This window comes from Pseudomonas sp. S04 (assembly GCF_009834545.1).
In the GTDB taxonomy this organism is placed as follows: Bacteria; Pseudomonadota; Gammaproteobacteria; order Pseudomonadales; family Pseudomonadaceae; genus Aquipseudomonas.
The window spans coordinates 1,395,077-1,450,358 of sequence record NZ_CP019427.1; the positions used below are offsets into that span (position 1 = coordinate 1,395,077).

General features: G+C 61.0%; 55 protein-coding genes, 1 tRNA gene and 1 pseudogene (2 of these 57 cut by a window edge). 33 read left to right on the forward strand and 24 right to left on the reverse strand.

Annotated elements, in window-relative coordinates; genetic code table 11:
* Nucleotides 1–195: the 3' portion of a TPM domain-containing protein gene (locus PspS04_RS06045; RefSeq protein WP_095167066.1), read on the forward strand. It extends 423 nt beyond the left edge of the window; only the last 195 of its 618 coding nucleotides appear in the window; its start codon lies beyond the left edge, outside the window; its stop codon occupies nucleotides 193–195.
* A 125-nt stretch (nucleotides 196–320) separates the two neighbouring features.
* Nucleotides 321–1,535 (forward strand): class I SAM-dependent methyltransferase, encoded by a 1,215-nt coding sequence (locus PspS04_RS06050; protein ID WP_095167068.1) that lies wholly within the window; start codon nucleotides 321–323, stop codon nucleotides 1,533–1,535.
* On the opposite strand, the gene PspS04_RS06055 is transcribed toward PspS04_RS06050, so the two are convergent.
* Entirely contained in the window at nucleotides 1,486–2,397 is a 912-nt protein-coding gene (locus PspS04_RS06055; protein WP_159994159.1) for a DMT family transporter, read from the reverse strand. The genes PspS04_RS06050 and PspS04_RS06055 overlap by 50 nt on opposite strands.
* A gap of 197 nt (nucleotides 2,398–2,594) precedes the next feature.
* Here PspS04_RS06055 and PspS04_RS06060 point away from each other — a divergent pair, with 197 nt between their 5' ends.
* The 3 genes from PspS04_RS06060 to PspS04_RS06070 are packed head-to-tail and all read left to right on the forward strand — an operon-like array spanning nucleotide 2,595 to nucleotide 3,898.
* The gene (locus PspS04_RS06060; RefSeq protein WP_159994161.1) at nucleotides 2,595–3,176 is read left to right on the forward strand and encodes a DJ-1/PfpI family protein; all 582 of its coding nucleotides are present in this window, start codon (nucleotides 2,595–2,597) and stop codon (nucleotides 3,174–3,176) included.
* Nucleotides 3,177–3,190: 14 nt separating this feature from the next.
* Nucleotides 3,191–3,496: a ribbon-helix-helix domain-containing protein gene (locus tag PspS04_RS06065; protein WP_095167073.1), complete on the forward strand. Its 306-nt coding sequence runs from the start codon at nucleotides 3,191–3,193 to the stop codon at nucleotides 3,494–3,496.
* A 57-nt stretch (nucleotides 3,497–3,553) separates the two neighbouring features.
* Nucleotides 3,554–3,898 carry a YegP family protein gene (locus PspS04_RS06070; RefSeq protein WP_095167075.1) on the forward strand — a complete coding sequence of 115 codons (345 nt, stop codon included), beginning with the start codon at nucleotides 3,554–3,556 and terminating at the stop codon, nucleotides 3,896–3,898.
* Between the two features lie 47 nt (nucleotides 3,899–3,945).
* Here the strand turns inward: PspS04_RS06070 and PspS04_RS06075 are convergent, their stop codons facing one another.
* Nucleotides 3,946–4,833, reverse strand: a complete 888-nt coding sequence (locus PspS04_RS06075; protein ID WP_095167077.1) for a dihydrodipicolinate synthase family protein — start codon at nucleotides 4,831–4,833, stop codon at nucleotides 3,946–3,948.
* 31 nt (nucleotides 4,834–4,864) lie between these two features.
* Nucleotides 4,865–5,647 carry an aldolase gene (locus PspS04_RS06080; RefSeq protein ID WP_095167079.1) on the reverse strand — a complete coding sequence of 261 codons (783 nt, stop codon included), beginning with the start codon at nucleotides 5,645–5,647 and terminating at the stop codon, nucleotides 4,865–4,867.
* A gap of 157 nt (nucleotides 5,648–5,804) precedes the next feature.
* Here PspS04_RS06080 and PspS04_RS06085 point away from each other — a divergent pair, with 157 nt between their 5' ends.
* Nucleotides 5,805–6,347 (forward strand): helix-turn-helix domain-containing protein, encoded by a 543-nt coding sequence (locus PspS04_RS06085; RefSeq protein ID WP_095167081.1) that lies wholly within the window; start codon nucleotides 5,805–5,807, stop codon nucleotides 6,345–6,347.
* 83 nt (nucleotides 6,348–6,430) lie between these two features.
* Here the strand turns inward: PspS04_RS06085 and PspS04_RS06090 are convergent, their stop codons facing one another.
* Nucleotides 6,431–7,450, reverse strand: a complete 1,020-nt coding sequence (locus tag PspS04_RS06090; RefSeq protein ID WP_159994163.1) for a DUF4917 family protein — start codon at nucleotides 7,448–7,450, stop codon at nucleotides 6,431–6,433.
* Between the two features lie 154 nt (nucleotides 7,451–7,604).
* Here PspS04_RS06090 and yiaY point away from each other — a divergent pair, with 154 nt between their 5' ends.
* Nucleotides 7,605–8,753 (forward strand): L-threonine dehydrogenase, encoded by a 1,149-nt coding sequence (gene yiaY / locus PspS04_RS06095; RefSeq protein WP_159994165.1) that lies wholly within the window; start codon nucleotides 7,605–7,607, stop codon nucleotides 8,751–8,753.
* A gap of 12 nt (nucleotides 8,754–8,765) precedes the next feature.
* Here yiaY and PspS04_RS06100 read toward each other — a convergent pair whose 3' ends face one another.
* A complete protein-coding gene (locus PspS04_RS06100) occupies nucleotides 8,766–9,254 on the reverse strand; it encodes a DMT family transporter (RefSeq protein ID WP_159994167.1) in 489 nt (162 codons plus the stop codon).
* A 78-nt stretch (nucleotides 9,255–9,332) separates the two neighbouring features.
* Between PspS04_RS06100 and PspS04_RS06105 the strand changes: the two genes are divergently transcribed.
* From PspS04_RS06105 to PspS04_RS06125, 5 genes are all read left to right on the forward strand, one after another.
* Nucleotides 9,333–10,244 (forward strand): LysR family transcriptional regulator, encoded by a 912-nt coding sequence (locus tag PspS04_RS06105; protein WP_174244567.1) that lies wholly within the window; start codon nucleotides 9,333–9,335, stop codon nucleotides 10,242–10,244.
* A gap of 33 nt (nucleotides 10,245–10,277) precedes the next feature.
* The gene (locus tag PspS04_RS06110) at nucleotides 10,278–11,018 is read left to right on the forward strand and encodes a hypothetical protein (protein WP_095167091.1); all 741 of its coding nucleotides are present in this window, start codon (nucleotides 10,278–10,280) and stop codon (nucleotides 11,016–11,018) included.
* A gap of 138 nt (nucleotides 11,019–11,156) precedes the next feature.
* A complete protein-coding gene (locus PspS04_RS06115; protein ID WP_095167092.1) occupies nucleotides 11,157–11,795 on the forward strand; it encodes a LysE family translocator in 639 nt (212 codons plus the stop codon).
* A 109-nt stretch (nucleotides 11,796–11,904) separates the two neighbouring features.
* Nucleotides 11,905–13,248: a sensor domain-containing protein gene (locus tag PspS04_RS06120; protein WP_095167094.1), complete on the forward strand. Its 1,344-nt coding sequence runs from the start codon at nucleotides 11,905–11,907 to the stop codon at nucleotides 13,246–13,248.
* A 119-nt stretch (nucleotides 13,249–13,367) separates the two neighbouring features.
* Nucleotides 13,368–13,871, forward strand: a complete 504-nt coding sequence (locus PspS04_RS06125; protein WP_095167096.1) for a DUF4142 domain-containing protein — start codon at nucleotides 13,368–13,370, stop codon at nucleotides 13,869–13,871.
* 6 nt (nucleotides 13,872–13,877) lie between these two features.
* Here the strand turns inward: PspS04_RS06125 and PspS04_RS06130 are convergent, their stop codons facing one another.
* Nucleotides 13,878–14,288 carry a low affinity iron permease family protein gene (locus PspS04_RS06130; protein ID WP_159994171.1) on the reverse strand — a complete coding sequence of 137 codons (411 nt, stop codon included), beginning with the start codon at nucleotides 14,286–14,288 and terminating at the stop codon, nucleotides 13,878–13,880.
* 198 nt (nucleotides 14,289–14,486) lie between these two features.
* Between PspS04_RS06130 and PspS04_RS06135 the strand changes: the two genes are divergently transcribed.
* The gene (locus PspS04_RS06135; RefSeq protein ID WP_159994173.1) at nucleotides 14,487–15,572 is read left to right on the forward strand and encodes a type I restriction endonuclease; all 1,086 of its coding nucleotides are present in this window, start codon (nucleotides 14,487–14,489) and stop codon (nucleotides 15,570–15,572) included.
* Between the two features lie 168 nt (nucleotides 15,573–15,740).
* On the opposite strand, the gene PspS04_RS06140 is transcribed toward PspS04_RS06135, so the two are convergent.
* Complete coding sequence (locus PspS04_RS06140; protein WP_159994175.1) at nucleotides 15,741–16,469, reverse strand: class I SAM-dependent methyltransferase; 729 nt, start codon at nucleotides 16,467–16,469, stop codon at nucleotides 15,741–15,743.
* 157 nt (nucleotides 16,470–16,626) lie between these two features.
* On the opposite strand from PspS04_RS06140, the gene tam reads away from it, so the two are divergent.
* The gene (tam, locus tag PspS04_RS06145; protein WP_159994177.1) at nucleotides 16,627–17,397 is read left to right on the forward strand and encodes a trans-aconitate 2-methyltransferase; all 771 of its coding nucleotides are present in this window, start codon (nucleotides 16,627–16,629) and stop codon (nucleotides 17,395–17,397) included.
* Between the two features lie 5 nt (nucleotides 17,398–17,402).
* Here tam and PspS04_RS06150 read toward each other — a convergent pair whose 3' ends face one another.
* The 7 genes from PspS04_RS06150 to PspS04_RS06180 all read right to left on the reverse strand — a co-directional run bounded on the left by PspS04_RS06150 (nucleotide 17,403) and on the right by PspS04_RS06180 (nucleotide 22,168).
* On the reverse strand, nucleotides 17,403–17,810 hold the full coding sequence (locus PspS04_RS06150; protein ID WP_159994179.1) for a type II toxin-antitoxin system HicB family antitoxin: 408 nt from the start codon (nucleotides 17,808–17,810) through the stop codon (nucleotides 17,403–17,405).
* 31 nt (nucleotides 17,811–17,841) lie between these two features.
* A complete protein-coding gene (locus PspS04_RS06155) occupies nucleotides 17,842–18,024 on the reverse strand; it encodes a type II toxin-antitoxin system HicA family toxin (protein WP_093412936.1) in 183 nt (60 codons plus the stop codon).
* 281 nt (nucleotides 18,025–18,305) lie between these two features.
* Nucleotides 18,306–18,379: transfer RNA gene (locus PspS04_RS06160), tRNA-Gly, on the reverse strand.
* Between the two features lie 169 nt (nucleotides 18,380–18,548).
* Nucleotides 18,549–19,433: an alpha/beta fold hydrolase gene (locus PspS04_RS06165; protein WP_159994181.1), complete on the reverse strand. Its 885-nt coding sequence runs from the start codon at nucleotides 19,431–19,433 to the stop codon at nucleotides 18,549–18,551.
* A gap of 311 nt (nucleotides 19,434–19,744) precedes the next feature.
* Entirely contained in the window at nucleotides 19,745–20,437 is a 693-nt protein-coding gene (locus PspS04_RS06170; protein ID WP_159994183.1) for a pseudouridine synthase, read from the reverse strand.
* Between the two features lie 32 nt (nucleotides 20,438–20,469).
* On the reverse strand, nucleotides 20,470–20,688 hold the full coding sequence (locus tag PspS04_RS06175) for a cysteine-rich CWC family protein (RefSeq protein ID WP_159994185.1): 219 nt from the start codon (nucleotides 20,686–20,688) through the stop codon (nucleotides 20,470–20,472).
* The gene (locus PspS04_RS06180) at nucleotides 20,681–22,168 is read right to left on the reverse strand and encodes a sensor domain-containing diguanylate cyclase (protein ID WP_159994187.1); all 1,488 of its coding nucleotides are present in this window, start codon (nucleotides 22,166–22,168) and stop codon (nucleotides 20,681–20,683) included. The genes PspS04_RS06175 and PspS04_RS06180 overlap by 8 nt, the downstream gene beginning before the upstream one ends.
* A gap of 230 nt (nucleotides 22,169–22,398) precedes the next feature.
* Here PspS04_RS06180 and PspS04_RS06185 point away from each other — a divergent pair, with 230 nt between their 5' ends.
* Nucleotides 22,399–22,857 (forward strand): hypothetical protein, encoded by a 459-nt coding sequence (locus tag PspS04_RS06185; protein ID WP_095167115.1) that lies wholly within the window; start codon nucleotides 22,399–22,401, stop codon nucleotides 22,855–22,857.
* Between the two features lie 53 nt (nucleotides 22,858–22,910).
* On the opposite strand, the gene PspS04_RS06190 is transcribed toward PspS04_RS06185, so the two are convergent.
* The gene (locus tag PspS04_RS06190; RefSeq protein WP_095167117.1) at nucleotides 22,911–24,023 is read right to left on the reverse strand and encodes an enoyl-CoA hydratase/isomerase family protein; all 1,113 of its coding nucleotides are present in this window, start codon (nucleotides 24,021–24,023) and stop codon (nucleotides 22,911–22,913) included.
* 132 nt (nucleotides 24,024–24,155) lie between these two features.
* Here PspS04_RS06190 and ung point away from each other — a divergent pair, with 132 nt between their 5' ends.
* Nucleotides 24,156–24,848: a uracil-DNA glycosylase gene (ung, locus tag PspS04_RS06195; RefSeq protein WP_095167119.1), complete on the forward strand. Its 693-nt coding sequence runs from the start codon at nucleotides 24,156–24,158 to the stop codon at nucleotides 24,846–24,848.
* A 38-nt stretch (nucleotides 24,849–24,886) separates the two neighbouring features.
* Here ung and PspS04_RS06200 read toward each other — a convergent pair whose 3' ends face one another.
* From PspS04_RS06200 to PspS04_RS06220, 5 genes are read right to left on the reverse strand one after another with little or no spacing between them, the layout of a single operon-like run.
* Nucleotides 24,887–25,930, reverse strand: a complete 1,044-nt coding sequence (locus tag PspS04_RS06200) for an AbrB family transcriptional regulator (protein WP_095167121.1) — start codon at nucleotides 25,928–25,930, stop codon at nucleotides 24,887–24,889.
* Nucleotides 25,923–27,437, reverse strand: coding sequence for a tripartite tricarboxylate transporter permease (locus PspS04_RS06205; RefSeq protein ID WP_159994189.1), 1,515 nt, complete (start codon nucleotides 27,435–27,437; stop codon nucleotides 25,923–25,925). Before PspS04_RS06205 ends, PspS04_RS06200 begins: the two co-directional genes overlap by 8 nt.
* Nucleotide 27,438: 1 nt before the next feature.
* Nucleotides 27,439–27,897, reverse strand: coding sequence for a tripartite tricarboxylate transporter TctB family protein (locus tag PspS04_RS06210; protein ID WP_159994191.1), 459 nt, complete (start codon nucleotides 27,895–27,897; stop codon nucleotides 27,439–27,441).
* A 60-nt stretch (nucleotides 27,898–27,957) separates the two neighbouring features.
* Entirely contained in the window at nucleotides 27,958–28,947 is a 990-nt protein-coding gene (locus tag PspS04_RS06215) for a Bug family tripartite tricarboxylate transporter substrate binding protein (RefSeq protein WP_159994193.1), read from the reverse strand.
* A gap of 54 nt (nucleotides 28,948–29,001) precedes the next feature.
* Nucleotides 29,002–30,294, reverse strand: a complete 1,293-nt coding sequence (locus PspS04_RS06220; protein ID WP_159994195.1) for an OprD family porin — start codon at nucleotides 30,292–30,294, stop codon at nucleotides 29,002–29,004.
* A gap of 234 nt (nucleotides 30,295–30,528) precedes the next feature.
* On the opposite strand from PspS04_RS06220, the gene PspS04_RS06225 reads away from it, so the two are divergent.
* Both PspS04_RS06225 and PspS04_RS06230 read left to right on the forward strand, forming a co-directional pair.
* Complete coding sequence (locus PspS04_RS06225; protein ID WP_095167129.1) at nucleotides 30,529–31,200, forward strand: response regulator; 672 nt, start codon at nucleotides 30,529–30,531, stop codon at nucleotides 31,198–31,200.
* Nucleotides 31,193–32,578 carry a sensor histidine kinase gene (locus tag PspS04_RS06230; protein ID WP_095167131.1) on the forward strand — a complete coding sequence of 462 codons (1,386 nt, stop codon included), beginning with the start codon at nucleotides 31,193–31,195 and terminating at the stop codon, nucleotides 32,576–32,578. The genes PspS04_RS06225 and PspS04_RS06230 overlap by 8 nt, the downstream gene beginning before the upstream one ends.
* Nucleotides 32,579–32,626: 48 nt before the next feature.
* On the opposite strand, the gene PspS04_RS06235 is transcribed toward PspS04_RS06230, so the two are convergent.
* Both PspS04_RS06235 and PspS04_RS06240 read right to left on the reverse strand, forming a co-directional pair.
* Nucleotides 32,627–32,833 (reverse strand): hypothetical protein, encoded by a 207-nt coding sequence (locus PspS04_RS06235; protein WP_159994197.1) that lies wholly within the window; start codon nucleotides 32,831–32,833, stop codon nucleotides 32,627–32,629.
* Nucleotides 32,834–33,086: 253 nt separating this feature from the next.
* Complete coding sequence (locus PspS04_RS06240) at nucleotides 33,087–33,350, reverse strand: DUF2790 domain-containing protein (protein ID WP_095167135.1); 264 nt, start codon at nucleotides 33,348–33,350, stop codon at nucleotides 33,087–33,089.
* Between the two features lie 373 nt (nucleotides 33,351–33,723).
* Between PspS04_RS06240 and acs the strand changes: the two genes are divergently transcribed.
* The 8 genes and pseudogenes from acs to argR all read left to right on the forward strand — a co-directional run bounded on the left by acs (nucleotide 33,724) and on the right by argR (nucleotide 41,730).
* Nucleotides 33,724–35,679: an acetate--CoA ligase gene (gene acs, locus PspS04_RS06245; RefSeq protein ID WP_159994199.1), complete on the forward strand. Its 1,956-nt coding sequence runs from the start codon at nucleotides 33,724–33,726 to the stop codon at nucleotides 35,677–35,679.
* 700 nt (nucleotides 35,680–36,379) lie between these two features.
* Nucleotides 36,380–37,153: an ABC transporter substrate-binding protein gene (locus tag PspS04_RS06250; RefSeq protein WP_159994201.1), complete on the forward strand. Its 774-nt coding sequence runs from the start codon at nucleotides 36,380–36,382 to the stop codon at nucleotides 37,151–37,153.
* 91 nt (nucleotides 37,154–37,244) lie between these two features.
* Nucleotides 37,245–37,934 (forward strand): ABC transporter permease, encoded by a 690-nt coding sequence (locus tag PspS04_RS06255; protein WP_095171536.1) that lies wholly within the window; start codon nucleotides 37,245–37,247, stop codon nucleotides 37,932–37,934.
* On the forward strand, nucleotides 37,931–38,629 hold the full coding sequence (locus PspS04_RS06260) for an ABC transporter permease (protein WP_095171538.1): 699 nt from the start codon (nucleotides 37,931–37,933) through the stop codon (nucleotides 38,627–38,629). The genes PspS04_RS06255 and PspS04_RS06260 overlap by 4 nt, the downstream gene beginning before the upstream one ends.
* A 1-nt stretch (nucleotide 38,630) precedes the next feature.
* Nucleotides 38,631–39,743 carry a succinylglutamate desuccinylase/aspartoacylase family protein gene (locus tag PspS04_RS06265; protein ID WP_159994203.1) on the forward strand — a complete coding sequence of 371 codons (1,113 nt, stop codon included), beginning with the start codon at nucleotides 38,631–38,633 and terminating at the stop codon, nucleotides 39,741–39,743.
* 23 nt (nucleotides 39,744–39,766) lie between these two features.
* A complete protein-coding gene (locus tag PspS04_RS06270) occupies nucleotides 39,767–40,531 on the forward strand; it encodes an ABC transporter ATP-binding protein (RefSeq protein WP_095171542.1) in 765 nt (254 codons plus the stop codon).
* Between the two features lie 6 nt (nucleotides 40,532–40,537).
* Nucleotides 40,538–40,651: pseudogene (locus tag PspS04_RS27640) on the forward strand (outer membrane lipoprotein carrier protein LolA); the annotation flags it as partial.
* A gap of 98 nt (nucleotides 40,652–40,749) precedes the next feature.
* Nucleotides 40,750–41,730 carry a transcriptional regulator ArgR gene (argR, locus tag PspS04_RS06275; protein ID WP_159994205.1) on the forward strand — a complete coding sequence of 327 codons (981 nt, stop codon included), beginning with the start codon at nucleotides 40,750–40,752 and terminating at the stop codon, nucleotides 41,728–41,730.
* 57 nt (nucleotides 41,731–41,787) lie between these two features.
* On the opposite strand, the gene PspS04_RS06280 is transcribed toward argR, so the two are convergent.
* A complete protein-coding gene (locus PspS04_RS06280; RefSeq protein ID WP_159994207.1) occupies nucleotides 41,788–46,818 on the reverse strand; it encodes a leucine-rich repeat domain-containing protein in 5,031 nt (1,676 codons plus the stop codon).
* A 306-nt stretch (nucleotides 46,819–47,124) separates the two neighbouring features.
* Here PspS04_RS06280 and PspS04_RS06285 point away from each other — a divergent pair, with 306 nt between their 5' ends.
* From PspS04_RS06285 to astE, 7 genes are all read left to right on the forward strand, one after another.
* Complete coding sequence (locus PspS04_RS06285) at nucleotides 47,125–48,345, forward strand: aspartate aminotransferase family protein (protein WP_095171547.1); 1,221 nt, start codon at nucleotides 47,125–47,127, stop codon at nucleotides 48,343–48,345.
* A gap of 139 nt (nucleotides 48,346–48,484) precedes the next feature.
* A complete protein-coding gene (gene aruF, locus PspS04_RS06290; RefSeq protein WP_095171548.1) occupies nucleotides 48,485–49,504 on the forward strand; it encodes an arginine/ornithine succinyltransferase subunit alpha in 1,020 nt (339 codons plus the stop codon).
* 79 nt (nucleotides 49,505–49,583) lie between these two features.
* Entirely contained in the window at nucleotides 49,584–50,609 is a 1,026-nt protein-coding gene (gene astA / locus PspS04_RS06295) for an arginine N-succinyltransferase (RefSeq protein ID WP_095171550.1), read from the forward strand.
* Nucleotides 50,606–52,075, forward strand: a complete 1,470-nt coding sequence (gene astD, locus PspS04_RS06300) for a succinylglutamate-semialdehyde dehydrogenase (RefSeq protein WP_174244612.1) — start codon at nucleotides 50,606–50,608, stop codon at nucleotides 52,073–52,075. The genes astA and astD overlap by 4 nt, the downstream gene beginning before the upstream one ends.
* Before the next feature lie 164 nt (nucleotides 52,076–52,239).
* Entirely contained in the window at nucleotides 52,240–53,586 is a 1,347-nt protein-coding gene (gene astB / locus PspS04_RS06305; RefSeq protein ID WP_095171553.1) for an N-succinylarginine dihydrolase, read from the forward strand.
* Between the two features lie 63 nt (nucleotides 53,587–53,649).
* Nucleotides 53,650–53,937: a topoisomerase II gene (locus PspS04_RS06310; protein WP_095171555.1), complete on the forward strand. Its 288-nt coding sequence runs from the start codon at nucleotides 53,650–53,652 to the stop codon at nucleotides 53,935–53,937.
* 12 nt (nucleotides 53,938–53,949) lie between these two features.
* Complete coding sequence (gene astE, locus PspS04_RS06315) at nucleotides 53,950–54,960, forward strand: succinylglutamate desuccinylase (RefSeq protein WP_159994211.1); 1,011 nt, start codon at nucleotides 53,950–53,952, stop codon at nucleotides 54,958–54,960.
* 54 nt (nucleotides 54,961–55,014) lie between these two features.
* On the opposite strand, the gene PspS04_RS06320 is transcribed toward astE, so the two are convergent.
* Nucleotides 55,015–55,282 carry the 3' portion of a 6,7-dimethyl-8-ribityllumazine synthase gene (locus tag PspS04_RS06320; protein WP_095171559.1) on the reverse strand. Its footprint extends 242 nt past the window's final position, so the window shows 268 of its 510 coding nt (coding positions 243–510); its start codon lies beyond the right edge, outside the window; the stop codon is at nucleotides 55,015–55,017.

Consider the following 55,282-nt stretch of genomic DNA (forward strand, 5'->3'; position numbering starts at 1 on the left):
GACGGCATCTCCAAGCGCCTGGATGACAGCTGTTGGGATGCCATCGTCAAGGCCTTCACCCAGCAGGTGAAACAGGGGCAGACATTGGCCGGGTTTATTGCCTGCATTGAAGCCTGCGGGGAGTTGCTCAAGGTGCATGTGCCGCTGACGCAAACCCGTAATGAGTTACCGAATCGGTTGGTGGTCCTCGATTAGATGAAGCATCCATAGCCGCTGGCGTTCGACAGCGGCTATAACGACCGTTGAGCAAATAACTCCGTGCCCTCAAGCCCCATCCCCCCTAAAATGCCGGGCATTCCCTGCCCGAGGCGTTTTTGTTCATGTCTGTCACCGCTAAACCTGTCAGTCCCGCGCCGGATCACCATGCACAGTTTCTTGAGCTGCTGACTGCCAGCCTTGAGCAAAACGCCTTTATCAAGCTGGTGCTGGCCAAGTACGTCGGCGGTGAAGCGGACCTGCAACGGCTGATCATCAAGCCGACGACAGTCAAGGATCAGCCCTGCCTGTCCTTCGTCTACCGCTACAAGACTCGCGACATCACCAAGAACTTCTCCCTGGCCGATGGCGTGGCGGCGATTGCCGAGCTGTTGCCGGTGTCGTTCAAGAATGCGCACTTGCTCTCGGTGACCGACGAAGCCCAGCTGGAATACAGCAAGAAGAACAAAAGTTCGCTGTTCAAGAGCAAACCGCAGCAATTGCGCGAGGCCCCGTCCACCGAACACAACCGCGAGAAACAGCGCTTCCTCGACTTGAGCCGACCGTTTCTCGCCGATCTGGGCGTGACCAATGCCAGGCACGAGCTGATTCCGGCGATGTCGCGCAAGTGGAAGCAGATCAACAAGTTCATCGAGGTCTTCAGCCATGCCCTGACCTCCTCGCCACTGGCGCTGGACAAGCCGGTACGCGTGGCGGATTTCGGTTCGGGCAAGGGCTACCTGACGTTTGCCATTCACGATTACCTGCGCAACACCCTCAAGGCCGAGGGCGAAGTCACCGGTGTCGAGCTGCGCGAGGAAATGGTCAACCTGTGCAACGCCGCGGCGGCCAAGCTGCAGCACCCGGGGTTGGTGTTCAAGTGCGGCGACGTGCGCAGTGTGGCGCCGAGTGAGCTGGACGTGATGATTGCCCTGCATGCCTGCGACATCGCCACCGACTACGCGATTCACACCGGCATCCGTTCCGGGGCGTCGATCATCATGTGCTCGCCGTGCTGCCACAAACAGATTCGCCTGCAGATCCAGAGCCCGGCGCTGCTCAAGCCGATGCTGCAATATGGCCTGCACCTGGGCCAGCAGGCGGAAATGGTCACCGACAGCTTGCGCGCGTTGTTCCTCGAAGCCTGCGGCTATGAGACCAAGGTGTTCGAATTCATCTCACTGGACCACACCAACAAGAACAAGATGATCCTCGCGGTCAAGCGCGCCGAACCGGTGGACCCGGCCCAGCTGCTGCAAAAGATCGAGGAACTCAAGGCGTTCTACCACATCAGCGAACATTGCCTGGAAACCTTGCTGCGGGCTGATGGTTACCTGTGATCGCGGTCTTGCGGCCCAGCATCACCGTGACGATCACCCCGGCGGCAAACAGCCAGGTAATGGGCTCGATGTGCTCACCAAAAAACAGCGCTGAAAAGGCGATGGTGAAGAAGATCTGCAGCAACTGGATCTGACTGACCCGGGCAATCCCGCCCATGGCCAATCCGGCGTACCAGGCAAAAAAGCCCAGGAACTGCGAGAACAGCGAGACGTAGCCAAAGGCCCACCAAGTCTTGGCGCTGATCGCGCCTTGATGCTGCAAGGCCAGGTACAGCACCGGACCGATCAACAGCGGCGTCGACAGCACCAGGGCCCAGCAGATCACCTGCCAGCCACCCATCTCCTTGGCCAGTCGGCCGCCCTCGGCGTACCCCAGGCCGCCCACCGCAATGGCCCCGAGCATCAGCAAGTCGCCCGCCTGAATACTGCCTGCGCCGCTGATCAGCGCGTAGCCCAGCACCAGCGCACTGCCCAGGGCGGCGCAAGCCCAGAAGGCTTTGGAGGGTCGCTCGTGGGACAACCACGCCGCGTACAGCGCCACGCACAGCGGTTGCAGGCCATTGACCAGCGCTCCGTGGGACGCCGGCAAGGTTTGCATGGCCCAGGCCGAGAGCACCGGAAAACCGAGGATAACCCCGGCGATCACCAGGCTCAGGCCCTTGACTTGCTGCCAGGTTGGCCAGCGCTCTCGACGCCAGAGCAGCAGCGCCGCGGCTGGAATGGCCGCGAACAGGGCACGGCCCAGGCCGTTGAGCAAGGGGTGCAGCTCTTGCACCACGATCCGGGTGAAAGGCAGGGTCAGGCTGAAGATGATGACGCCCAGCAGGCCCAGGGCCATGCCAGTGTTTTCGCGCGAGGACATAACGGCAACCAGGGTCGAAGGTGGCGGGAAGTGACTTCATCTAGCCACAACGCCGGCCGATTGCGCTGTTACAGCTAGGCACGGACTTATCCGTACAGTTGCATGCTGCGTAGTAGCGGGTTGTTACCCGGCCCCAAGGATTAGGACTACCTTGAATGCTCCTTTCTGCCCACGTTGTACCCAGAGGAGTCCTCCCCATGGCTGCGAAAAAGATCCTGATGCTGGTTGGCGATTACGTCGAAGACTACGAAGTGATGGTGCCGTTCCAGGCCTTGCTGATGGTCGGCCACACGGTGCATGCGGTGTGCCCCGACAAGACCGCCGGGCAGACCGTGCGCACGGCGATTCATGACTTCGAAGGCGACCAGACCTACAGCGAAAAACCCGGTCACCTGTTCGCCCTGAACTTCGACTTCGCCCAGGTCGAGGCCGCCGACTACGACGCTCTGCTGGTTCCAGGCGGACGTGCGCCGGAGTACCTGCGCCTGAATGAAAAAGTCCTGCAGTTGGTACGCGACTTCGACCAGGCCGGCAAGCCGATTGCCGCAGTCTGCCATGGCGCGCAGTTGCTGGCGGCGGCGGGCATCCTCGAAGGGCGTGAATGCAGCGCCTACCCGGCTTGCGCCCCGGAAGTGCGGCTGGCCGGTGGCACGTTCATCGATATCCCCGTGACGCAGGGCCACGTTCAAGGCAATCTGGCCACGGCGCCCGCCTGGCCGGCACACCCAAGCTGGCTGGCCGGTTTCCTTGGCCTGCTGGGCACGACCATCACCTTGTAAACGGAGGCTTGTCCATGTGCGAGCTGTACGTCAAAGCCGACCCGATTTTGTACGAGTCACGCTCGCGCTCGCTGCGCATCTGTGGGGTGGTCACGACCCTGCGCCTGGAGAATCAGTTCTGGGACATCCTCAGCGAAATCGCCGAGGTCGACGGCATGACCACCAACCAGTTGATCGCCAAGCTCTATGAAGAAGTGATGGATTACCGCGGCGAAGTGGTGAACTTCGCCTCGTTCCTGCGGGTCAGTTGCACCCGTTATTTGAGTCAGCGGCGCAGCGGCTCGCCGGAGTTATCGGTGGTACGCGCGGTGGTGAAGTAGGGCGGCGTGGTCTTTACTCTGAAGCGCGTAATCTTTTAATCGCCAAGGAGCACGAGCATGTCTGGATGGTACGAATTGAGTAAAAGCAGCAATGGCCAGTTCCGCTTTGTGCTGAAAGCGGCCAACGCCGAAACCATTCTCACCAGCGAGCTGTACACCACCCGGGCGGCCGCCGAGGGTGGCATTGCCTCGGTCCAGAGCAATAGCCCGCTGGATGAACGCTACGAGAAAAAGTCCACCAAGGACGGCCATCCTTACTTCAACCTCAAGGCTGCCAACCATCAGGTCATCGGCAGCAGCGAGGCCTATTCCTCGGAGGCGGCGCGGGACAAGGGCATCGCCAGCGTCAAGACCAATGGCCCGACCACGGTCATCAAGGACAAGACCCTGCCGGTACTGTGAAACCTGTGTAGGCGCTGGCAAGCCAGCGCCTACACATTTGCGCACTGTCAGCGCAGCGTATCGATCAACCCCTGCAACTGACTGCACCCCGCCTCAGCCAATGGGAACACCGGCAGGCGCGGGTCGCCCGCTTCCAGGCCGGTCATGCGCAGGCCGGCCTTGATGGTCGCCGGCAGTCCGCCCTTGAGGATGAAGTCCAGCAGTGGCAGTTGGCGATAGAACAATTGCCGCGCCTGGTCCAGGTCATTGGCCAGCACCGCCTGATACAGCGCGCCGTTGAGTTGCGGGATCAGGTTTGGCGCTGCCGTGCACCAGCCTTTGGCTCCGGCGGCAAACGCCTCCAGCGCCAGCGGATTGCAACCGTTGTAGAACGGCACCTGGCCTTCACCCAGTATTTGCAGCTTGTGCATGCGCTGAATATCGCCGGTGCTTTCCTTGACCATGGTCACGTTGGCCACGGCATGGAAGATCCGCAGGATCAACTCCACGGACATGTCGGTGCCGCTGGTGGCCGGGTTGTTGTAGAGCATGATCGGCACGCCGATGCTGTCGCCAATGGCGCGGTAGTGGGCAAGGATTTCCGCTTCGCTGAGTTTCCAGTACGACGCCGGCAGCACCATCACCACGTCGGCGCCATGGGCCTCGGCAAACCGCGCGCGGCGCACGGCCTTGGCGGTGGTCAGGTCGGAGACGCTGACCACGGTCGGCACGCGCTTGGCGACATGCTGGATGCTGAACTCACTGACCTGATCCCACTCTGCGTCGCTCAGGTAAGCACCTTCCCCGGTGCTGCCGAGCGGGGCGATCGCGTGGACACCGCCGTCGATCAGGCGGTCGATGGAACGCCCCAGGGCAGGCAGGTCGACCGCTTCGCCGTTGGCGGTGAAGGGGGTGATGGTGTAGCCGATGATGCCGTGAATGTTCGGGCTGGACATGCTGTCTCTCCAATTAGGCAAAAAAGTCGCTTCAGTTCAGGCAATCGGCGTGTTGGCGCAGGTTCTGCCGAGCGTAGTAGTTGAACGCAGCGCCGTGGCGCTTGGGTTTGGAGATCCAGTCATGGGCCTCGCGGCCGAGTGCCGGCAGGATTGGCTTGAGGGTGCCGGCGGCCATCGCCAGCAACTGCAGTTTGGCCGCACGTTCGATCAATTGAGCGATCACGCAGGCTTCCTCGATGTTGCGCCCGGTCGACAACTGGCCGTGGTGGGACAGCAGGATGGCGCGCTTGTCGCCCAGGGCCCCGGCGATGATTTCGCCTTCTTCGTTACCCACCGGTACCCCCGGCCAGGCTTCGAGAAACGCGCAGTCTTCGTACAGCGGGCAGAGGTCCATGTGGGAAATTTCCAACGGCACCTCGAGCATCGACAGGGCCGCGACGTGAGTCGGGTGGGTGTGGATGATGCAGTTCACATCCGCCCGGGCACGGTATACCCAACTGTGGAAACGATTGGCCGGATTGGCCATGCCGTGGCCTTCCAGGACTTCCAGGTCTTCGTTGACCAGCAGCAGATTGCTCGCGGTGATTTCGTCGAAACCCAGGCCCAGTTGCTGGGTGTAATAGGTGCCCGGCTGCGGGCCGCGGGCGGTGATTTGCCCCGCCAGGCCGGAATCGTGGCCGTTCTCGAACAGGATGCGGCAGGTCAGTGCCAGCTTTTGCCGGTCAGTCCACGTATTATCCGCCAGGCTGCTTTGCATCTGCGTCAGCGCCTGCTTGATGAGTTGGTCTTTGGGTAGTGCTAATGTCTTGGCCATATCGGTGTCCCTGTAAAGCTCAATGGACGTCGGATGTGGTTCTCCCGCTGCTCGCAAGGTCGTCGGGGGTAATCACATGACACATAAGAGCCTATATGACACTTTGTGTCATTGGCAAGGACTAATCGTTGCCTCCTTGATGGATTAACCGCTGCACATGTCTATCCGTTTGAAATTACTGCGAAAAAAACTTGGTGTGACGCTTGAGGCGCTGGCCGAGAAATCCGGCATGACCAAGAGCTATCTGTCGAAAGTCGAGCGTGGCCTCAACACGCCGTCGATCGCGGCCGCGCTGAAACTGGCCAAGGCGCTGAACGTCAAGGTCGAGGAGCTGTTTGCCGAGGACGCTATCAGCCTGGACAGCTATAGCTTGGTGCGCGCCCACGAGCGCCAGTCGCTGGCCGCCAACGACCAGGCCCCCGGCTACGCGGTGTTGGCTCATCAGGTCAGCGAGCGCAGCCTGCTGCCGTTCATCATTTACCCGCCCAGGGAGTTCAGCGACAAGACCTTCAAGGAGCACCTGGGGGAGGAATTCCTGTTCGTCCACGAAGGCCAGGTCGAGGTCGATTTCATGAACGAGCGGGTGATCCTCGATCGCGGGGATGCGCTGCACTTCAACGCCCAGAAACCCCATCGCCTGCGCTCGGTGGGCGAGGTGCAGGCGCAGTTGCTGGTGGTGGTACACAGCAGCGAGGAATGAGTCGGCGCCAGAGCATCGTGAGCAAGGTCTAGCGAAACCGCCCCTGTGGGAGCGAGCCAGCTCGCGATGCTTTCAGCCCAGGCCTAGACCTCGACCGGCACCGAAAGACTCGAACTGCCCAGGGCATGGGTCTTGGAATCAAAAAAGCGCAGTGCCACCCCGGTGTCTGCAAACAGCTTTGCGTAGTGGCGCTTCTGGCTCTGGATGAACGCCGCACTGCGCGGATAAATCGAGATCGCCAGGGTTTTTGGCTTGGCCTGGCACAGTGCATGGACCAGGTGCGCATCCTGCTTGCCGAGGCTGTGGCCGAAGATGCACAAGGCGTCGTGTTGCTGCAGCAACTGGTCGTAGCAGAACGACAGGTAGTCCGAGCTGCGGATGGTCTTGAGCTTGTCTTCGCTGCTGCCTTCGTTGACGAACAACGGCACGTCGTCCAGGGTCTTGAGCGTGTTGTTGATGGCAAAACTGCCCAGCAGCGTGCCCTCGGTGGAGGTCAGCTTACGGGCGGTGCCGTCCTGGTTGCGCACCAGGTGCAGGCCACCGTGCAGGTACAGCAGGCGGGTTTTGTCGGTGGCGCTGGCGCTCAGCTCGAAGCGCGGTTCGCTGCCCTGGAACAGGTCGTCGATGGCCGTGCCCTGGTGCTGGACCGCCCAGTAGTTGAGCAGGTCGTAGTTACTGGTGAAGACCGTCCGATAACGGCCCAGCTCCTGGCTGATGCTCGCCAGGCTGGTGGCTTGCACCAGGCGCCAGGGGATGTGCACCGCGTGTACGGTGTTGATCAACGCTTCCTTGATCGCATAGTAGCGATTGCGCGGTGCCGCCGAGCTTACCGCCAAGGCCTTGTTGACCCGGCTGGTGGTTTTCAGGGCGCTGAGCACCTGCTCGAAACTGCGGGTGTGCAGGGCGTCGAACACGCTCAGCTCGGACTGGCTTAAGGGTTTTTCTTCGACACTGCGGGCGTTCTCGAACAGCGAGTCGTAGCCAAAGTCATCCCACACCGCGCGGCTGGCGCCGTTACCCACCAGCAGGGCGCTGAACGGGGTGGTTGCGCGCAACGCGTTCCAGTCTTCTAAGTGGGCATCAACATCCTGGAAATCGCTCATTGCGTCAGTCATCTCAAGCAGGTGGGGTACAGGGCGCAGACTTTATCACGACCGGCTGTTGAGCCAGATCAAGATGCACGCGGCGCGATGGGGTGATCCTTGGGTTATCCGCCGACGCCAAGGGTCGGTTCGGCCCCATTGCAGAGGACTCGCCATGACCAGCACATTCTTCATTCCTGCCGTCAACATCATGGGCATCGGCTGTCTCGACGAAGCCATGGACGCCATCGGCAAATACGGCTTTGCCAAGGCGTTGATTGTCACGGACAGCGGGTTGGCCAAGGCCGGCGTGGCGGCAATGATCGCGGAAAAACTGGCGCTGCAGGACATCGAGTCGGTGATTTTCGACGGGGCCAAGCCCAACCCCAGCATCGCCAACGTACAGGCCGGCCTGGTGCTGTTGCAGCGCAGCGGGTGTGATTTTGTGGTGTCCCTGGGCGGTGGTTCGCCCCATGACTGCGCCAAGGGCATCGCCCTGTGCGCCACCAATGGCGGGCAGATTGGCGACTACGAAGGCGTCGATCAGTCGCCCAAGCCGCAACTGCCGCTGATTGCGATCAACACCACGGCCGGTACTGCCAGCGAAATGACCCGCTTCTGCATCATTACCGACGAAGCGCGGCACGTGAAAATGGCCATTGTCGACCGTAACGTCACGCCGCTGTTGTCGGTCAACGATCCGGCCTTGATGGTGGCCATGCCCAAGTCGCTGACCGCCGCCACCGGCATGGATGCGCTGACGCATGCAATCGAGGCCTACGTCTCCACCGCTGCCAACCCGATCACCGACGCCTGCGCCCTGAAAGCCATCGAACTGATCAGCCTCAACCTGCGCGTGGCGGTGCGTGATGGCAGTGACCTGCTGGCCCGGGAAAACATGGCCTATGCGCAGTTCCTGGCCGGCATGGCGTTCAACAACGCGTCCCTGGGGTTTGTGCATGCCATGGCGCATCAGTTGGGTGGTTTCTACGACTTGCCCCACGGCGTGTGCAATGCGGTGCTGCTGCCCCATGTGCAAAGCTTCAACGCCAAGGTTTGTGCCGAACGCCTGACGGTAGTGGCGCAGGCGCTGGGCGTGGACATCCAGGGGTGCAGCCCGGAGGAGGGGGCCGAAGCGGCGATCGCGGCGATCCGCACGCTGGCCGCGGACGTGGAAATTCCCGCCGGTTTGCGTGACCTCGGAGCCAAGCTGCAGGACATCCCGATCCTCGCCGCCAACGCCCTCAAGGATGCCTGTGGCCTGACCAACCCGCGGGCGGCAGACCAGCAGCAGATCGAGGAGATCTTTCGTAACGCGTTCTGATCCCGCGCGCCCTTAGCCGGAAGTCACCAGGGACCGGCCCGGGGTGGCGCTGAATTGAATCAACGCGACCCCGGCGATCAACAGCACGGCACCGAGCAGGCGCGGTAACGTCAGGTGCCGCTCCACCAGCCCGAACAGCCCGAAGTGGTCGAGCACCAGCGATGCCACTACCTGCCCGGCCAGGGCCAGGGCGATAAAGCCTGAGGCCCCGAGCTTGGGCAGCAGCATCAGGGCCAGGGCGATAAAACACACGCCAAAGGCGCCCCCGGCCCACATCCACAGCGGCGCCTTGCTGATTAACCCCAGCGACGGCAATGGCAGGCGCAGGCTGATAACCACAGGCAGCAATACCAGCACACTCACCAGCAGCGAGGCGAGGGTGGCCCATAACGGGTGACCGAGGCCGCGACTCAGGTTGGCGTTGATTGCGCTCTGAAAGGGCACCACGGCGCCGGCGACTACGGCCAGCACCGACAAACCGGCCCACTGCAAGGTACTCATAAGTCTCTCTCCAAGAGGTTTTACTGGACTCTAGGTCATTCGTCGCGCAGATTGAAATTCCGATTAATCATCCAGAACATGCATCAGATGAATGATCTACGCCGTATCGATTTGAACCTGCTGGTGGTCCTCGACGCCTTGCTCAGCGAGCAGCACGTGACCCGTGCGGCCGAGCGCCTGCACCTCAGCCAACCGGCTGTCAGCCATGCCCTGGCGCGCCTGCGCGAGATGCTCGGCGATCCGCTGCTGGTGCGCGCCGGTGCCGGCCTGGTCGCCACTGCGCGCGCGCAGGAACTGATGGCGCCCCTGACTGAAGCACTGGCCAGTGTCCAGGCCTTGCTGGCGCCCAATACCTTTGACCCAGCCTCGGCCAAGCGCCGGTTCCGCCTGGCGATGTCCGACTATGGCGCGGCGATTGTCTTGCCCGGCTTGATCGCGCGCTTGCGCCAGGAGGCGCCGGGGATCGACCTGCAGATCAGCCACGCGAGCCGCGAAGGCATGCTGGAAGGCGTGCTCAACGGCGACATCGACCTGGCGGCCGGGGTCTTTCCCGAACTGCCCCATGAGCTGCGCTGCACGCCGCTGTTCGAAGAGCAGTTCGTGTGCCTGGTGGACGCCCGGCGTTTGCCGGCCAGTGGCGTGCTGGATTTGCCGACTTACCTGGCCCGGCCCCACGTATTGCTGGAGATGCGCGGCAGCGGCACCCCGGAGATCGAGCGGGCGCTGACCGCCATTGGCCAGCGTCGCCACGTGGCAGTCAGCCTGCCGCACTGGAGCGTGGCCCCGCAGTTGATCGCCGGTACCGACCTGATTCTCACCGTGGCGGCCCGCGGCTTGCAGGGTGTCGATCAACCGCAGTTAAGCGTTGTGCCACCGCCATTTCCCATCCCCTCGTTCAACTTCGTCCTGGCCTGGCATGTGCGTCGGGGCGGTGACCAGGCGTTGAACTGGTTGAATCGGCAGATCGCTCAGGCGATAGTGCACGGCTGAGTTTTTCACTTCGATGGACACAAGGAACACGGAATGACCTTGAAATACCGCTGGCTGGGATGTGTGGCAATGAGTGGCGCGCTGGGCGCGACCCAGGCCTATGGCGCGTGCGCACAGCCGCCGCTGCCCGAGGGCGTGCCGGGGTACTCGGTGTGCAAGGACTGGCCGGCCTACGATGGCCAGACCATTACCGCGCTGTCGCAGATCGAGCCGGACCCGACCTTGAGCGATGCCCCCGATGGCACCGGCATGTACGACCTGAAACTGGCGGTGGTCTCCAACATCGATGGCAAGCCCCTGGCCCGTTACGCCCAGGCCTCGGTGTACAGCTCCGACGCCGTGCGCTTCGATGGCCTGAGCATCGACACCGCCCGCTACAAACTCACCTCCGACCTGCGCGCATTCGGCGTACGTGCCGGCTTCACCGGTTCATCGCGAGCCAATCCGTTCGAACAGGCGGTGCTGTCGCTGTACGTGCGCGAAGGCAACACCTTGCGTCCGGTGCTCGAGCAGTTGGTGATCGAATCCAGCAATGGTGAATGGGATACCAACTGCACCGGCGAATTCAGCCACACCAAACGCACCCTGGACCTGGCCAAGACCAGCAGCCACGGCTTCGCCGACCTGATTGTCAGATCGGTGACCACCGACACGCAGAGCAGCGTGGGCAAAGATGATTGCCAGTCCAAGGACGTCGTGGGCAATACGGTGTCGACGACTTTGCGTTACGACGGGCGCCAGTACGTGGTGCCCAAAGAGCTGCAGGGCGTGTAAGCCGGGCCAACGCCAGGCATGACCTGCAGTCATGCGGCTCTGCACATTTATGGTTACAGTCATCGCAAAACCTTGTGATACAAAAGCCCACCGCAGTCTGACGATAGGGCCTGGCAGCCCGACATGGAGCTTTACCGCATGACCTCATCTTTATTGCTGGCCGTCCTTGCCTCCGGTTTTATCTACGGCATCACCCCGGGCCCGGGCGTGCTCGCGGTGTTTGGCATTGGCGCAGCCCGCGGGCGGCGGGCCGGGGCGGGTTTTCTGTGTGGGCACCTGTTAGGGGATGTGGTCTGGTGCAGCACCGCATTGATTGCCATCGTCGGCGCGCGGGAAATTGGCAGCAGTGCCTTTGATGTGCTCGGCGTGCTCAGCGGCCTGTACCTGTTCTGGCTGGGCATGCGGGCGATCCGCAGCCGTCGCAGCAGCGGCGACGCACCTCAGGGCGCGGCGCGGCAACCGTTCTGGCACGGGATCATGTTTGGCCTGACCAACCCCAAGGCTTATCCGGTGGCAGTGGCGACCTTTACCGCCCTGTTGTCCAGTCGCGCCGAGTTGCTGCAGTGGTCGATGCTGCCCTGGTTGATCTTTCTGAGCTTCCTTGGTGGCGTTTTGGCATACGCTATTCTGATTGGCATTGTGGGCGCTCGTCGGGTACGCACGTTGTATCAGCGCCATGAGCTGGCTATTACCCGGATTTGCGGGGTAATGTTCATCGGTTTCGCCATCAATGCCTTGCTGCACGCGGTGCCGGGGTTGCTGGCCAACAAGAGTTGAGGCTGCTTGCAGGGCTGCGGCAGCGGCTTGCGGCCAGCGCGGTGTAGCGCGCAGGCCAGGTCCATGGATAGCTACTCACGGCGGTATTTTTTGACAGTATCCATTCACGATGAGCACTGCAAACTCCGCGCCATTGGCCAGCTACATCGATCTGCTGCTCGACGTCGTCTGTGCCGTCGACGGACAGGGACGGTTCGTGTTTGTCAGCGCGTCCTGCGAACAAGTGTTCGGCTACACCCCGGATGAGCTGATTGGCCAGCCGATGATCGAAATGGTGCACCCGGCCGATCGCGAGCGGACCCTGGACGCCGCCCGGGAAATCATGCGCGGCAAACCCAACCCGAACTTCGAGAATCGCTACCTGCGCAAGGATGGCCAGGTGGTGCATATCCTCTGGTCGGCGCGCTGGTCCGAGGTCGACCAGCTGCGCATCGCCGTGGCCCGCGACATCACCGAACGCAAACAGGCCGAATCGCGCCAGGCTGCGCTCTACGCGATTTCTGAAGCGGCCCATGCCGCCGAGGATCTGCTGGCCTTGTTCAAGCGCATTCACCAACTGATCGGTGAATGGCTGCCGGCGCTGAATTTCTCGGTGGCGCTGTACGATGAGCACTGCGAGCAATTGAACTTCCCGTACCACGTCGACGATCACGAGCGTGATCCCGAGTTCAGCGTGACTGGCCGGCTGTGTGCCGAAGTGGTCCGTAGCGGGCAGCCGGTGCTGCTGACCCCCGACCAGCCGTTTGCCTTGCCGGGACTGGCCGGGCTGATCGACGCGCAGGATTGCCCTTGCTGGCTGGGGGTGCCGCTCAATTCGCAACGGGGCACCATCGGGGCGCTGATCGTCAAGAGCATGCCTGGCGGCGAGCGCTACACCGAACGCGACAAGGAGCTGCTGCAATACGTCTGCGCCCAAGTGGCGGCAGCGATCGAGCGCCGGCAATTGCACAGTCGCCTGCAGTACATGGCGCAGCATGACTACCTGACTCGCCTGCCCAATCGCGAATTACTCCGCGAGCGCCTGAGCGCGGCCTTGCTCAAGGCCCGCCGGGACAACGGGCGCATGGCCCTGCTGTACGTGGACCTGGACCATTTCAAGCAGGTCAACGATACCTACGGCCACGGCATCGGCGACATGCTGCTGCAAGCCGTGGCCAATCGGCTGCAAGGTTGCGTGCGCGAGAGCGATACCGTCGCGCGGATTGGTGGCGATGAGTTTGTGGTATTGCTCGACAGTATCCAGGCCGCAGAAGACGCGGCGCGGGTGGCACTGAAAATTCGCCAGGTGCTGGGCCAGCCCATCCGGCTGGACAGCCACAACCTGAGCATTCTGCCGAGCATTGGCGTGGCCTTGTACCCGGAGCACGGCCTCGAGGAAAAGCAGCTGTTCAAGCACGCCGATGAAGCCATGTATGCCGCCAAGCGCCTGAGTGGACGCCTGGACCGGGCGTGAGCCGGGGCACCACTCGTCGATGTTTGGACAGCTTTTTTAAACCTTTGCGCGCTTTGGCCTTCGAATGACAGGCGGGACGTACCGTTGCATTCATTTGTCTGTTCAAGGAGGGCGCGACCATGAAACCTGTGGCCAGCCGATTATCGACCATCAGCTTTGCCGTGTTGCTGAGCCTTGGCGCCAGCAGCGCTTTTGCCCAGTCGCCGGCCGACTTCATCAACGACGCCTCGGCCAAAGGCATGGCGGACATCGAAGCCAGCCGCCTGGCACACCAGAAGACCGAGTCCAAGGCGGTCAAGGACTACACCATCGTGGTGATCAACGACCGCACCACGGCCAACCAGCACCTGGCGAAAATCGCCAAGAAGCTCGACCTGCCCGTCGCCCCTCGGGAAGAGGTGATGAACAAGGCCAAGACCCTGATACCCGCCGTCGCGGATGGCGAGTCCTTCGACTCGGCCTATGCCGCCAGCCAGGTAAAAACCACCGAGCAGGCCATCGAGCAATTGCAGCAGGAGGCCCGGACCACCGACGTGCCCGAGCTCAAGGCATTCGCCGAAGAGACCCTGCCCAAGCTCGAACAACACCTGCAAATGGCCAGGGCCCTGCAAGCCAGTCGTTGACCGGCTTCAGCATTGATTCAAGTCCTGCTGCTGCCCGTCGGCAGCAGGTGTACCCTCTAGCACAATCGACTCACCCTCACCTAGGTTGCGGTACTGCTTTCTCAGCGCTTCGAGTTGCTTGAGATCGAGTGCTTCGAGGCCAAGCATGGCGTTTTGCGCATCTTTGGTCACCCGCAGCAATTCGTCGATCTTCAGGTGCAGGATGTCGGTGTCCCGGTTCTGCGTGTTCTGGATCAGGAACACCATCAGGAAGGTGATGATGGTGGTCGAGGTGTTGACGATCAATTGCCAGGTATCGTTGAAATCAAACAGCGGCCCGGTCAGCGCCCAGGCAACAATCAGCACAATGGCCATCAGGAACGTCCGCGGACTCCCGGCCCACAACGCCAGCTTCTGTGACACCTTCGCGAATTTCATTGCCGTTTACCTTCTAAGGGATGGACCTGAAGTTCAGACCGCGACGGTGCGCAGGAATTGCTTTTGCCGACTCTGGTTCATTCCCTGCCGGGATCGCCTGCGGCTCTTCTTTCTTTGTGCCGGTTTGTGACTAGTATCAATGGCAATCAATTTGCCAGCATGTACAAACACGGATCTGAAACGGGGAAGAGGTCACTCATGGAATTTATCGAAAAGCTTTCAAGTCTCTCGGCCAAAGTCCGGCTGCAAGGCGCCACCATCCAGACAGAAGAAGCCACCAAAAATGCTTTCGTCATGCCATTTATCAGCACTGTCCTGGGGTACGACGTTTTTGATCCGTCTGAGGTGATCCCGGAATTTGTTTGTGATGTTGGCACAAAGAAGGGGGAGAAAATCGACTATGCGATCATGAAAGACGGCGAGGTCCAGATCCTCATCGAGTGCAAGAAAATCGGCGAGCCTCTGCACATCAATCATGCATCGCAACTGTTTCGCTATTTTCATGTCACGAGCGCGCGAATTTCGATTCTGACTAACGGCCAGGTCTATAAGTTTTTTACCGACTTGGACGCTCCCAACAAAATGGATGAAAAACCCTTCCTGGAACTCGATCTACTCGACATCGACGAGTATTCGGTTCCGGAACTGACAAAGCTGACCAAGTCAGCATTCGATGTAGATTCGATCATCAATGCAGCCGGTGAGCTGAAATACGTCAGCCAGATCAAAAAAGTCATTGCCGCGCAGGTCAGTAAACCCGACGACGATTTCGTCAAAGTGTTCGCCTCCCGGGTCTACGACGGAGTGATCACGCAAAAAGTCCGGGAGCAATTCCAGGAGTTGACCAGAAAGGCCGTTGTGCAATTTCTCAATGATCAAATCAATGATCGACTCAAGTCTGCAATGAGTGGGGCTATTCAGCCCAGCCTGCTGTCCCTGCCATCGGCAGGCTCAAGTCCTGATGTTGTGGATGATCGCGATGAGTCAGATGACAAGGTGTTGACCACTCTGGAGGAGCTTGAGGGGTATCACATCGTCCGTGCAGTGGTGAGATCTGTCGTTGATGCCAAACGTATTGTGCAACGTGATACACAGAGCTACTTCGGCATCCTGTTGGACGACAATAACCGTAAGCCAATCTGCCGCCTGCACTTCAACCGCTCGCAGAAGTACATCGGTATCTTCGACGAAGAGAAAAACGAAACGCGGCATCCGATCAACTCGGTCGATGATATCTATGAGTATTCAGATCGCCTGAAAAAGACAGTTGGATACTACGAGTAACGTTAGTTCTGACGGTTGAGCCCTCAGCGCCGTGGGCTCAACTGCCAGTTAAAAAGCGCCTGTGTTGGTCAGTGCAGGCATTGAGGGAATGCCTGCCACCCAAGAGAGCCGGGTGGCGTTGCGCTTTTTCGCGATGCCAAGGACGACGATTTATCCTGAACACACGCCTCAGCGTTCCACTGCCACCAGCAACATCATCGGTCGCTCCCGTTCTTCGGCGAGTGCCGGTTGCGCTTCCACCTGTTTCGCAGTGGGTCCCCATTCATTGACATGGGTGATCCGCAAGCCGGCGGCGATCAATTGGTTCAACAAGGTTCCCAGCGTGCGGTGCTGTTTGATCACGCCGTCGGCCAGCCAGTGGGTCACCCGTTCGCCTTCGCGCTGATAACTGTCCAGCGGCCAGCTCTTGCGGCCTTGGGCGTCGATGATCCAGCCGGGGTTGCGCGGGGCCATGAAGATCGGGTGCTCGATGGAAAATACCAAACGCCCGCCGGGCCGCAACGCGGCGTGCAGTTGGGTGAACAGGCCGGGCAGGTCCTTGATGTAGTGCAGGGCCAGGGAGCTGTAGGCCAGGTCGAAACTGTCGGCAGGAAGATCAAGGTGTTCGAGGTCCGCGTGGCGGTAGCTGATGTTGCCAGCATCGGTCGTTGTCCTGGCGCGTTCGAGCATCTTATGCGAGACATCCAGTCCCAGTACTTGTTGCGCACCTTGCTCGCTGGCCCAGCGGCAAAACCAGCCGTAGCCGCAGCCGAGGTCTACCACCTGCAAGTTTGCCATGGGCGGCAGCAAGGCTTGCAGCGCGGGCCATTCCGGCGCGGCGTCGAGGCCGCCGATGGAGCGCCCCAACTGGCTGTAGCCCTGGAAAAAACCAGGGTCGTCGTAGATGTTCTGAGTCATCGACACTTCTCCTCGATCAACCTGGGCAGGGGGCAGATGTTTCAACCCGTGACCGCGTCTTGACGCAGTCCCCAAGCTCGTCGCTTACTGGCGCCCCACGAGCGAAACGCACAGTCTAGCGTGGCGCTCCCATCCTGATTGGTTATAGGAGTATGCGATGAGCTGGTCTGCCCAACAGTATGTGGCATTCGAAGATGAGCGCACCCGCCCGGCGCGTGACTTATTGGCCGCGATCCCCGCGATTGATGCACGTTCGGTGATCGACATCGGCTGCGGCCCAGGCAACTCCACCGAGTTGCTGGTACAGCGTTTTGCAGGTGCCGCGGTACGCGGTATCGACAGCTCCGCCGACATGATCGACGCCGCCCGCAAACGCCTGCCGGGCGTACGTTTCGACACCAGCGATATTGGCGCCTGGAACGAACCCGGGCCGTTCGACGTGATCTTCGCCAACGCGGTGCTGCAGTGGTTGCCCGAGCATGCCACGCTGTTGCCCGCGCTGGTCGACAAGCTCACGGTAGGCGGCAGCCTGGCGATCCAGATGCCGGACAACCTCGAACAGCCGTCCCATCGGATGATGCGCGAAGTCGCGGCCAATGGCCCTTGGGCAGACAAGCTGGCTCCGGTCGCCGGGCAGCGCACGACCCTGGACGACGCCAATACCTATTACCAGATGCTGTGTACCTGCAGCGCACGGGTGGATGTGTGGCGCACCACCTACCATCACCCGCTGGCGGGCGGCCCGGCGGCGGTGGTCGAGTGGTTCAAGGGCAGCGGCCTGCGGCCGTTTTTGCAGCCACTGAACGAGGTGGAGCAAACCCAATTCCTGGCGCAGTACCTGGAAGCCATCGAACCCTACTTCCCGGTTCTGGCCGACGGCTCGGTGCTATTGCCGTTCCCGCGACTGTTCATCGTCGCTACGCGCTAAGGGGATCAAGCCTGCTGCAATACCTTCAACGCCGCCGAGGCCAGAAAGCCGGAGCGGCTTTTTTCTTCCGGGTGGTGCAGCACGTATTCGTCGATGCGAGTCAGCAGATAGGCGGGCAGGGTGATATTGAGTTTCTGCGCCTTGCCCAGGTATTTGCTGACGTCGATGTCGACCAAGGCCCAGGTCACGCCGGCATATTGCGGGTTGCGCGCATGGTGGGTCACCCTGTTGGCTGGCGGAATCGCCGAACCGTCCTCGGCCAGGATCTCGAAGTGCCCCTCGATGGCTTCACGTGCCATGGCGATGGCGTCGTCCAGGTCATCACCGGCCGAGAAGCACCCCGGAATATCCGGCACTTCCACGCCCCAGGCGTGCTGGTCATCGCCTTCTGAAATGGCAATTGGATAAAGCATGTTGATTGTCCTCTGGTTTTAGTGCGTCAACTCATGACAACAGGGCCTGTTGCAGGATGCTCACTGCCGTCTTGGTCAGCAGATCCTTCTTCGGGTGCGGAACCGTCACCAATCCAGGTTTGGTTGGATGTTTGAAATGATGGTGACTGCCCCGGACCCGCACCAGATACCAGCCGTCTGCAACGATTTGGCTGATCAAATATCGACTGTTCACATCACGTCCCTGTGCTGTGTAGGTGGTTACTATACCTACTGGATTGGTCTTATCAACACTATAACCACCAATTCGCATGGGTCAGGTGATGAGTGGTTGAGATCAGTGTAGGAACCGCTGTTGAAACGGGAAGGCACGTTACCGGCGAAAGTATTGCGCGATGGTGCAGGACGCTTTTGTGCGGGGCCCTACGGAATTGCAGGCATAAAAAAACCGGTCACTGTGGACCGGTTTTTTGTCGTCTCCCGTCAGGAAGCTACCTGGCGCAAGACTGAAATTAGTGGAGCGGGTGAAGGGAATCGAACCCTCGTTATCAGCTTGGGAAGCTGGAGTAATGCCATTATACGACACCCGCTCGGAACGGCTGACTTTGTACCAGATGTGGCGACGGATTTGAAGTTTTTCTTTGCTGGATCTGCATTTACGTAGTTTTTTACACGCAAGGCGCGGTCTGTCGCGGGCAAGCCTGCTCCTACAGGTAGAGGATTACCTAAGGTGGCGAGGCTGCTCGCGAGGACGCTGTTTCAAATGGCCAGTGCATGGTGGTCCTGGGTTACGTGGGAACGCGTCCGGCCTTCGTGGGGCGCCGGTTTCAGGAAGCCCAGCAGTACCTGGCGGCTGTCTCTGCAGGCGGCTTTGTGCTCCATGTCGAGAAAGTGCCCGGTGGCCTGGATGGTGCTGAAGGTGCTGTGTTGCACGTGGTTGCCAAACAACCGGGCATCGCTGGCGGCGGTGTACTCGTCCCATTCACCGTTCATGAACAGTACGGGCACATCGATCTGCTTGGCGGCCTTGAGGTAGCACAGGCGGTCGCTGTTGAGCACGTGGCTGATGTGAAAGTGCATCTGCCCGTATTCATGTTCGGCCAGGGTGCTGACGTGGCGGTAGTTGAAGCGCTTGAACAACGACGGCAAGTGCTTGCCGATGGTGTCGTTGACCAGGTGCCCGACACGGTCGCGATCAAGGTTGCCGAGGTAGTCGACACCCCGCTCCAGGTAGTCGCGCATCGGTTCGTTGATCACTGGCGAGAACGAGCTGATCACGGCCTTTTCGATGCGTCGCGGGCGATGCGCGAGGGCGATCATCGTGGCGGCGCCACCCCACGAAAATGACATCACGTGCTCGGCGGCGAAGTGGTCGATCAGCTCCAGGAGGATCTGCCCCTCGACTTCCTTGGTGAGCATTTTTTCATGCTGGTTGTGGGCTTTTGACCGGCCCGCGTAGGGTTGGTCGTAGAGCACCACGTTGAACTGTGGATGGAGATTTTTCACGGTCTGTGCAAACGACGCCGTGGTGGCCATCGAGCCGTTGACCAAAATGATGGTCTTCTCTGCGGCATCTGCGCGATAGAACTCCGTGTAGACCCGATACTGACCTTGTATGTCCAGCACAGCGATTTCTGGCCTCATGTCGTAAGACTCCTGGCAAGCGTGTAGGCGCGCAACTGAGTGTGCACGGGCTTTATGACAGGTAGGCATACGCCTGGAAGGTGAGGGCCCATGTCGATCCGTTAATGTCTGGTCGACGGGTGTTGTTATAGGCGGGCAGTCTGTCGGGAGAGGTGGAGACGGGAGGCGCTCAACCGACAAAAAGTTTCTTAGAGGTATGGTATGACTTGGCGGTCACATTTCGGCCGACGGTTTGATTCAAGCAGGGTGCTGGCTATCGCGCAAGTGCCGTTGGCGAATTGTTCGACAATGTCTGCCCGGCGGTCGCGCAATCAGATCAAGGCGATCTCGGCAGCGCTCAGTGGGCGGTATTCGCCCGGCTTCAAGCGGCTGTCCAGCGTCAACGGGCCCATCTGTTCGCGATGCAAACGCATGACCTTGTTGTCGAAGTGGCCGAACATCCGTTTCACCTGGTGGTAGCGGCCCTCGATGATGGCCAGGCGCGCAGCCCGGGGCGCCAGCAACTGCAGGTCGGCGGGTTGGGTGGTGAGGTCTTCGAAGGCGAAGTACAGGCCGCGGGCAAAGGTTTCGGCGTACTCGGGCGTAATCAATTGCTCGGTTTCGACGTAGTAGATCTTCGCCAGCTTGGTCTGTGGTTGGGTCAGGCGGCGTGACCAGCTGCCGTCGTTGGTGATCAGCATCAAACCGGTGGTGTTGAAATCCAGGCGGCCGGCGATGTGCAGGTCGAGCTTGTCGGGTTCATGGATCAGGTCGAGGACGGTCGGGTGCTCGGGGTCACGGGTGGCACTGACGCAACCGGCGGGTTTGTGCAGCATGAAGTAGCGCGCGGCCTTGCCGGCTTGCAGCACCTCGTCGTCGCATTCGACGCGGCTGAACTCGCGCACCTCGGTGTGCGGGTCGCTGACGATCTGCCCGTCGACCTTGATCCGCCGCTCGACCAGCGCCAGGCGCACCTGTTGGCGGTTGAAACGCGGCAAGTTGCTGAGGAAACGGTCAACGCGCATGGGAGTCGGCAGGTCGGCAAGGGGCGCGCATCTTACGCGACACAGACGCCGTTTGCCTGCAGTTGTGCCTCGACCTGGGCGCAGCCGGGGCACAGGCACGACAGGTCGCGCAGTTCGGCGGGCAAGGCCGCCAGCACCGCCGGGTCGATGGTCACGGTGTAGCACCAGCAACTGTGCTGGGCGGTGCGCGGGTCGGCCAGGCTGCAAGCGTTGCTGGCGCCGCAGGCCGGGCAGAGGTCGGGTTTATGCATAGCTGGAGTGAGGCATCTGGGTACAGGTCCGGTTGCGGCCAAGTTGTTTGGCTCGATACATCGCCTGGTCGGCGCGCGACAGCAGGTCGTGCAAGGTGTCATCCGCCTGCAGGGTGGTCAAGCCGATGCTCAGGGTAATTTGCAGGGATTTGCCTTCATAGCGGTAGTGCTTGTGCTCGATCATCTGGCGAATTTTCTCGGCGATCTTCAGGCCGGTGCTGGCGTCGGTGTCCTTGAGCAAGACGATGAACTCCTCGCCACCCCAGCGACAGACGATGTCGGACTGGCGCAGGCAGCTTTCCAGGTCACGGGCGAAACCGGCCAGCACCAGGTCGCCGGCGAGGTGACCATGGCTGTCGTTCAGGCGCTTGAAATGGTCCAGGTCCAGCAGCAAGGCGGTCAGCGGCTTGGGTTCGCGCTGGGCTTCCTGCATGGCTTGCGCTGCCAGCAGGTCGAAGCCGCGGCGGTTGGGCAGGCCGGTGAGGCTGTCGAGGGTGGTCTGGGCTTCGATGCGGCCCTGGAAACGCGTGATCACCCGATGGAGCAGGGCCAGCACGCTCAGGGTGACGATCAGGCAGATCAGCAGGTTCAGGTACAGCGACTGGCGCACCTCGTGCAGGGCGCTGCCTTCACGTTTGTCGACGAACAGGTACCAGTTCAGTTCCGGGATAAACCGTACGTTGAGGAAATGCCCCTGGCCTTGGGTCATATATTCGTAGCTGCCGCTGTGGGGTTTGGGCAGCGTGGCCAGAAGATCGCGCATGCTGTCCAGCTCGCTCAGCGCCGTGCCGACCCGCGCGCCTTGCGGGCCGCCGTCGGCACCGGTGAGGACGATGCGACCCTCGGTGTCGACGAAATACACGCTGCGCTGGTAACGCTGCTGGTAGGTGTCGATCAGCTTGATCACGGCATCGACGGTCAGGCCGACGCCCGCCGCGCCAATGAAGTTGTCCTGGTAGTCGTAGACCTTGTAGTTGATGAAGAAGGTCAGGCTGTCCTGGTTGGCCATGTCCACGTCCACGTTGATCTCGTAGGGCGGGGCCATGTCGCGGACGCGGAAGTACCAGGTGTCGCGCGGTTCGCTAAGGCTGACTTTTTTCAGCACGCCCTTGGCCTGGTAGTAGGTCAGGCTGTTGTTGGAGACGAAGAAGGCGGTGTAGGCGCCGTAGTGGGTCATGACCTCGTTGAGGTAACGGGTCATTTGCCCGGGATCGCGCTCGCCGGCCACCACCCAGTCACGCAGGAAGGTGTCGCGCGACATCATCGAGGAAATCAGGATTGGCCGGACCAGGTCTTTCTGGATCTCCGAGTAGACGGTGTCGGAGGTCAGCGGCAGTTCGGTGTTGACGATGCTGTCGCGAATCGAGGCGCGCGAGGCGTAGTAACTGAGCAGGGAAGTGGCCAGGAAGCCGGCACCCAGCAGGGCGATCAAGGTGAGGACCAACGAACGTTGCGAAAACAGCGCAGAGCGAAGCGGCATGACGAGTCCGTTGATCGATGTTGAGTCAGAGCATTCTAGTGGGACTTAGGGGAAATGACGCGGGCATTTGCGCCGTTACGCGGCAAGCCAGTCGACGAATGACATGTATCAATCTGTTGCCGCTGCGCACCAGATTGCCAATTCGCTGTCAGATATCACGTCAGGCAGATTATTTGGCTGATGCCCGCCCGCGTCGCTGGTGTGGCTCTTTAGCGGTCCAGGAGGCCGCCATGTATCGCCGACTTGTTCTGATTACTTCGATGAGTTTGAGTCTTGCCGCGTGCGTTCCTTATTACGACGGAGGTTCCAGCTACTACCGTTCAGACATCTATTCTTCGCCGGCTCCGGTCTACTACGGGGGCGGCTCTTATTATTCCTACCCACGCAGTTACTACTCGCAGCCCTCGCGGTATTACCCTTCGGCGCGTTATTACCAGGCGGCGCCGCGTTACTATCAACCTTCACCCCGTTATTACCAGGCCCCGTCCCGGGCCTACCGCCCAACCCCCAGCCATGGCTGGGACGGTCATCGCAACCAGGGGTGGGGCAATAACTACGGCCAGAGCAACCAGCGCTGGGAACAGGGTGGGCGGGGCGGGCGCGATCACGCTGACCGGCGCGGCGATCGACGTGGTGATCGGCATGGCGAGCACAATGGTCGTGGTGAGCGCGGCGGGCGCAACCGTTAGATCCGGCAACCGGCAAGCGGCGCATCCAGCGCCGCTTTTTTGTGCCCGGGGATTCAGTAGTCCGACAGGTCCGCCAGCGGGTGCCGGCCTTCCCAGGCCTTGTGAAAGTGCGCATCGACCACCGCCTGGGGGATCGTATTGACGTCCGGCCAGTGCCAGCGAGGCTTGTGGTCCTTGTCGATCAGGCGCGCCCTGACGCCCTCGCTGAACTCCGGATGGCGGCAGCAATTGAGGCTCAGGGTGTATTCCATCTGGAACACTGCGGCCAATGACAGGTGGCGGGCACGCTGAATCTGCTCCCAGACCAGATGGGCGGTCAACGGGCAGCCGTCGTGCAGGTTTTTCGCAGCGCGGGCCAGCAGCAGGTCAGGGTGATCCCGCAATAGGCTGATGGCGCGCCAGGCACAGCGCACATCGCTGACGTCCAGCAGCTCGTCGATCTGCTGGCGGCGCGGCAACCATTGCGCCTCGGGCATTTGCTCGATGGCTTCTTGCTGCAGGGCTTTGAACAGGCTGTTGAGTTGCATCGCGGTCTGCTCCTGCCAATTGAGTTGCAGCAGACCTTCGATCAATTGCTCCTGCTGCTCATCGAGCAGGAAGCGGTCAGCCAGATCCAGGTCGAGGGCATCGCGGGCGTTTATCTGGGCGCCGGTCAAACCAAGGAACAGCCCCAGCTTGCCGGGCAGGCGCGAGAGGAACCAACTGGCGCCGACATCCGGGTACAGGCCGATACTGATCTCGGGCATGGCCAGGCGGCTGCTGGGGGTGACGATGCGGGTGCTCGCGCCCTGCAACAAGCCCATGCCACCGCCGAGCACATAACCATGACCCCAGCAGATCAGCGGCTTGGGGTAGGTGTGCAGGCGGAAATCCAGGCGGTATTCCGCAGCGAAAAATTGCGCGGCCAGCGGCGGTACTTCGCCGGGTTGGGTGCGACAGGCCTGGGCCAGGCTGCGCACTTCGCCGCCGGCGCAAAATGCCTTGGTGCCGTTGCCGCGCAGCAGGACGCAGACCACCTGCGGTTCTTTGGCCCAGCTGTCCAATTGCTCGGTCAGGGCGCGGATCATCGGCAGGGACAGGGCATTGAGGGTGCTTTCGGCATCCAGGCTGGCGATGCCGATGCGTGCGCCATCTGTGCCGGTGAGTTCTTCGAAGTGCAGATTCATCGTGACCTCGATTGCGGATTCAAGGGTTCATTATGAGCGTTGTGCAGGAAAGTGCCGGATCTGCGTCAGATCAATTGACAAGCGTGACGGGCTTTCCTAGGGTTCGCCCCATTGTTTTTGCCGGATGTAACCATGACTGCTGACGACCGTATCAAACTCGAACCGAGCTGGAAGGAGGCACTGCGTGCCGAATTCGACCAGCCCTACATGGCAGAGTTGCGCAACTTCCTGCAACAGGAACGTGCGGCAGGCAAGGAGATCTATCCACCCGGCCCGATGATTTTCAACGCGCTCAACTCCACGCCGTTGGACAAGGTCAAGGTGGTGATCCTCGGCCAGGACCCCTACCACGGCCCGGGCCAGGCCCATGGCCTGTGTTTCTCGGTGCAGCCGGGCGTGCCGGCGCCGCCGTCGCTGGTCAACATCTATAAGGAATTGAAACGCGACCTGAACATCGACATCCCCAGTCACGGCTGCCTGCAAAGCTGGGCCGACCAGGGCGTGCTGATGATCAACACCACCATGACCGTGGAGCGGGCCAATGCCAACGCCCATGCGGGCAAAGGCTGGCAGTTCTTTACTGACCGGATAATCGAAGTGGTGAGCGAGCATCAGCCCCACCTGGTGTTTCTGCTGTGGGGCGCCCATGCGCAGAGCAAACAGAAACTGATCGACGCCACCAAGCACCTGGTGTTGACCTCGGTGCACCCCTCGCCATTGTCTGCCTATCGCGGTTTCCTCGGCTGTGGGCACTTCAGTCGTACCAACAAGTACCTTGAGCAGAATGGCGAGACGCCGATCGAATGGCGATTGCCGCCAGTCTGACGCCATAACCTCGCGCGCCCGATCGGGCGCGACACGGTCTACTGCTCTGAATCCGGTTGCCGGTCCCAGTGCCGGAACAACGGTTCGGCCAGAAACAGCACGAACAGCAAGCGCATCACCTGCATCGCGGTCACCAGTGGCACCGACAGTTGCAGGGTTTCGGCGGTCAGGCTCATTTCAGCGATGCCGCCGGGCATCATGCCCAGGGTCAATGAGCGCAGGTCCAACTGGGTCAGGGCGCTCAGGCACAACGCGGCCAGGGTGGCGATCAGCATGGTCAGAGCCGTGCCGATCAGGGTGCGGCCCATGAAGGAGGGCGCGCGGCGGAAGAACTGCCGGTTGAAGTGACAGCCCAGGCCACTGCCGATCAGCCATTGACCGACCTGGCTGCCGCCATCGGGCAGGCCGATGTGCAGGTCCAGGCTGATACTCACGGCGGCACTCACCAGCAAGGGACCGAACAGCCACGGATTGGGTTGGCGCAAGCGCTGCCAGAGCCAGGCACACAGCGCGCCCGCCGGGAACAGCAGGGCCAGCCAGCGCCAGTCGACGCTGGTCGGATGCAAGGCCGGCACGCCTTCGCCCAGCAGGTACTTGAAGGCGGCTGGCACACACAGCACCACCACCAGCACCCGCAGGCTTTGCCCGGCCGCTACTCGGCTCAGTACGGCGCCGTTGCGAGCGCCGAGGTTGACCATTTCACCGGAGCCGCCCGGCATGCTGGAGAAAAATGCGGTGGCGCGATCCTCGCCGGTGCGCCGCAGCAGCCAGACCCCGACCACGGCCGAAAGACTGGTCACCAGCGCGCCGAAGAAGATCAGCCCGAAATGACTCATGACCTGCTCCATCACCACGGGAGTGAAGTGCAGGCCAATGCCGATGCCGACGATCCACTGGCCGCACTTGCGTCCGCCCGGGATCTCGGCCAATTGCCAAGGGGTCAAGCAGCGTACCAGGATGATCGCCAGCAACGAGCCGACCATCCACGGCAGCGGCCAGCCGATCTGACTGGCGAGGTAACCGCCCAGCAGACCGACCAGCGGTGTTCCCCACCAGGTTTTCCAGGACCGGCGATCAGACATCGGCAATTGCGCGACGGGCCACGGAGCGCTTGCGCCAGATGCGCAGGAGCGGGAGCAGCAACATCAATGCGGTCAGCACCCAGACCCCGAAGGTGATCGGGCTCGACCAGAGGATTTCCAGTGCACCATCGGAGATCGATAGCGCGCGTCGCAGGTTCTGCTCCATCAGGCCGCCGAGGATGAAGCCCAGCAGCACCGGCGACAACGGGAAGTCCAGCTTGCGCAGGATGTAGCCGAAGATACCGATGCCGATCATCAAGAACAGATCGAAGGTGGTGGCATGCACGGCGTAGACACCAATTGCGGTGATGATGGCGATCACCGGCACCAGTGCCCAGTTCGGTACCGCGAGGATACGGGTGAACAGGCGGATCATCGGGATATTGAGGATCACCAACATAATGTTGGCGATAAACAACGAGGCGATCAGGCCCCAGACGATGTCCGGTTGCTGTTGGAACAGCAATGGACCCGGAGTGATGTTGTACAGCGACAAGGCGCCGATCATCACCGCCGTGGTACCTGACCCCGGAACCCCCAGCGTCAGCATTGGCACCAGGGCGCCGCAGGCCGACGCGCCAATGGCGGTTTCCGGGGCGGCCAGGCCGCGCATGTCACCTTGACCAAACCTGCCGCTGGCGCCCGCCATGCGTTTTTCGGTCATGTAGGCGACGGCTGATGCCAGTGTCGCCCCGGCGCCTGGCAAGACCCCCATGATGAAACCCAGCAGGCCGCAACGAATGTTCACCGTAAACACCGACGCGGCTTCCTTGAAGTTGAACATCATGCGGCCGGTGGCTTTCACCGCTTCCTGGCCACGGTGGGTTTTTTCCAGCAACAGGAGAATCTCGCTGATGGAAAACAGGCCCAGCACCAGCACGACGAACTGGATGCCATCGGACAGGTGGATGTTGTCGCCGGTGAAGCGGTACACGCCGCTATTGGCGTCGATCCCGACCGCCGACAGAAACAAGCCGATCAAGGCCGCGACAAAGGTCTTCAGGGGTTTGTCACCGGCCATGCCGCCGAGGCAGACAATGGCGAACACCATCAGCACGAAATATTCCGCCGGGCCAAAGGCAATCGCCCACTTGGCCAGCAGCGGGGCGAACAGCACCATGCCGCAGGTGGCGATAAACGCCCCGATGAACGAGCTCCAGGCCGACAGCGACAACGCGACGCCTGCCTGGCCTTTGCGGGCCATCGGGTAACCGTCCAGAGTGGTCATGACGGTGGAGGCTTCGCCGGGAATGTTCAGCAGGATCGAGCTGATCCGCCCGCCGTACTCGCACCCCAGGTAGACCGCGGCCAACAGAATCAGGGCTGACTCCGGTGGCAGGCCCAGGGCGAAGGCGATGGGAATCAACAGGGCCACGCCGTTGATCGGCCCCAGTCCCGGCAGCAGGCCGACCACCGTGCCGATCAATGTGCCACACAGTGCGGTCACCAGGTTGTACGGGCTCAGCGCGACGCCGAACCCCTGGCTCAAATAACCAAAAGTATCCATGTCAGTTCTCCAGGACGTCGAGCAGGCCGAGGGGCAGGGGAACGTCCATGACTTTATCGAAAAGCAGATAAAGGCCGACGCTCATCAAGCTGATGATCACTGCAGAGGGCAGCCAGCGGCCGCCGTACAGATGCGCCATCGGCACCCCGATCAGGATGCTGCTGAGGATGAAACCCAAGGGTTCGAAAGTGCCGGCAAATACCAGGAGCAGCGCCACGCAGGTGCCAATCTTGACCAGCGTCTGGCGGTCCAGCGGCGGTTCTTCTTCACTGTGTCGGGTCGGCTGTGGACGAAACAGCATGTAGATCAGCGCGAGGCCCATCAGTCCGAGCATCAGCAGCGGGTACGCCCGCGGCCCGACGGGTTCGTAGGAAAACGACGCCTGATAGGGCCAGGCCATCAGCGCCAGGCCGGCACAGGCCAGCAACAGCACCGAAGCAAAAATGCGTTGTAACAGCATGACAAACTCCTGGGCCACGCCCCGATTGGTGCCAGGGCGGTGGCCGTGAGAACGAGGCGATTACTGGATCAGGCCGAACTCTTTGGCCAGCAGCTTGTAGTCCGCTACCTGTTGCTTCACGTAGGTGTCCAGCTCGACCCCGGTCATGGCGAACGGGAACAGTTCACGCTGGTCACGCAGCTTGGCGAACTCTTCGGAAGCCAGCAGTTTGTCGAAGGCGTTTTTCCACCAGGCGTATTCGGCATCGCTGACCTTTGGCCCAAGGTAGAAGCCGCGCACCACCGGCCAGACGATGTCGTAGCCTTGCTCCTTGGCGGTAGGGATATCCTTCATTTCCGGCTCGTCCAGGCGCTCGTTGGCGAACACGGCGAGCAGGCGCATGTCACCGCTCTGGATGTGCGGCATGGAGTCGGAGATGTCGGTACTGCCGACCTGGATGTGACCACCGAGCAGGGCAGTGGCAATTTCGCCACCGCCTTCGAGTGCCACGTACCGCAGGTCACGAGGGTTGATCCCGGCAGCCTTGGCGATCAGGGCGGTTTGCATCCAATCCTGGCTGCCCACCGTGCCGCCGGAACCTATTACCACTTTGCTCGGGTCTTTCTTCAGCGCCTGCACCAGGTCGTCGAGGTTCTTGTAGGGCGAATCGTTTTTCACGGCGATGGCGCCATAGCTGGTGCCGACTGCCGCCAACCAACGCACGGCGTTTTCATCAAAACGGCCGAACTTGCCCTGGGCCAGGTTCAACAGCGAACCGCTGGACCAGGCCACCAGGGTCCCGGCATCGGCGGGGCGCTGGGCGACCACCGCGTTGTACGCCACGGCGCCGACACCGCCGGGCATGTAGGTCACGCGCATCGGCTTGGACAGCAGCTTTTCGTTGACCAGCGCGCTCTGCACCAGCTTGCAGGTCAGGTCGAAACCACCGCCGGGCGACGCCGGGGCAATGCATTCCGGACGCTTGGGCTCAGTGCTGTCGGCGGCGAGCAGGGGGGCGGTGACCAGTAGGCAACTGGCGGCGAGAGCAAGGTTACGCAGCGAAAAATTCATCGGTCGTCTCCACAGGAGTTGTTATTGGAGTGGCACGGTTGCGGCTTGAGTCCATTACCAGAGGGCAACGCTGTAGCTCACCAGCACCCGCACTTCATCAGCGTCGCGGGCCGAATAGTTCGAACGATAGGTGGCATTGCGCAGGCGCAGGGCGACGTCCTTGAGGGCGCCGCTTTGCACCACGTACTTGATCTCGGTGTTGCGTTCCCATTCCTTGCCGGTCTCGCCATTGTTGAGCTTGATGTTGTCACCGCTCAGGTAACGGCTCATGAAACTCAGGCCGGGCACGCCCAGCTTGGCGAAGTCGTAATCGTAACGGGCCTGCCAGGAGCGTTCTTCGGCGCCGGCGAAGTCGTTGATCTGCACGAAGTTGACCAGGTAGGGATCGGAGCCGTCGACATAGGGGAAGGCGCTGTCGCCCGACATGTGCTGGTAACCGGCGCTGAATTTATGCCCGCTCAAGGCGTAGCTCAACAGGCCGTTGAGGGAGTTGTTGTCGATCTTGCCGCCGCGGGCCTGACCGGAATCGTCGCTGACCGCCAGGCGCAGGTCGGCGGCGAACGTCCCCGGACCTGCCGGCTGTGATGCCAGCAAACCGAGGAAGTGCTGGTTGTAGACCTCACCCAATTGAGCGAAGTGGTAGCTGGCGGTGATCTTGTCGGTGAACTTGTAGTCCAGGCCGCCGAAATCGAAATGGCTGCCCGCGACGGTGCCGGCGAAACGGCTGTTCTTGTTGTTCAGGGCGACGTCTTCGAAGTTGGTGCTGTCGCGGTCCTTGGCTTTGTCCAGGCGCCCGCCGGTGAAGGTCAGGTTCTTGATCTCCCTGGAGGTCAGCAGGCCGCCTTCGAAGGTCTGGGGCAGGATGCGTCCGTCGTTGGCCTTGAGGATCGGCAACTCGGGAATCAGGCTGCCGATCTTCAGCTCGGTGGCGGAGATCTTCACCTTGCCGGTGAGGCCTAGCTTGGAATATTCGTCGGCCGCGCGCCCGTCGTCATGGGTTGGCAACAGGCCAGTACCGGTACGGTCGGGGCTGGAGTCGAGCTTGATCCCGAGCATCCCCAGCGCGTCGACCCCGAACCCGACGGTGCCGTCGGTGTAACCCGACTCGAGGTTGAGCATGAAGCCCTGGGCCCACTCGTCACGCTTGGATTGCTGGGCGCTGGTGCCACTGCGAAAGTCGCGGTTGAAGTACATGTTGCGGGTTTCCAGGGTCGCGCTACTGTCTTCGAAGAAGGCGGCATGACTGGCAGGCGTAAAGCCGGCTAGGGCGGCGGCACTGGCAAGGGCGGTGGTACCAAGGCGGGAAAAACGAACAGGCAGGTAAGCCTGGGGCTGCGTAGACAGCATCGTGAAGCACTCCATTTATTGTTCTTATTGGGGCGAAAACGCATCGGGGCGTTTTTCGTTCACTACTCTCAAGGACACGGCAGTCGAAACTGTCCGTGGCTGGACTCTAACGGGCCAACCTTTCGCTAACCTTTCAGAATACTTTCACCGGTTACGGGCTTCACAGCGGCGGATGCGGCTGTAAACTCCGCGCCGAAGAATGGCGTCGACCATCCCCACCTGAGGTAAAGATCCATGCGCGTGCTTCTCGTCGAAGACCATCTGCAGCTGGCCGAAAGTGTCGCCCAGGCGCTCAAGAGCACAGGGCTGACCGTGGATGTGCTGCACGATGGGGTGGCGGCCGACCTGGCCTTGAGCAGCGAGGACTACGCGGTGGCGATCCTCGATGTGGGCCTGCCGCGCATGGACGGTTTTGAAGTACTGGCGCGCTTGCGCAGCCGTGGCAAAAACCTCCCGGTGCTGATGCTGACCGCCCGCAGCGACGTCAAGGATCGGGTCCATGGGCTCAACCTCGGTGCCGACGACTACCTGGCCAAACCCTTCGAATTGACCGAGCTTGAAGCGCGGGTCAAGGCTCTGCTGCGCCGCAGCGTGTTGGGTGGCGAACGCCAGCAGCGTTGCGGGGGGCTGGTGTATGACCTCGACACCCGGCGCTTCAGCCTCGGTGACGAACTGCTGACCCTGACCTCCCGCGAGCAGGCCGTGCTCGAGGCGCTGATTGCCCGTCCTGGGCGGGTGATGAGCAAGGAGCAATTGGCCTCCCAGGTGTTCGGTCTCGACGAGGAGGCCAGCCCCGACGCCATCGAAATCTACGTGCACCGCCTGCGCAAGAAACTCGACGGGCACTCAGTGGCCATCGTCACGTTCAGGGGGTTGGGCTACCTGTTGGAAAGCCGTGATGCATAAGCCCAGGAGTCTGCGCTGGGGGTTGCTGGGCAACCTCGCGCTGTTGCTGGTGGTGCTGATGATCGCCAGCGGCCTGAGCGCCTACTGGAATGGCCGGGAAGCGGCCGACACCGCCTATGACCGGACCTTGCTGGCTTCGGCGCGGACCATCGCCGCCGGCCTGTCCCAGCGTGACGGCAGCCTCAGTGCCGATGTGCCGTACGTGGCGCTGGACACCTTCGCCTACGACAGTGCCGGGCGCATCTACTACCAGGTCAACGACATCCACCAGAAGCTGATTTCCGGTTACGAAAACCTCCCGGGCCCGCCGCCCGGCACCCCGCGCACCGACGACTATCCGGCGCTGGCACGCTTCTACAACGCCACTTACCTGGGCCAGAACGTGCGGGTCGTCAGCCTGCTCAAGGCCGTGAGCGAACCGAACATGAACGGCATGGCGGAAATTCGCGTGGCGGAAACCGACGAGGCGCGAGTGAGCATGGCCCGCAGCCTGATGGCCGATACCTTGCTGCGCCTGGGCATGCTCGCCGGAGGCGCCTTGCTCCTGGTGTGGTTTGCCGTGAGTGCCGCGTTGCGTCCGCTGGAGCGCTTGCGCACCGCGGTGGAAGAGCGCCAACCGGATGACTTGCGGCCGCTGCCGTTGGTCCAGGTACAGCGTGAATTGTGGCCCCTGGTGCGCGCCCTCAACCATTTCACCGAGCGCCTGCGCGGCCAGTTCGAGCGCCAGGCGCAATTCATTGCCGACGCCGCCCACGAGTTGCGCACCCCGCTGGCGGCGCTCAAGGCGCGCCTTGAACTGGGCTTGCGCGCCACTGAGCCGCAGACCTGGCGCAGCACCCTGGAAAGCGCCGCCCAAGGCACCGATCGCCTGACGCACCTGGCCAATCAACTGCTGTCGCTGGCCCGTGTCGAGAATGGCGCGCGGGCGATTGCCGAGGGCGGGGCGCAGTTGCTCGACCTGAGCCAACTGGCACGCGAACTCGGCATGGCCATGGCACCTCTGGCCCATGCCCGGGGGGTTGCCCTGGCGCTGGAAGCTGACGAACCGGTGTGGTTGCGCGGTGAGCCGACACTGCTCAACGAGTTGCTGAGCAACCTGGTGGACAACGCCCTGGCCCACACGCCAGCAGGTGGCAACGTGATCTTGCGCGTCAGCGCGCCGGCAGTGCTGGAGGTTGAAGATGACGGGCCGGGGATTCCGCTGGAGGAGCGTGACCGGGTGTTCGAACGCTTCTACCGCCGCAACCAGCAAGTCGCAGGGTCTGGCTTGGGGTTGGCGATTGTCGGGGAAATCTGCCGCGCGCACCTGGCCCACATTACTCTGCACGACGGTGCACAGGCTGGGCTGAAGGTTCGGGTCAGTTTTATCGCGGGCTAAAAACAACTAAGCCCGGCCGAGGCCGGGCTGTGAGCAGAGATTCAGCACTTAGCTGAGGTTGGCCGAACCGGTGCGATCGAAGCCATCAGCGGCGAGGGTGGCGGAACCGGTGCGATCGAAGCCATCAGCGGCGAGGGTAGCGGACCCGGTGCGATCAAAACCATCAGCGGCAATCGTGCGGTCATAACCGTCGGCGGCGAAGGTGTTGGCGGCCAGGACGGAGAGGGTCAGGGCGAGGATCAGTTGGGTTTTCATGGTGGTGACTCCGAGGTGTTGAGGATGTTGTGTGGGGTTGAAGCTGATACTACTCGGATGAATTTGATTAAAAAGCGCAAATAAACGCTCAAATAAATCGAATTATTAGATGTGATGGCCTTCAGGCCTATTCAAGCAATACAGGCGGTAGAGGGTGGGGCCGCAGGCTCCAGATCTGGTGCGGCGGGCGTTTTTGCCGCAAGAACGATTTCCTGCGGCCGATGTTCGAAAGCACTTTTAAGTGCGGGGTGGGTCAGCCGTTAGAGCAACCATTACCCATGACGCTGTAACGCAGGATATGCCGTTGACCGCTCGAGTCTTCATATTCCATGCGCGCTGGCACAACTTCGCAAACACTGGGTATTTCGCTCATGGAGATAACTTTGGCGATATCCAGGTGGGTGGAGTAAGTGTATTCCTCTACCGCTACTGTATTGCCTGCAACATCAGTCGGGACCTCGTCTGCCATGGCGGTAACGCACAGACTGCTGAGGGCCAGAACCAATAAAGCTTTCATTTGAAATTTACCTTTCTGAGGTCGAGAGGGGTCACGCAGCCTTTGTGGGGCTGCGTGTATATCTGGATTTAGTTACTGTGGATTAACTGCCTTCGTGGGGGCTGCAACTGGGTTAATCACATTGCCGAGTTGGCGAGGCGGATTTTAGGCGTGGGGCGCGGATTCATATAGCCGCGCTTTTGATAAACACTGTTGACAGATCTTGTAACAATCCCCGAAACATCGGCTACCTGGAACGTCCGTACGGCTATGCGCCGGGAAATCTGGACGATTTGTAGGGGCTTGTTACTACCATCGTCGAATGGTTCTATAGGCCCGCCTCGGGCTACAACGGGGTCATACAAAAACAACTATTTCACCGAGGTAAAGAAAGATGAGTGCGGCTTCTCTGTATCCCGTTCGTCCCGAGGTTGCGGCCAATACCCTGACTGACGAGGCGACCTACAAGGCCATGTACCAGCAGTCGGTCGTCAACCCGGACGGCTTCTGGCGCGAACAAGCCAAGCGCCTCGACTGGATCAAGCCTTTCACCACGGTGAAGCAGACCTCGTTCGACGACCACCATGTCGACATCAAGTGGTTCGCCGACGGCACCCTGAACGTTTCCTACAACTGCCTCGACCGTCACCTGGCCGAGCGCGGTGACCAGATCGCGATCATCTGGGAAGGCGATGACCCTTCCGAGAGCCGCAACATCACCTACCGCGAGCTGCACGAACAAGTCTGCAAGTTTGCCAACGCCCTGCGTGGCCAGGATGTGCACCGCGGCGACGTGGTGACTATCTATATGCCGATGATCCCCGAAGCCGTGGTCGCCATGCTGGCCTGCACCCGGATCGGCGCGATTCACTCGGTGGTGTTCGGCGGCTTCTCGCCCGAAGCCCTGGCCGGACGGATCATCGACTGCAAATCGAAAGTGGTGATCACCGCTGACGAAGGCCTGCGTGCCGGCAAGAAAATTTCCCTCAAGGCCAACGTCGACGACGCGCTGACCAACCCGGAAACCAGCAGCATCCAGAAAGTCATCGTGTGCAAGCGCACCGGTGGCGACATCAAGTGGAACCAGCATCGCGATATCTGGTACGAAGACCTGATGAAAGTCGCGGGCACCGTCTGCGCGCCGAAAGAAATGGGCGCCGAAGAAGCGCTGTTCATCCTCTACACCTCCGGCTCCACCGGCAAGCCAAAGGGCGTTCAGCACACCACCGGCGGCTACCTGCTGTACGCGGCGCTGACCCATGAGCGCGTGTTCGACTACCGTCCGGGCGAAATCTACTGGTGCACCGCCGACGTCGGCTGGGTCACTGGCCACACCTACATCGTCTACGGCCCGCTGGCCAATGGCGCGACCACCCTGCTGTTCGAAGGTGTGCCGAACTACCCGGACATCACCCGGGTGGGGAAAATCGTCGACAAGCACCAGGTCAATATCCTCTACACCGCGCCGACCGCGATCCGCGCGATGATGGCCTCCGGCACTGCCGCCTGCGAAGGCACCGATGGCAGCAGCCTGCGCCTGTTGGGTTCGGTGGGCGAGCCGATCAACCCAGAAGCTTGGGACTGGTACTACAAGAACGTCGGACAATCGCGTTGCCCGATCGTCGACACCTGGTGGCAGACCGAAACCGGCGCCACCCTGATGAGCCCGCTGCCGGGCGCTCACGCCCTCAAGCCAGGCTCTGCGGCGCGTCCGTTCTTCGGCGTGGTGCCGGCGCTGGTGGATAACCTGGGCAACATCATCGAAGGTGCGGCCGAAGGCAACCTGGTGATCCTCGACTCGTGGCCAGGCCAGGCCCGTACCCTGTACGGCGACCATGACCGTTTTGTCGACACCTACTTCAAGACCTTCCGCGGCATGTACTTCACCGGCGACGGTGCTCGTCGCGACGAAGACGGCTACTGGTGGATCACCGGCCGGGTGGATGACGTGCTCAACGTCTCCGGCCACCGCATGGGCACCGCCGAGATCGAAAGCGCGATGGTCGCCCACCCGAAAGTCGCCGAGGCCGCCGTAGTCGGTGTGCCGCACGACATCAAGGGTCAGGGGATCTATGTCTACGTCACCCTCAACGGTGGCGAAGAGCCGAACGAAGCGTTGCGCCTGGAACTGAAGAACTGGGTGCGCAAGGAGATCGGTCCGATCGCCTCGCCGGATGTCATCCAGTGGGCGCCAGGGCTGCCGAAAACCCGTTCGGGGAAAATCATGCGCCGCATCCTGCGCAAGATTGCCACGGCTGAGTACGATGGCTTGGGTGACATCTCGACCCTGGCCGACCCGGGTGTGGTGCAGCATTTGATCGATACTCACAAGACGATGAATGTTGCGTAAGCGCTGATTCTGAGTCACTGAAAGCCCCGTCAGGTGTGAGCCTGGCGGGGCTTTTTCATGCCTGACGTTTTTGTGGTGACTGCACTGGTCTCTTCGCGGGCAAGCCCGCTCCCACAGGGGGTTTCGGTGTGCACGCGATCTGAGTCACGCCACAAAAACTGTGGGAGCGGGCTTGCCCGCGATGACGATCTGTCAGGCACCACTTAAACACCGGCCAATAATTATCGGCTTCTATCCTCGGAACATTCTTACTGTTACCCGCGTTCTTTCAAGTTACTGAATGTGTAACCGCATCACGCCGATCCGGGGCGTAGGGAAACGCCGCGCTCCAAATCAGGGGCTCAAACGCCCCCCATAAAAATAAGACCCCACGCTGCGCTTGCCGGATTAGAAGGGTTTGCCAATAATAGGCCCGCAATTTGCAGTATTGATCGGTTCACTGTCTTTTTCTCTTGCATGATTTTGCAGGGCTGTCAACGTGCCTAAACGGCTTTCTCGGTGCTTCTGTAATTTGTTGTCGCATTGAAGAAATATCGACTTCGGGCCTGTCGTTAGAATGCCGATCACTCGCTCGTCGTTGTCCGCGTTGAAAACAACGCGCGCCGACCAGGACGCAGCAACGTTTTTTACGTTTAACCCATTCGCATATTGGGCTGATGCTCACTCTGCCGTTTTCGCCCTTTACCGATGGAGTCCTAAGATGAAGAAACTCGTGCTTCTTGGCGCCCTGGCACTGTCCGTGCTGTCCCTGCCAACGTTCGCCGATGAAAAGCCTCTGAAAATTGGTATCGAGGCGGCTTACCCTCCGTTCGCGTCCAAGTCGCCGGACGGCAGCATCGTTGGTTTCGACTACGACATCGGCAACGCCTTGTGCGAAGAGATGAAGGTCAAGTGCGTTTGGGTCGAGCAAGAGTTCGACGGCCTGATCCCGGCACTCAAGGTGCGCAAGATCGACGCCATCCTGTCGTCCATGTCGATCACCGAAGATCGCAAGAAGTCCGTGGACTTTACCAACAAGTACTACAACACCCCGGCACGCCTGGTGATGAAGGCCGGCACCCAGGTTGGCGACAACCTGGCCGAGCTCAAGGGCAAGAACATCGGTGTGCAGCGTGGTTCGATTCACGAGCGTTTCGCTCGTGAAGTCCTGGCCCCGCTGGGTGCGGAAATCAAGCCATACGGTTCGCAGAACGAGATCTACCTGGACGTGGCTGCCGGTCGCCTCGACGGCACCGTGGCAGACGCTACCCTGTTGAATGATGGCTTCCTGAAAACCGACGCTGGCAAAGGCTTCGCGTTTGTTGGCCCGGCCTTCACCGACGTCAAATACTTCGGCGACGGCGTGGGTATCGCAGTACGCAAGGGTGATGCGTTGAAAGACAAGATCAACACCGCGATCACTGGCATTCGCGAGAATGGCAAGTACAAGCAAATCCAGGACAAGTACTTCGACTTCGACATTTACGGCAAGTAAATCGTCGCAGCGACAAGTCCGAAATGGCGCAAGCAACAGGATCTCTGAGGTTTGCGCCATTTTTTCATCCCAATTTTCGAGGACCTGAATCATGTTGAAAGGCTACGGGGCTGTCATCCTCGATGGCGCATGGCTGACGCTTCAGCTCGCCTTGTCGTCCATGGCCCTGGCCATTGTTCTGGGTCTGATCGGGGTCGCATTGCGCCTGTCGCCGGTACGCTGGCTGGCCTGGCTGGGCGATCTGTACTCCACGGTAATCCGCGGTATTCCCGACCTGGTACTGATCCTGCTGATTTTCTACGGCGGTCAGGACCTGCTCAACCGCGTAGCGCCGTTGCTTGGTTATGACGACTACATCGACCTGAATCCGCTGGTCGCCGGTATCGGCACCCTGGGCTTCATCTTCGGTGCGTACCTGTCGGAAACCTTCCGCGGTGCCTTCATGGCGATCCCCAAGGGGCAGGCCGAAGCGGGCATGGCCTACGGCATGAGCAGCTTCCAGGTGTTCTTCCGGGTCCTGGTGCCACAGATGATTCGCCTGGCGATTCCCGGCTTTACCAACAACTGGCTGGTATTGACCAAGGCCACTGCGCTGATTTCGGTGGTGGGTCTGCAAGACATGATGTTCAAGGCCAAGCAGGCGGCAGATGCCACCCGCGAGCCTTTCACCTTCTTCCTCGCGGTGGCGGCAATGTACCTGGTGATCACCAGTGTCTCGTTGCTGGCATTGCGTCACCTTGAGAAGCGCTACTCGGTAGGCGTAAGGGCGGCTGATCTATGATCTTCGACTACAACGTCATCTGGGAGGCACTGCCGCTGTACCTCGGCGGTCTGCTGACCACTTTGAAACTGCTCGGGCTGTCGCTGTTCTTCGGCCTGCTGTGCGCCTTGCCCCTGGGCTTGATGCGGGTGTCCAAGCAGCCGGTCATCAACATGACCGCCTGGCTCTACACCTACGTGATCCGCGGCACGCCGATGCTGGTGCAGCTGTTCCTGATCTACTACGGGCTGGCCCAGTTCGAAGCCGTGCGCGAGAGTTTCCTCTGGCCATGGCTGTCGAGCGCGACCTTCTGCGCGTGCCTGGCCTTTGCCGTCAACACCAGCGCCTACACCGCCGAAATCATCGCCGGCAGCCTGCGGGCCACGCCCAATGGCGAGATCGAAGCGGCCAAGGCCATGGGCATGTCGCGCTTCAAGATGTACAAGCGCATCCTGCTGCCATCGGCGTTGCGCCGGGCGCTGCCGCAGTACAGCAACGAAGTGATCATGATGCTGCAGACCACCAGTCTGGCGTCCATCGTGACCCTGATCGACATCACCGGTGCCGCGCGTACCGTCAACGCCCAGTACTACCTGCCGTTCGAAGCCTACATCACCGCCGGCGTGTTCTACCTGTGCCTGACGTTCATCCTGGTGCGCCTGTTCAAGATGGCCGAGCGCCGCTGGCTGGGCTACATGGCCCCACGGAAGCACTGATATGGAACGTATCGACCATCAGTTACCGTGGAGCCACCTGGGTAGCGAGCGCCATGTTTCGGTGTTCCGCTTCGGCGCTGGCGAGCGCAAGGCCTATATCCAGGCCAGCCTGCACGCCGACGAGTTGCCGGGGATGCGCACGGCCTGGGAGCTGAAAAAGCGCCTGGCCGAACTCGAAGCCCAAGGTGCCCTCAACGGGGTGATCGAGCTGGTACCGGTGGCCAACCCGCTGGGCCTTGGGCAGTTGCTCCAGGGCAACCACCAAGGTCGTTTCGAGGCGGGCAGCGGCAAGAATTTCAACCGCGATTTCGTCGAGCTGAGTGCGCCGGTGGCCGCCCAGCTCGAAGGTCGCCTGGGGGATGATCCGCACGCCAATGTCCAGTTGATCCGCCAGGCCATGAGTGATGCGCTGGCCGCATTGCCCGCGCCCAGCAGTCAATTGCAGGGCATGCAGCGGATCTTGCTGAGCCATGCCTGCACTGCCGACGTGGTGCTGGACCTGCATTGCGACGCCGAAGCCGCGCTGCACATGTATGCCTTGCCGCAGCACTGGCCGCAGTGGCGTTCGCTGGCCGCGCACTTGAATGTGCGGGTCGGGTTGCTGGCGGAAGACTCCGGCGGCAGCTCCTTTGATGAAGCCTGCTCGTTGCCGTGGCTGCGTTTGGCCCGGCAGTTTCCCCAGGCACAAATTCCCCTGGCGTGCCTGGCGACCACCATCGAGCTGGGCGGTCAGGCAGACACTGGGCGTACCCAGGCCGAAGCTCACGCCGAGGGCATCCTGGCGTTCCTTGCCGAGCAGGGCCTGATCAAGGGCCAATGGCCGGCCCCGTTGCACGAAGCCTGCGAAGGGCTGCCGTTCGAAGGCACCGAGCTGCTGTTTGCGCCGCATCCGGGTGTGGTGAGTTTCTTGCGTGAGCCGGGCGAGTGGGTCGAGGCCGGTGAGCAGATTTTTGAAGTGATTGATCCTTTGGCTGATCGGGTCAGCACCGTGTGTGCTGGTACGGCCGGCGTGCTGTTTGCCGTTGAACGGCTGCGGTATGCCCAACCCGGTTTCTGGCTGGCCAAGGTGGCGGGGCGCGAAGCGCTGCGTCACGGGCGCTTGCTCAACGACTGACTGTTTTTGTGAGAACCGACAGCATGTACAAACTTGAAGTCCAAGACCTGCATAAACGCTATGGCAGTCACGAAGTGCTCAAGGGCGTGTCCCTGAAGGCAGCGGCAGGCGATGTGATCAGCATCATCGGCTCCAGTGGCTCCGGCAAAAGTACCTTCCTGCGCTGCATCAACCTGCTGGAGCAGCCGCACGCGGGCAAGATCCTGCTCAACAACGAAGAGTTGAAGCTGGTGGCCGGCAAGGACGGCGCGATGAAGGCGGCCGACCCCAAGCAACTGCAACGCATGCGTTCGCGCCTGTCGATGGTGTTCCAGCATTTCAACCTGTGGTCGCACATGACCGCGCTGGAAAACATCATGGAAGCGCCCGTGCACGTGCTGGGCATGTCCAAGGCCCAAGCGCGGGAAAAGGCCGAGATGTACCTGGCCAAGGTCGGCGTGTCCCATCGCAAGGACGCCTACCCGGGCCATATGTCCGGTGGCGAGCAACAGCGCGTGGCGATTGCCCGGGCGCTGGCGATGGAGCCTGAGGTGATGCTGTTCGACGAACCGACGTCGGCGCTCGACCCGGAGCTGGTTGGCGACGTGCTCAAGGTCATGCAGGCCCTGGCCCAGGAAGGCCGGACCATGGTGGTGGTGACCCACGAGATGGGTTTTGCCCGGGAAGTCTCGAACCAGTTGGTGTTCCTGCACAAAGGTGTGGTCGAGGAAAGTGGCAACCCGCGCGAAGTGCTGGTCAATCCACAGTCCGAACGCCTGCAGCAATTCCTCTCCGGCAGCTTGAAATAGTCAAGGCTGCTGTCTCGCCCTGTAGGAGCGAGCTTGCTCGCGAAGATCGTCAACGATAACGCGGGAAGCCTGATGCTCCGTGGCGTTCTCAGGTTTTTCGCGAGCAAGCTCGCTCCTACAGAGGAGCGGGTCTTCATCGTTTTTTGAGATTTGTGTTGGTTTACGGGCTAGCATTGGCCTTTGTCTTCATTACTGTTACTGGCTTCGGATAGCATTCCATGACCGCCCACAAAATTGGTTTCCTGATTTGGCCCAGCACTAAAGCCTTGACGCTAGCGCTGGCCGAGGAGGCCTTGCGTGTTGCTCAGCGCGTGCATCCGGAAGTGGTTTACGAACTGGTGTTCCTGCAGGCCGAACCCCCGAGCGAGGGGGCCTGGCAATTGCCTGGCGAGGCCTGGAGCGGCAAGCTGGAAAACTTCCAGAAGCTGTTCCTGCTCGCCGACGAGCCACCCACCGCGCTGGCACCGGCCCTGAGCAGTGCGCTCAAGCAGTTGGTGCGCGCCGGTTGTGTGATTGGCGGTCTGTCGGCTGGTGTCTATCCCCTGGCGCAATTGGGTCTGCTCGATGGTTACCGCGCTGCGGTGCACTGGCGTTGGCAGGACGATTTTGCCGAGCGCTTCCCCAAGGTGATTGCCACCAGTCATCTGTTCGATTGGGATCGCGATCGCCTGACGGCGTGCGGCGGGATGTCGGTGCTTGACCTGTTGCTGGCAGTTTTGGCGCGAGACCATGGGGCCGAGCTGGCCGGAGCAGTGTCGGAAGAGTTGGTGGTCGAGCGGATTCGTGAAGGAGGTGAGCGTCAGCGCATTCCCTTGCAGAATCGCCTCGGCTCCAGCCATCCAAAACTCACGCAAGCCGTGTTGCTGATGGAAGCCAACATCGAAGAGCCGCTGACCACCGACGAAATCGCCCAGCATGTGTGCGTGTCCCGTCGGCAGTTGGAGCGGATTTTCAAGCAGTACCTCAACCGCGTGCCGAGCCAGTATTACCTCGAGCTGCGCCTGAACAAGGCACGGCAGATGTTGATGCAGACCAGCAAGTCGATCATCCAGATCGGCCTGTCCTGTGGTTTCTCCTCGGGCCCGCACTTCTCCAGCGCCTACCGTAACTTCTTCGGCGCCACGCCGCGTGAAGACCGTAACCAGCGGCGCAGCAGCAGCCCGTTCGAACTATCGTCCGTGCCGTCGGAACGCGGCTAGACCACGGTTGGCCATGGGGAGCGCGAGCTCCCCATGGCCTGACTCAATAGCGAGTACTCAGGTTTCAATATCTGTATCAGGCGCCGGATCAATGGGGGCGGGTAGGTCGGTTTGCTCGAACCCCAGGTCATTTTCGGTTGCGTGGTAGTAAGCGGCGATGCGTTGCATGCTTTGCTCGGTGAATGGATTGCCACTGAAGTCAAAGCTTTCACCGACATCGGGATCGACCTCCATGAGCTCGACGGGCATCTCGGTAATGGCGTTGTAGCTCAGGTCGACATCCGTCCAGGTATTGATGCTCAGCACGCCTCTCGGGATTTCGGTGATGCCGGTATGGCTCAGGTCCAATGACGATATCTCCGTCATCTGGCTGAGATCAGGGCTAAGGCCTAGCGGATTGTTCCGCAGGTTCAAGTGGTCAAGATTATTCATGCCCGCCAATCCATCGACGGTTTCCTGGGTCAGGGTGATCCTGCATTCAGACAAGCTCAGTACTGTCAGCCTGCGCATTCTGAAGACGCCATCGGGGATGTTATCCAGTTGGTATCCGCGCACGGTCAGGCTGTCCAGGTTCGGAAAAGCGTCGAGGAATCGACTCAGCCGTGGGGCGATGTCGCCTGCACTCGTCAGATACATTTCAGGCACATGGCCGAAGTCCGCTGTCAGTACCGGCAAGTCGCCCATGATTGCCAGGTGTGAGGTGAGTCCATACTCGCTGACAGCGATGCTTTCGGTCGGTATCTGCCGCCAGCACCGTTCCAGCTTTTGCTTGAATTCATCTCTTTTGACGTGCTCGGCAAACAGCTCGTCGGCCGTCAGGGGGGCGCCAGTAACCGGGTGGGCGGCGGGCACGTTGGCCGTCCATAGACTCAGGTCGTTACGGAGTCTAGTGAACTCAAGTTCGCGACGTGTCAGGTCGGCTCGACCGTCTGTCAGTGTTCCGGGTAAGCGATAGATGAAATCACTGGCTTCTTCATTGTCCAGGCTGGGATACAGGGCTTTGGCTCGATCGATATCGGCCTGTTCGGCATAGACCCCAAAGTCTTTCTCGGTCCGGCTGTAGTGAATCTTTACACGTTCACGGGTGAGCGGGGACAGTGGGTTGTTGCCAAAATCAAATCCCTCACTGATGTTGCCGGGAAGGTCGAAGAGGGCAGCGGGTAATTCGGTGATCTGGTTGTTATTGAAAATGGCTGTTCGAATGTGAGGGTGATTCACCAGCCCGTCTGGAATGCTGGAAATTCCGGTGTTGGAAAGGTCGATGTAGGTCAGCTCAGGCATGGTGGCCAGATTGGGTGTGAGCCCCAATGGATTGTTGTACAGGTCCAGAACGGAAAGCTTGCTCAGCGATGACAGTGTTGCCTGGCTTTCGGCGGTGAGTACAAGGCCGCAATCGCTCAGTACCAGTTCCTCGAGTTCCGGCAGCGCATTGATCGGCTGCGGTAGTTCCAGCAGGGTAAAGTTGCGCAGTTCCAGCTGGCGCAGACCCGGGAAGCGTTCCAGGAAAGGGCCAATGGAGTGTGCGCTCGCGCTGTTCTGGAGCGAAATGGAGGAAACATGGCTGAAGTCGGCGCTCAGGATGGGGAGATCGCCGATGATCGGCTGGGAAAACTTGAAGACATGCCCGCCCTCGGCTCCCAATGCGTCATCAAAGAGCGCAGTCTCCCGACGCCAGCAGCGGAGTATTTGCTCCCTGAGCAATCGGCGGTTTTGTGTTTCTATCAGTAATTCCTGTTCGCTGAGTGCAACGTTGGTTATCGGGTGTACGGCGGGCGGATTGTTGGCCCAGATATGCAGGTCCTCCTGCAGTTGGTAGTACTCGTTGCGCAGGCGTGAGAGTTCCGCGCGCGGGCCGTCGGGGTGGCTTTGCAGTCGTTGGAGCAGGGTCTGGATCTCTTCGGGGGGAAGGTTGGGATAAAGCTCTCGTGTGCGATCTTCCAGTGTGCGTGGTTGGTCGCCGGTACTGCGGCGATAGCCTTCGGACCCGAGCAGGCGGAGGGTCTCAATGACCGGTTTGGGTGTGGGGGGGAGTGACAGGGCTGTTCGTAACTCGGCTCGTTCCAGGGGGAAGTCCCGGATTGCCTGTTTCAGTTTTCCGCTTTCGCCGATATGAATGTCCAGGCTGTTTCGCTGGGCATCCGGCAAGGCTTGCAGTACGGCGCCATAGAGATCGGTGGCAGCGGAAAGTTGCAAGCCTTCGTCATCGTAGGCCTGGTACCGGCCATCGCTGGTCAGCACCAGCACTTTGCGGATAGAGGCCTGGGCGCCACCTATGCCGTCGACCTGCGGGCCTTCAAAGGCCTGGTCATGGATGTCGATCCGCACATCGGATGACCAGCCGGGTAACCGTTCGAGCGAGCGCAGGGCCAGTCTTTCGGTGTCCGCCGAGTCAGGCGAATCCAGATACAACCCTTCATACGCACGCGTGACTCGCACCTCTTCATTGGCCTGTTGTGCAAGGTCCTCCAGGCGCTTCGGCAGGTGCCCGTTATCGATTTCCTTAAGCTCGTCGCCGCTGGCCAGGCTCAGCAACTCTCGGGCAACGCTCCGGGGTAGCCCCGGTGTCGCCTCAATGATTGTTTGGGCGTGAGGGTCTTGCGTAGCCTCCTGTCCTCTGTAGCGTGACTCGAAAAGCGTGGCACGTTTGTCTTTGGCGATTTGCCCGAGCTTTTTTCTCAGGTGACTGGCACGAATGTCGAGATTGATCGTCGGGGCACCGAAGCTTTCGCCGAACATGGTCTTGATCTCACTCTGGTCGAGGGATTCCAGTACGGTTTTAAGCAAGTCACCATTGTTCAATTGGGCTTCGTGTATCTGTATGACTGGCAGGTGCTCCTTCGCGGAGAACTCCCAGACTGGCTGTCCATCGGCGTCGAGAAAACGGAGTGCTTTGGTTGCTGGCCATAGACCGTCGCTCGTCAGCAATTGCAACTGGGCTTGCGGATCGGCTTTGCGATACACCAGGGGGTCATCACTGTTGAGCTGATCGATCAGGCCCTGAATCGCTTTTTCAATTCGCATGCGTTCAAGGGTGTCTGTCAGAAGTGGCGGTTCAGACTCACTATGGACATGCATCTTGCGCAGCATGTTTTCATGGCCGTTGCTGATGTCCAGGGCCTGGTCGAGTTCAAGATCGGTGAAGGCATCGACGTTGTGGCCGAGACGGCGAACCAGTCTTGCTTTGTCCCAGTGCAGAGGATGATCGAGCTCGGTTTTCCATGCACCTGAACCATTGTGTTTCAGCGGTGATCGATAGGCCTCGGGTCGTGTGGGGTGTTGCAGGTAGCAGGCGTTGGTGTCGGCCGCTGTTTGCACTGAGTAGTGTTTGCCCTCGATCTGCACGACGCGCTTGCCTTGATGCTGATAGAAGCCTTGGGCGTCCGGTTTCGAGCCTTCTGGTAGCTGGGTTTTCAGCTCGTAGGCGCTCAGGTCGGGTTTCCAGTACCGGGTTTTGCCACCGTGTGCCGAGACCGGTTTGAATTGATCGATGAAGGTGACAATTTCCTTGGGTAGCAGGGTGCGGAATTCGCCCGCCGCGACCACGCCACCGGCGGCAAAGGTACCCAGCTGGATGACCGACTCGACCACGCCCATGAAATGCTCGAAGGCTTCACTTTTCAGGCCTTGGGCCCACTCAATGACGCTTTCGAATGTCTCGTCCAGTAATTGATAGGCCATGTAGGCCATCATCAACTCCCCCGCAAAAGGTACGAAGGGGGCTACCACGAGCACTGCGATCTCGAGGATCGAGGTCGCGATGTTGACGAAAGAGTCCCACAGCGCCCAGCGGGCTTTCTGATCGGTTGTTGCGGTTGATACGGCCATGACCCGTGCATCATTGAGGATTTTGTTCAGCTTGCCCTGGTAGAGGTGTTGCCACAGTCTGCGCCTGATGGGGGTGGCGGAGAACTGGAGGTCGGGATTGTCGATGGCGGATTCGCGCCATGAGGCCTGTGGGTCGCCCTGTTGGTGTTGATGCCATGTGACTTCCGTGAGGCGATTGGCAAGGTTGCCAAAGAAATAGCCTCGGTGTTCGTGGGCAATGAACCGGCTGAAGAATGTTCGATAGTCGGTATCGCGCAGTTGTTCAGTCAGCCTTCGCATGAAATCAGCGGTCGACGGGTACTCCCTGATCGGGTGATTGGGATCATCCGGGACATAGGCCACCACTCGCACCGGCCTGCGGCTCTGCTCAAGGTTCGGGGCAAACAGCACAATGCCGGTGAGCGTCGAGGACATTATCCTGAGGTCGTGACAGTGCACGGCTTCACCTTTCATCCTCATGCCCCGTACGCCCTGGAGCATGCCCTGAATCAGCAGGAAATAATCCGACTGAATATGGCCACTCATCCATGCAAATCGCAGTGCCGCCTTCAGCGCGGCTTTCTGGCTCTGGATGACCTTGGGTTGGAGAATCGCGGCGGCGACCGGATTGGAGACGCCCAGGTTGTCTTCGAGGTAAGTCTTGTACTGGGCGCCAATATCCAGTTCCCGGCACAGTCGGGTAAAGGCTGGGATGCCGATCGTTGCCTTGAGTGCGGGCAGGGTGGTGAACTGCCCCGTGGCCGAGGGTTTAGTGATGAAGGTTGAGTCAGGTTCGTAGGCGTCGGCTTCGGTTTCCTTGCTTTCAAAGTTGTGCAGCGCCGCGTCCAGCAACGAAACCGTCCAGGTCCGGGCGGCTCCAGACTGAATCGGGAACCAGGGGATTGTCGCGGGGATATACAGACGCAAGAAGGTTTTCTTGACGTCCACCTCCAGGTTGAAGCGGGTTTTCAGCGCATTCCTGAGTAAGGGTTCGGCGAAGCTGTTGACGTCTTGCAGGCGTTCCAGCGCCTGGTCCACAGCATTTTGTGCGCTCCAGTGAGCGGCGTTGAGAGTGTCGAGCTCGGTATGCTGGTCGGCCGGTGCCGTGGTCAAGCGGTCGGGCAACTGTGGTCGTGTGCGTTTGAGGGCCTGGCGCCTGGCGGGTGATGCCTTGGCGAGCCAGTCGGGAACGGCGTTTCTTAGGGGCAGATAGTGGCTGTCGGGGTGTTCTGAGTGGTGGGTGTTGAGTGTGGTTGCGGAGTGTTGTCCTTCAGGTAATGACATCGTGTTCATCCTTGGCTGTCTAAAGAGTGCCAAGCAGATCAGAGGGCAACGGCCAGGGTGCGCTACATAGTTACGGGCGGACACACGGCTCGAAATCAAATCCCGGTAATCCTGCCTCTAACCTGCGCAGGCAGTTTAAACTGCGCCTTTGCGACGCTATTTGTCGCATTGCCGTAAACCCGGTCAAAAGCGGGTTTTGCGCTATAAGAAGTTGTCGCTTGGCGGCAAGGCCAAGCCGGAAACTGTCCTTACAATCCTCACCAAGCTCGCCAGTTCCAGGCGGGTGTTTCTCATCAGGAGACTCCGATGTCCGTTGAGCACGCTGCGGTACAACGCGCCGATTTTGACCAGGTTATGGTTCCCAACTATGCGCCTGCCGCTTTCATCCCAGTGCGTGGTGAAGGTTCCCGCGTTTGGGACCAGTCCGGTCGCGAGCTGATCGACTTCGCCGGCGGGATTGCCGTCAACGTATTGGGTCACGCCCACCCGGCACTGGTCGGTGCCTTGACCGAGCAAGCGAACAAGCTGTGGCACGTGTCCAACGTGTTCACCAATGAGCCGGCCTTGCGCCTGGCCCATAAGCTGATCGACGCGACCTTTGCCGAGCGCGTGTTCTTCTGCAACTCCGGCGCTGAAGCCAACGAGGCCGCCTTCAAGCTGGCCCGGCGGGTCGCCCATGATCGTTTCGGTCCTGAGAAGTACGAAATCATCGCCGCGCTCAACAGCTTCCACGGCCGTACGCTGTTCACCGTCAACGTTGGTGGCCAGTCCAAGTACTCCGACGGTTTTGGTCCGAAGATCACCGGCATCAGCCACGTGCCGTACAACGACCTGGCCGCGCTGAAAGCCGCGATTTCCGACAAGACCTGCGCCGTCGTGCTGGAGCCGATCCAGGGCGAGGGCGGGGTATTGCCGGCCGAGCTGGCGTACCTGCAAGGGGCTCGTGAGCTGTGCAACGCGCACAACGCCCTGCTGGTGTTCGACGAAGTGCAAACCGGTATGGGCCGCAGCGGCAAGCTGTTCGCCTACCAGCACTACGGTGTGACGCCGGACATCCTGACCAGCGCCAAGAGCCTGGGCGGTGGTTTCCCGATCGCCGCCATGCTGACCACCGAAGACCTGGCCAAGCACCTGGTCGTCGGCACCCACGGCACCACTTACGGTGGCAACCCGCTGGCGTGTGCAGTGGCCGAAGCGGTGATCGACGTGATCAACACCCCTGAAGTGCTCAATGGGGTGAATGCCAAGCACGACAAGTTCAAGGCGCGCCTGGAGCAGATCGGCGAGAAGTACGGTCTGTTTACTCAGGTCCGTGGTTTGGGTCTGCTGATCGGTTGCGTGCTGAGCGATGCCTGGAAAGGCAAGGCCAAGGACATCTTCAACGCCGCTGAAAAAGAAGGCCTGATGATCCTGCAAGCCGGCCCGGACGTGATTCGTTTTGCGCCGAGCCTGGTGGTTGAAGACGCTGATATCGATGCCGGTCTGGACCGCTTCGAACGCGCTGCCGCCAAACTGACACAAGCCTGATAGACCCTTCGGCGCCTGATCATTCAGGTGTCGAACCCAATTTTTGTTCCGGCCCCGCTTTTCTGTAGGGGCGAGCAGGCTCGCTCCTACAAGGGGCCGGCTATTTTCCTCAAAGAGTTTTCAAGAAAGGAGTGACACCATGCTGGTGATGCGCCCTGCGCAAATGGCTGATCTGGGCGAGGTACAGCGTCTGGCTGCGGACAGCCCGATTGGTGTCACTTCCCTGCCGGATGACGTTGAACGCCTGAGCGACAAGATCGCCGCGAGCGAAGCCTCGTTCGCCGCCGAAGTCAGCTTCAACGGTGAGGAGAGCTATTTCTTCGTGCTCGAAGACAGCACCACCGGCAAGCTGGTGGGCTGCTCGGCCATCGTTGCCTCGGCCGGTTATTCGGAACCTTTCTACAGCTTTCGCAATGAAACCTTCGTCCACGCCTCCCGCGAGCTGAAGATCCACAACAAGATCCACGTGCTCTCCCAGTGCCATGACCTGACCGGCAACAGCTTGCTGACCAGCTTCTACGTGCTGCCGGAGCTGGTGGGTTCGGCCTGGTCGGAACTCAACTCCCGCGGTCGCTTGCTGTTCGTCGCCAGCCACCCCGAGCGGTTCGCCGATTCGGTGGTGACCGAGATCGTCGGCTACAGCGATGAACAGGGTGACTCACCGTTCTGGGACGCCATCGGCCGCAATTTCTTTGACCTCAACTACGCCGCCGCCGAACGCCTGTGCGGGCTCAAGAGCCGCACGTTCCTGGCCGAGCTGATGCCGCATTACCCGATCTATGTCCCCCTGCTGCCGGACTCCGCTCAAGAAGCGATGGGCCAGGTGCACCCGCGGGCGCAGATCACCTTCGACATCCTGATGCGCGAAGGCTTCGAGACCGATCATTACATCGACATCTTCGACGGTGGCCCGACCCTGCACGCGCGCGTCTCGGGGATCCGCTCGATTGCCCAGAGCCGTGTGGTGCCGGTGAAGATCGGCGAGCCGGTCAAGGGCGCTGGCCGGCAGTACCTGGTGGCCAATGCCCAGTTGCAGGATTACCGCGCGGTCATGCTCGAGTTGGACTACGCGCCGGGCAAACCGGTGGTCCTGGATCTGGAAGCCGCCGAGGCCCTGGGCGTCGGCGAGGGTGCCAGCGTGCGCCTGGTGGCGGTTTAACGCTTTTACGCCTGATAAAGGCTGCAGAGCAGCGAGTTTTGCGGGTGGCCGTTACCGGCCGTCCGTTTGAGGAGATAGCATGATCGTTCGTCCCGTACGCAGCAGCGATTTACCCGCTCTGATCGAGCTGGCCCGCAGCACTGGCACCGGCCTGACCACCTTGCCGGCCAACGAAGAGCGCCTGTCGCACCGGGTTGGCTGGGCCGAAAAGACCTTCCGTGGCGAAGCGGGGCGCGGCGACGCCGATTACCTGTTCGTGCTCGAGGATGACGACGGCCGCGTGGTGGGAATTTCCGCAATTGCCGGCGCCGTGGGTCTGCGTGAGCCCTGGTACAACTTCCGGGTTGGCTTGACGGTCAGCGCTTCGCAAGAGCTGAACATCTACCGCGAAATTCCGACGCTGTTCCTGGCCAACGACCTGACCGGCAACTCCGAGCTGTGCTCGTTGTTCCTGCATGCCGATTATCGCACCGGCCTCAACGGCCGCATGCTGGCCAAGGCGCGGATGTTGTTCATCGCCGAATTTCCGCAGCTGTTTGGCAACAAGATCATCGCCGAGATGCGTGGCGTCTCCGACACGGCTGGCCGTTCGCCGTTCTGGGAAAGCCTGGGCCGGCACTTCTTCAAGATGGAGTTCAGTCAGGCCGATTACCTGACTGGCGTGGGCAACAAGGCGTTCATTGCCGAGTTGATGCCCAAGTTTCCGCTCTACACCTGCTTCCTTTCCGAAGACGCGCGCAATGTCATCGGCCAGGTTCACCCGGACACCGAGCCGGCGCTGGCGATGCTCAAGAGCGAGGGTTTCAGCTACCAGGGCTACGTCGATATTTTCGACGCCGGCCCGGCAGTGGAATGCGAAACCGGCAAGATCCGCGCGGTGCGTGACAGCCAGGCGCTGGTGCTGGCCATCGGCACCCCGGGGGATGACGCCACGCCGTTCCTGATTCACAACCGTAAGCGCGAAGACTGCCGCATCACTGCCGCGCCCGCACGTTTTGCCGCCGGTACCCTGGTGGTCGATCCACTGACCGCCAAACGTCTTCAACTCAATGCCGGTGATCAAGTGCGCGCCGTGCCGTTGTCTGCTGCCCGGGAGTCGAAATAATGAATTCGTTATACATCGCAGGTGAGTGGCTGGCGGGTCAGGGCGAAGCCTTTGAATCGCTGAACCCGGTGACCCAGCACGTGCTGTGGTCGGGGCAGGGCGCTACCACCGCCCAGGTTGAAAGCGCCGTGCAGGCTGCGCGCCAGGCGTTCCCGGCCTGGGCCCAGCGTACCCTGGAAGAGCGCATCAGCGTGCTGGAGGCCTTTGCCGCCAGCCTCAAGTCCCACGCCGACGAGTTGGCGCACTGCATCGGTGAAGAAACCGGCAAACCGCTGTGGGAAGCGGCGACTGAAGTGACCAGCATGGTCAACAAGATCGCCATCTCGGTGCAGAGCTACCGCGAGCGTACCGGCGAAAAGAGCGGCCCGCTGGGCGACGCCACCGCCGTATTGCGGCACAAGCCCCATGGCGTGGTTGCGGTCTTCGGGCCTTACAACTTCCCGGGTCACTTGCCCAATGGGCACATTGTTCCGGCCCTGCTGGCCGGTAACAGCGTGCTGTTCAAGCCTAGCGAACTGACCCCGAAAGTCGCCGAATTGACGGTCCGTTGCTGGATCGAAGCCGGCCTACCGGCGGGTGTGTTGAACCTGCTGCAAGGCGCTCGTGAAACCGGGATCGCGCTGGCCGCCAACCCGGGGATCGATGGTCTGTTCTTCACCGGCTCCAGCCGCACCGGCAACCACCTGCATGCGCAGTTCTCCGGGCGCCCGGACAAGATTCTCGCGCTGGAAATGGGCGGCAACAACCCGCTGGTGGTCGATCAGGTCGCCGACCTCGACGCGGCGGTCTACACCATTATTCAGTCGGCCTTCATTTCTGCCGGTCAACGCTGCACTTGCGCGCGCCGCCTGCTGGTGCCGCAAGGCGCCTGGGGCGACACGCTGCTGGCGCGCCTGGTGGCGGTCAGCGCGACCATCGAGGTCGGCGCGTTCGATCAACAGCCGGCACCGTTCATGGGCTCGGTGGTTTCCCTGGCCGCCGCCAAAGCCTTGATGGACGCCCAGGAACACCTGCTGGCCAATGGCGCGGTGAGCTTGCTGGAGATGACCCAGCCACAGGCCAATGCGGCATTGCTCACCCCGGGCATCCTGGATGTCAGCGCCGTGGCGGATCGTCCTGACGAAGAGCTGTTCGGGCCACTGCTGCAAGTGATTCGCTACAGCGATTTCGAGTCGGCGATCAGCGAGGCCAACAACACCCAGTACGGCCTGGCCGCCGGCTTGCTGTCGGACTCCGAGGCGCGCTACCAGCAGTTCTGGCTGCAGAGCCGTGCCGGTATCGTCAACTGGAACAAGCAACTGACAGGTGCTGCGAGCAGCGCGCCCTTCGGCGGCGTCGGCGCATCGGGCAACCACCGCGCCAGCGCTTACTACGCAGCGGATTACTGCGCGTACCCGGTGGCCTCGCTGGAAACACCGAGCCTGGTCTTGCCGGCGACCCTGACGCCGGGCGTGAAGATGGCGTGATGCCTATCGCTGGCAAGCCAGCTCCCACAGGGTACTGCGTCGATCACAAAAACTTGTGATCACTGCTGAGCCTGTGGGAGCGGGCTTGCCCGCGATGGCCGCACCGCAGCCTAAAAGAATTGTTACCTGAGCCTATAACAACAGATTCTCGTGGAGCCTCGCTGATGAAATCCTATGAAGTCAATTTCGACGGTCTAGTGGGGCCGACCCATAACTACGGCGGTCTGTCCTTCGGCAACGTTGCGTCCCAGAGCAACAGCCAGCAGTCTTCCAACCCCAAGGAAGCAGCGCTGCAAGGCCTGGCGAAAATGAAAGCGCTGATGGACATGGGTTTTGTCCAGGGCGTGCTGGCGCCCCAGGAACGTCCGGATGTCGGCGCATTGCGCAGCCTGGGCTTTAGCGGCACCGATGCCCAAGTGATCGAGCAGGCCGCCAAAGAGGCCATGCCACTGTTGGTCGCCAGTTGCTCGGCGTCGAGCATGTGGGTGGCCAACGCCGCCACTGTCAGCCCGAGCGCCGACACCGCCGACGGCCGTGTGCACTTCACCGCCGCCAACCTCAACTGCAAGTACCACCGCAGCATCGAGCACCCGACCACCAGCCGCGTGCTGGGGGCGATGTTCGCCGACCAGAAGCACTTCGCCCATCACGCGGCCTTGCCGGCCGTGGCGCAGTTCGGTGACGAAGGCGCGGCCAACCACACCCGTTTCTGCCGTGACTACGGCGAAGCCGGGGTCGAGTTCTTTGTGTTCGGTCGCAGTGCGTTCGACCCCCGTTACCCGGCGCCCCAGAAGTACCCGGCGCGCCAGACCCTGGAAGCCTCGCAAGCGGTCGCACGTTTGCACGGCCTGAGTGATGACGGCGTGGTCTATGCTCAGCAGAACCCGGCGGTGATCGATCAGGGCGTGTTCCACAACGACGTGATTGCGGTGGGTAACGGTGAGGCGCTGTTCTATCACGAGGACGCCTTCCTCGACACCGAGCAGATGCTGGCTGAACTGTCGGCCAAGCTCGCCAAGCGGGGTGGTCAGTTCAAGGCGATCTGCGTGCCGCGTGCGCAGGTTTCGGTCGAGGACGCCGTGCGTTCCTACCTGTTCAACAGCCAACTGCTGTCGCAGGCGGACGGTTCGATGTTGCTGATCGTGCCGCAAGAGTGCCAGAACAACGAACGCGTCTGGCAGTACCTGCAGACCCTGACCAGTTCCGGTGGGCTGATCCGCGAGGTCAAAGTCTTCGACCTCAAGCAGAGCATGCAGAACGGTGGTGGCCCGGCGTGCCTGCGTCTGCGCGTGGCGTTGAATGAAACCGAGCTGGCGGCCGTCAACCCAGGGGTTATCATGACCGCGCCGCTGTATGGCACGCTGACCCAGTGGGTTGAAAAGCACTACCGTGACCGCATGACCGAAAACGATCTGGCGGACCCACAATTGTTGCTTGAGTGCCGGGCGGCACTGGATGAACTGACGCAAATCCTTAAACTGGGCGCGGTTTATCCATTCCAGATCAATTGAAAGCCCGCGGCCGGCTCCTGATGAGTCGGGCGCGCTGCTTTATCTCCAGATGAGAGCGAAAAAATGAGCGATACCCTGCAGCTGATCCTTGAAGACACCGACGGCACTCAACTGGAAACCTCCTGCACTCGCGTAGCGGTGATCTGGCAGGGCAAGGAACTGTGGATCCAGCACGACGGCCGCGGCCAACTGCTGATCGGCGTTGACGTCGAAGAAGGCGATGCCGAATACGCCAACCTGCTGCTGCGCCCATTGGCGACTAATCTGGTAAGCCTGCAACTGGAAATGGAACCGGCTGAAGTCGGCGACGAAGACCACGTGCATGGCCCGGATTGCAATCACGACCATTAAGGAAATCGTTCTATGCTCGCCCTCGGCAAACTGCTTGAACTGACCCTCGCCGGCCGTGAACCGGCGGAGAAGACTCAACTGACTGTCGAAGGCGTGCGGATGCGCTGGCTGAGTGAAGGTGCGCTGGAAGTCCGGCCACCGCAAGCTCGCGACAACGGCCTGGACTTGCTGTTGTCGGCCGGCATCCACGGCAACGAAACAGCGCCGATCGAGTTGCTCGATCGCCTGTTGCACGACATTGCTCGCGGTGACTTGAAGCCGTGCGCACGCATTCTGTTCCTGTTCGGCAACCCCGAGGCCATGCGCCGCGGTGAGCGTTTTGTCGAGCAGGATGTCAATCGGCTGTTCAACGGCCGGCATGAATTGAGCAGTGGCTGCGAGGCGCTGCGCGCCTGTGAACTGGAGCGCCTGGCGGCGAGTTTTTTCAGCTTGCCGGACCGTGAGCGCCTGCACTACGACCTGCATACCGCTATTCGTGGTTCGAAGATCGAACAGTTTGCCCTGTACCCCTGGAAAGAAGGCCGCCAGCACTCGCGTCGCGAACTGGCCCGGCTACGGGCGGCAGGCATGGAGGCGGTGCTGTTGCAGAGCAAGCCGTCGATCGTGTTCAGTTCCTACACCTACGACAAGCTGGGCGCTGAGGCCTTCACCCTGGAGCTGGGCAAGGCCCGGCCATTTGGGCAGAACGATGGGGTCAATGTTTCACGCCTGGAAACCCGCCTGAAGCAGATCATCGAGGGCAGCGAGCCGCCCTTGGCAGACGCCGGCCTGGACGGCCTGCAACTGTTCAGCGTGGCGCGGGAAATCATCAAGCACAGCGATAGCTTCACGCTGAACTTGCCGGCGGACATCGAGAACTTCTCACCGCTGGGCGTGGGTTATGTGCTGGCTGAAGACATCGCGCAGACGCGCTGGGTCATCGAGGAGGAGGGTGCGCGAATCATCTTCCCCAACCCCAAGGTGAAGAATGGCTTGCGGGCCGGCATCTTGATTGTGCCAACCACGGGCGAAAACCTGGCCTGATTCAACCTCTAGAACCTGTGGCAGCAAGCATGCTCCCACAGGTTTTTGCCTGGCTTAAACGGCTACCGCGCGAGGCTCGTTACGACGCAGTGCGCGGATCTTGTGCAGGGTATCGGCACAGGTCTTCGCCGCTTCCTGGCCCTTGTGCACAAAGTGCTCGAAGAAGAACTTCTGGTGTTCTTCGCCGGCATGGAAGTGATGGGGCGTCAGGGAGACCGAGAACACCGGCACTTCGGTTTCGAGCTGGACCTGCATCAGGCCACTGACAACTGCTTGGGCGACGAACTCGTGACGGTAGATGCCGCCATCGACCACCAAGGCG

Coding starts and splice junctions, on each gene's coding strand:
- PspS04_RS06050 (WP_095167068.1), top strand. CDS start 321: ATGTCTGTCACCGCTAAACCTGTCAGTCCCGCGCCGGATCACCATGCA.
- PspS04_RS06055 (WP_159994159.1), bottom strand. CDS start 2,397: ATGTCCTCGCGCGAAAACACTGGCATGGCCCTGGGCCTGCTGGGCGTC.
- PspS04_RS06060 (WP_159994161.1), top strand. CDS start 2,595: ATGGCTGCGAAAAAGATCCTGATGCTGGTTGGCGATTACGTCGAAGAC.
- PspS04_RS06065 (WP_095167073.1), top strand. CDS start 3,191: ATGTGCGAGCTGTACGTCAAAGCCGACCCGATTTTGTACGAGTCACGC.
- PspS04_RS06070 (WP_095167075.1), top strand. CDS start 3,554: ATGTCTGGATGGTACGAATTGAGTAAAAGCAGCAATGGCCAGTTCCGC.
- PspS04_RS06075 (WP_095167077.1), bottom strand. CDS start 4,833: ATGTCCAGCCCGAACATTCACGGCATCATCGGCTACACCATCACCCCC.
- PspS04_RS06080 (WP_095167079.1), bottom strand. CDS start 5,647: ATGGCCAAGACATTAGCACTACCCAAAGACCAACTCATCAAGCAGGCG.
- PspS04_RS06085 (WP_095167081.1), top strand. CDS start 5,805: ATGTCTATCCGTTTGAAATTACTGCGAAAAAAACTTGGTGTGACGCTT.
- PspS04_RS06090 (WP_159994163.1), bottom strand. CDS start 7,450: ATGAGCGATTTCCAGGATGTTGATGCCCACTTAGAAGACTGGAACGCG.
- yiaY (WP_159994165.1), top strand. CDS start 7,605: ATGACCAGCACATTCTTCATTCCTGCCGTCAACATCATGGGCATCGGC.
- PspS04_RS06100 (WP_159994167.1), bottom strand. CDS start 9,254: ATGAGTACCTTGCAGTGGGCCGGTTTGTCGGTGCTGGCCGTAGTCGCC.
- PspS04_RS06105 (WP_174244567.1), top strand. CDS start 9,333: ATGCATCAGATGAATGATCTACGCCGTATCGATTTGAACCTGCTGGTG.
- PspS04_RS06110 (WP_095167091.1), top strand. CDS start 10,278: ATGACCTTGAAATACCGCTGGCTGGGATGTGTGGCAATGAGTGGCGCG.
- PspS04_RS06115 (WP_095167092.1), top strand. CDS start 11,157: ATGACCTCATCTTTATTGCTGGCCGTCCTTGCCTCCGGTTTTATCTAC.
- PspS04_RS06120 (WP_095167094.1), top strand. CDS start 11,905: ATGAGCACTGCAAACTCCGCGCCATTGGCCAGCTACATCGATCTGCTG.
- PspS04_RS06125 (WP_095167096.1), top strand. CDS start 13,368: ATGAAACCTGTGGCCAGCCGATTATCGACCATCAGCTTTGCCGTGTTG.
- PspS04_RS06130 (WP_159994171.1), bottom strand. CDS start 14,288: ATGAAATTCGCGAAGGTGTCACAGAAGCTGGCGTTGTGGGCCGGGAGT.
- PspS04_RS06135 (WP_159994173.1), top strand. CDS start 14,487: ATGGAATTTATCGAAAAGCTTTCAAGTCTCTCGGCCAAAGTCCGGCTG.
- PspS04_RS06140 (WP_159994175.1), bottom strand. CDS start 16,469: ATGACTCAGAACATCTACGACGACCCTGGTTTTTTCCAGGGCTACAGC.
- tam (WP_159994177.1), top strand. CDS start 16,627: ATGAGCTGGTCTGCCCAACAGTATGTGGCATTCGAAGATGAGCGCACC.
- PspS04_RS06150 (WP_159994179.1), bottom strand. CDS start 17,810: ATGCTTTATCCAATTGCCATTTCAGAAGGCGATGACCAGCACGCCTGG.
- PspS04_RS06165 (WP_159994181.1), bottom strand. CDS start 19,433: ATGAGGCCAGAAATCGCTGTGCTGGACATACAAGGTCAGTATCGGGTC.
- PspS04_RS06170 (WP_159994183.1), bottom strand. CDS start 20,437: ATGCGCGTTGACCGTTTCCTCAGCAACTTGCCGCGTTTCAACCGCCAA.
- PspS04_RS06175 (WP_159994185.1), bottom strand. CDS start 20,688: ATGCATAAACCCGACCTCTGCCCGGCCTGCGGCGCCAGCAACGCTTGC.
- PspS04_RS06180 (WP_159994187.1), bottom strand. CDS start 22,168: ATGCCGCTTCGCTCTGCGCTGTTTTCGCAACGTTCGTTGGTCCTCACC.
- PspS04_RS06185 (WP_095167115.1), top strand. CDS start 22,399: ATGTATCGCCGACTTGTTCTGATTACTTCGATGAGTTTGAGTCTTGCC.
- PspS04_RS06190 (WP_095167117.1), bottom strand. CDS start 24,023: ATGAATCTGCACTTCGAAGAACTCACCGGCACAGATGGCGCACGCATC.
- ung (WP_095167119.1), top strand. CDS start 24,156: ATGACTGCTGACGACCGTATCAAACTCGAACCGAGCTGGAAGGAGGCA.
- PspS04_RS06200 (WP_095167121.1), bottom strand. CDS start 25,930: ATGTCTGATCGCCGGTCCTGGAAAACCTGGTGGGGAACACCGCTGGTC.
- PspS04_RS06205 (WP_159994189.1), bottom strand. CDS start 27,437: ATGGATACTTTTGGTTATTTGAGCCAGGGGTTCGGCGTCGCGCTGAGC.
- PspS04_RS06210 (WP_159994191.1), bottom strand. CDS start 27,897: ATGCTGTTACAACGCATTTTTGCTTCGGTGCTGTTGCTGGCCTGTGCC.
- PspS04_RS06215 (WP_159994193.1), bottom strand. CDS start 28,947: ATGAATTTTTCGCTGCGTAACCTTGCTCTCGCCGCCAGTTGCCTACTG.
- PspS04_RS06220 (WP_159994195.1), bottom strand. CDS start 30,294: ATGCTGTCTACGCAGCCCCAGGCTTACCTGCCTGTTCGTTTTTCCCGC.
- PspS04_RS06225 (WP_095167129.1), top strand. CDS start 30,529: ATGCGCGTGCTTCTCGTCGAAGACCATCTGCAGCTGGCCGAAAGTGTC.
- PspS04_RS06230 (WP_095167131.1), top strand. CDS start 31,193: ATGCATAAGCCCAGGAGTCTGCGCTGGGGGTTGCTGGGCAACCTCGCG.
- PspS04_RS06235 (WP_159994197.1), bottom strand. CDS start 32,833: ATGAAAACCCAACTGATCCTCGCCCTGACCCTCTCCGTCCTGGCCGCC.
- PspS04_RS06240 (WP_095167135.1), bottom strand. CDS start 33,350: ATGAAAGCTTTATTGGTTCTGGCCCTCAGCAGTCTGTGCGTTACCGCC.
- acs (WP_159994199.1), top strand. CDS start 33,724: ATGAGTGCGGCTTCTCTGTATCCCGTTCGTCCCGAGGTTGCGGCCAAT.
- PspS04_RS06250 (WP_159994201.1), top strand. CDS start 36,380: ATGAAGAAACTCGTGCTTCTTGGCGCCCTGGCACTGTCCGTGCTGTCC.
- PspS04_RS06255 (WP_095171536.1), top strand. CDS start 37,245: ATGTTGAAAGGCTACGGGGCTGTCATCCTCGATGGCGCATGGCTGACG.
- PspS04_RS06260 (WP_095171538.1), top strand. CDS start 37,931: ATGATCTTCGACTACAACGTCATCTGGGAGGCACTGCCGCTGTACCTC.
- PspS04_RS06265 (WP_159994203.1), top strand. CDS start 38,631: ATGGAACGTATCGACCATCAGTTACCGTGGAGCCACCTGGGTAGCGAG.
- PspS04_RS06270 (WP_095171542.1), top strand. CDS start 39,767: ATGTACAAACTTGAAGTCCAAGACCTGCATAAACGCTATGGCAGTCAC.
- argR (WP_159994205.1), top strand. CDS start 40,750: ATGACCGCCCACAAAATTGGTTTCCTGATTTGGCCCAGCACTAAAGCC.
- PspS04_RS06280 (WP_159994207.1), bottom strand. CDS start 46,818: ATGTCATTACCTGAAGGACAACACTCCGCAACCACACTCAACACCCAC.
- PspS04_RS06285 (WP_095171547.1), top strand. CDS start 47,125: ATGTCCGTTGAGCACGCTGCGGTACAACGCGCCGATTTTGACCAGGTT.
- aruF (WP_095171548.1), top strand. CDS start 48,485: ATGCTGGTGATGCGCCCTGCGCAAATGGCTGATCTGGGCGAGGTACAG.
- astA (WP_095171550.1), top strand. CDS start 49,584: ATGATCGTTCGTCCCGTACGCAGCAGCGATTTACCCGCTCTGATCGAG.
- astB (WP_095171553.1), top strand. CDS start 52,240: ATGAAATCCTATGAAGTCAATTTCGACGGTCTAGTGGGGCCGACCCAT.
- PspS04_RS06310 (WP_095171555.1), top strand. CDS start 53,650: ATGAGCGATACCCTGCAGCTGATCCTTGAAGACACCGACGGCACTCAA.
- astE (WP_159994211.1), top strand. CDS start 53,950: ATGCTCGCCCTCGGCAAACTGCTTGAACTGACCCTCGCCGGCCGTGAA.